The 56,969-nt window shown below is 56.8% G+C and carries 53 protein-coding genes, 1 tRNA gene and 1 pseudogene (1 of these 55 running past the window's edge); 36 read left to right on the top strand and 19 right to left on the bottom strand.

What is annotated here, in order from left to right; translation table 11 throughout:
- Window positions 1–8: the 5' end (the start) of an RNA polymerase sigma factor FliA gene (locus tag ACOTXF_RS17985; protein WP_008500338.1), read on the bottom strand. 712 nt of this gene lie to the left of the window's left edge; 8 of the gene's 720 nt are visible here — the first part of the coding sequence; its start codon is at window positions 6–8; its stop codon lies beyond the left edge, outside the window.
- A 163-nt stretch (window positions 9–171) separates the two neighbouring features.
- Window positions 172–1,455: a FliC/FljB family flagellin gene (locus ACOTXF_RS17980; RefSeq protein ID WP_265101817.1), complete on the bottom strand. Its 1,284-nt coding sequence runs from the start codon at window positions 1,453–1,455 to the stop codon at window positions 172–174.
- A 318-nt stretch (window positions 1,456–1,773) separates the two neighbouring features.
- Between ACOTXF_RS17980 and fliD the strand changes: the two genes are divergently transcribed.
- The 4 genes from fliD (at window position 1,774) to amyA (ending at window position 5,537) form a co-directional block, all read left to right on the top strand.
- The gene (fliD, locus tag ACOTXF_RS17975) at window positions 1,774–3,186 is read left to right on the top strand and encodes a flagellar filament capping protein FliD (RefSeq protein WP_039025588.1); all 1,413 of its coding nucleotides are present in this window, start codon (window positions 1,774–1,776) and stop codon (window positions 3,184–3,186) included.
- 12 nt (window positions 3,187–3,198) lie between these two features.
- A complete protein-coding gene (fliS, locus tag ACOTXF_RS17970; protein WP_039025587.1) occupies window positions 3,199–3,612 on the top strand; it encodes a flagellar export chaperone FliS in 414 nt (137 codons plus the stop codon).
- Window positions 3,612–3,977, top strand: a complete 366-nt coding sequence (fliT, locus tag ACOTXF_RS17965) for a flagellar protein FliT (RefSeq protein ID WP_039025586.1) — start codon at window positions 3,612–3,614, stop codon at window positions 3,975–3,977. The genes fliS and fliT overlap by 1 nt, the downstream gene beginning before the upstream one ends.
- 72 nt (window positions 3,978–4,049) lie before the next feature.
- Window positions 4,050–5,537, top strand: coding sequence for an alpha-amylase (gene amyA / locus ACOTXF_RS17960; RefSeq protein WP_103142258.1), 1,488 nt, complete (start codon window positions 4,050–4,052; stop codon window positions 5,535–5,537).
- Window positions 5,538–5,630: 93 nt separating this feature from the next.
- Here amyA and yedD read toward each other — a convergent pair whose 3' ends face one another.
- Together yedD and fliE are read right to left on the bottom strand one after the other, a co-directional pair.
- Window positions 5,631–6,044: a lipoprotein YedD gene (gene yedD / locus ACOTXF_RS17955; RefSeq protein ID WP_023293875.1), complete on the bottom strand. Its 414-nt coding sequence runs from the start codon at window positions 6,042–6,044 to the stop codon at window positions 5,631–5,633.
- 74 nt (window positions 6,045–6,118) lie between these two features.
- The gene (gene fliE, locus ACOTXF_RS17950; RefSeq protein WP_008500329.1) at window positions 6,119–6,433 is read right to left on the bottom strand and encodes a flagellar hook-basal body complex protein FliE; all 315 of its coding nucleotides are present in this window, start codon (window positions 6,431–6,433) and stop codon (window positions 6,119–6,121) included.
- Window positions 6,434–6,661: 228 nt separating this feature from the next.
- Here fliE and fliF point away from each other — a divergent pair, with 228 nt between their 5' ends.
- From fliF to rcsA, 14 genes and pseudogenes are all read left to right on the top strand, one after another.
- On the top strand, window positions 6,662–8,341 hold the full coding sequence (gene fliF, locus ACOTXF_RS17945; protein ID WP_249577567.1) for a flagellar basal-body MS-ring/collar protein FliF: 1,680 nt from the start codon (window positions 6,662–6,664) through the stop codon (window positions 8,339–8,341).
- Window positions 8,334–9,332: a flagellar motor switch protein FliG gene (fliG, locus tag ACOTXF_RS17940; RefSeq protein ID WP_008500327.1), complete on the top strand. Its 999-nt coding sequence runs from the start codon at window positions 8,334–8,336 to the stop codon at window positions 9,330–9,332. Before fliF ends, fliG begins: the two co-directional genes overlap by 8 nt.
- Window positions 9,325–10,032, top strand: coding sequence for a flagellar assembly protein FliH (gene fliH / locus ACOTXF_RS17935; RefSeq protein ID WP_008500326.1), 708 nt, complete (start codon window positions 9,325–9,327; stop codon window positions 10,030–10,032). Before fliG ends, fliH begins: the two co-directional genes overlap by 8 nt.
- Window positions 10,032–11,402 carry a flagellar protein export ATPase FliI gene (fliI, locus tag ACOTXF_RS17930; protein ID WP_234115297.1) on the top strand — a complete coding sequence of 457 codons (1,371 nt, stop codon included), beginning with the start codon at window positions 10,032–10,034 and terminating at the stop codon, window positions 11,400–11,402. Before fliH ends, fliI begins: the two co-directional genes overlap by 1 nt.
- Window positions 11,403–11,423: 21 nt before the next feature.
- Entirely contained in the window at window positions 11,424–11,867 is a 444-nt protein-coding gene (fliJ, locus tag ACOTXF_RS17925) for a flagellar export protein FliJ (protein WP_021241386.1), read from the top strand.
- Window positions 11,864–13,096, top strand: a complete 1,233-nt coding sequence (gene fliK, locus ACOTXF_RS17920) for a flagellar hook length control protein FliK (protein WP_059361371.1) — start codon at window positions 11,864–11,866, stop codon at window positions 13,094–13,096. Before fliJ ends, fliK begins: the two co-directional genes overlap by 4 nt.
- A gap of 106 nt (window positions 13,097–13,202) precedes the next feature.
- On the top strand, window positions 13,203–13,673 hold the full coding sequence (fliL, locus tag ACOTXF_RS17915; protein ID WP_021241388.1) for a flagellar basal body-associated protein FliL: 471 nt from the start codon (window positions 13,203–13,205) through the stop codon (window positions 13,671–13,673).
- A gap of 4 nt (window positions 13,674–13,677) precedes the next feature.
- Window positions 13,678–14,682, top strand: a complete 1,005-nt coding sequence (gene fliM, locus ACOTXF_RS17910; RefSeq protein ID WP_008500320.1) for a flagellar motor switch protein FliM — start codon at window positions 13,678–13,680, stop codon at window positions 14,680–14,682.
- Window positions 14,679–15,092, top strand: a complete 414-nt coding sequence (gene fliN, locus ACOTXF_RS17905; RefSeq protein ID WP_008500318.1) for a flagellar motor switch protein FliN — start codon at window positions 14,679–14,681, stop codon at window positions 15,090–15,092. Before fliM ends, fliN begins: the two co-directional genes overlap by 4 nt.
- 2 nt (window positions 15,093–15,094) lie before the next feature.
- A complete protein-coding gene (gene fliO / locus ACOTXF_RS17900; RefSeq protein ID WP_047747998.1) occupies window positions 15,095–15,469 on the top strand; it encodes a flagellar biosynthetic protein FliO in 375 nt (124 codons plus the stop codon).
- A complete protein-coding gene (fliP, locus tag ACOTXF_RS17895) occupies window positions 15,469–16,206 on the top strand; it encodes a flagellar type III secretion system pore protein FliP (protein ID WP_008500316.1) in 738 nt (245 codons plus the stop codon). Before fliO ends, fliP begins: the two co-directional genes overlap by 1 nt.
- Before the next feature lie 9 nt (window positions 16,207–16,215).
- Window positions 16,216–16,485, top strand: coding sequence for a flagellar biosynthesis protein FliQ (fliQ, locus tag ACOTXF_RS17890; protein ID WP_008500315.1), 270 nt, complete (start codon window positions 16,216–16,218; stop codon window positions 16,483–16,485).
- A gap of 7 nt (window positions 16,486–16,492) precedes the next feature.
- Window positions 16,493–17,285 (top strand): annotated as a pseudogene (gene fliR, locus ACOTXF_RS17885) (flagellar biosynthetic protein FliR); the annotation flags it as partial.
- 287 nt (window positions 17,286–17,572) lie between these two features.
- Entirely contained in the window at window positions 17,573–18,196 is a 624-nt protein-coding gene (gene rcsA / locus ACOTXF_RS17880) for a transcriptional regulator RcsA (RefSeq protein ID WP_008500313.1), read from the top strand.
- Between the two features lie 107 nt (window positions 18,197–18,303).
- On the opposite strand, the gene dsrB is transcribed toward rcsA, so the two are convergent.
- Window positions 18,304–18,492, bottom strand: coding sequence for a protein DsrB (dsrB, locus tag ACOTXF_RS17875; protein WP_008500312.1), 189 nt, complete (start codon window positions 18,490–18,492; stop codon window positions 18,304–18,306).
- 136 nt (window positions 18,493–18,628) lie between these two features.
- Between dsrB and yodD the strand changes: the two genes are divergently transcribed.
- Both yodD and ACOTXF_RS17865 read left to right on the top strand, forming a co-directional pair.
- Window positions 18,629–18,856: a YodD family peroxide/acid resistance protein gene (gene yodD, locus ACOTXF_RS17870; RefSeq protein ID WP_013097742.1), complete on the top strand. Its 228-nt coding sequence runs from the start codon at window positions 18,629–18,631 to the stop codon at window positions 18,854–18,856.
- Between the two features lie 301 nt (window positions 18,857–19,157).
- The gene (locus tag ACOTXF_RS17865) at window positions 19,158–19,958 is read left to right on the top strand and encodes a mannosyl-3-phosphoglycerate phosphatase-related protein (RefSeq protein WP_172513595.1); all 801 of its coding nucleotides are present in this window, start codon (window positions 19,158–19,160) and stop codon (window positions 19,956–19,958) included.
- On the opposite strand, the gene dgcQ is transcribed toward ACOTXF_RS17865, so the two are convergent.
- The 3 genes from dgcQ to ACOTXF_RS17850 form a co-directional block, all read right to left on the bottom strand.
- Window positions 19,943–21,643 (bottom strand): cellulose biosynthesis regulator diguanylate cyclase DgcQ, encoded by a 1,701-nt coding sequence (gene dgcQ / locus ACOTXF_RS17860; protein ID WP_234115296.1) that lies wholly within the window; start codon window positions 21,641–21,643, stop codon window positions 19,943–19,945. The genes ACOTXF_RS17865 and dgcQ overlap by 16 nt on opposite strands.
- Window positions 21,644–21,716: 73 nt before the next feature.
- A complete protein-coding gene (locus ACOTXF_RS17855; RefSeq protein WP_008500307.1) occupies window positions 21,717–21,899 on the bottom strand; it encodes a YodC family protein in 183 nt (60 codons plus the stop codon).
- Between the two features lie 78 nt (window positions 21,900–21,977).
- The gene (locus ACOTXF_RS17850; RefSeq protein WP_008500306.1) at window positions 21,978–22,889 is read right to left on the bottom strand and encodes a DUF808 domain-containing protein; all 912 of its coding nucleotides are present in this window, start codon (window positions 22,887–22,889) and stop codon (window positions 21,978–21,980) included.
- 178 nt (window positions 22,890–23,067) lie between these two features.
- On the opposite strand from ACOTXF_RS17850, the gene yedA reads away from it, so the two are divergent.
- Window positions 23,068–23,982 carry a drug/metabolite exporter YedA gene (yedA, locus tag ACOTXF_RS17845; protein ID WP_021241392.1) on the top strand — a complete coding sequence of 305 codons (915 nt, stop codon included), beginning with the start codon at window positions 23,068–23,070 and terminating at the stop codon, window positions 23,980–23,982.
- On the opposite strand, the gene ACOTXF_RS17840 is transcribed toward yedA, so the two are convergent.
- From ACOTXF_RS17840 to ACOTXF_RS17830, 3 genes are all read right to left on the bottom strand, one after another.
- Entirely contained in the window at window positions 23,954–24,445 is a 492-nt protein-coding gene (locus tag ACOTXF_RS17840; RefSeq protein WP_008500303.1) for a very short patch repair endonuclease, read from the bottom strand. The genes yedA and ACOTXF_RS17840 overlap by 29 nt on opposite strands.
- On the bottom strand, window positions 24,426–25,841 hold the full coding sequence (locus ACOTXF_RS17835) for a DNA cytosine methyltransferase (protein ID WP_234115303.1): 1,416 nt from the start codon (window positions 25,839–25,841) through the stop codon (window positions 24,426–24,428). The genes ACOTXF_RS17840 and ACOTXF_RS17835 overlap by 20 nt, the downstream gene beginning before the upstream one ends.
- A gap of 61 nt (window positions 25,842–25,902) precedes the next feature.
- Window positions 25,903–26,604 (bottom strand): phosphohydrolase, encoded by a 702-nt coding sequence (locus ACOTXF_RS17830; protein WP_059360966.1) that lies wholly within the window; start codon window positions 26,602–26,604, stop codon window positions 25,903–25,905.
- A gap of 284 nt (window positions 26,605–26,888) precedes the next feature.
- Between ACOTXF_RS17830 and ompC the strand changes: the two genes are divergently transcribed.
- A complete protein-coding gene (gene ompC, locus ACOTXF_RS17825; protein ID WP_023325575.1) occupies window positions 26,889–28,031 on the top strand; it encodes a porin OmpC in 1,143 nt (380 codons plus the stop codon).
- Window positions 28,032–28,088: 57 nt separating this feature from the next.
- On the opposite strand, the gene ACOTXF_RS17820 is transcribed toward ompC, so the two are convergent.
- Window positions 28,089–28,952, bottom strand: coding sequence for an N-acetylmuramic acid 6-phosphate etherase (locus ACOTXF_RS17820; RefSeq protein WP_234115295.1), 864 nt, complete (start codon window positions 28,950–28,952; stop codon window positions 28,089–28,091).
- 165 nt (window positions 28,953–29,117) lie between these two features.
- Here ACOTXF_RS17820 and ACOTXF_RS17815 point away from each other — a divergent pair, with 165 nt between their 5' ends.
- Complete coding sequence (locus ACOTXF_RS17815; RefSeq protein ID WP_008500297.1) at window positions 29,118–30,734, top strand: sensor histidine kinase; 1,617 nt, start codon at window positions 29,118–29,120, stop codon at window positions 30,732–30,734.
- On the top strand, window positions 30,731–31,450 hold the full coding sequence (gene dcuR / locus ACOTXF_RS17810) for a two-component system response regulator DcuR (protein ID WP_008500296.1): 720 nt from the start codon (window positions 30,731–30,733) through the stop codon (window positions 31,448–31,450). Before ACOTXF_RS17815 ends, dcuR begins: the two co-directional genes overlap by 4 nt.
- On the opposite strand, the gene ACOTXF_RS17805 is transcribed toward dcuR, so the two are convergent.
- Window positions 31,431–32,393 (bottom strand): FAD:protein FMN transferase, encoded by a 963-nt coding sequence (locus ACOTXF_RS17805; protein ID WP_234115294.1) that lies wholly within the window; start codon window positions 32,391–32,393, stop codon window positions 31,431–31,433. The two genes, dcuR and ACOTXF_RS17805, sit on opposite strands and share 20 nt — an antisense overlap.
- Window positions 32,394–32,487: 94 nt before the next feature.
- Complete coding sequence (locus ACOTXF_RS17800; protein WP_234115293.1) at window positions 32,488–35,268, bottom strand: flavocytochrome c; 2,781 nt, start codon at window positions 35,266–35,268, stop codon at window positions 32,488–32,490.
- A gap of 609 nt (window positions 35,269–35,877) precedes the next feature.
- Between ACOTXF_RS17800 and ACOTXF_RS17795 the strand changes: the two genes are divergently transcribed.
- On the top strand, window positions 35,878–37,386 hold the full coding sequence (locus ACOTXF_RS17795) for an anion permease (RefSeq protein ID WP_234115292.1): 1,509 nt from the start codon (window positions 35,878–35,880) through the stop codon (window positions 37,384–37,386).
- Between the two features lie 52 nt (window positions 37,387–37,438).
- Entirely contained in the window at window positions 37,439–39,088 is a 1,650-nt protein-coding gene (gene fumA, locus ACOTXF_RS17790; RefSeq protein ID WP_234115291.1) for a class I fumarate hydratase FumA, read from the top strand.
- Here fumA and ACOTXF_RS17785 read toward each other — a convergent pair.
- Entirely contained in the window at window positions 39,077–40,009 is a 933-nt protein-coding gene (locus ACOTXF_RS17785) for a LysR family transcriptional regulator (RefSeq protein WP_234115290.1), read from the bottom strand. The genes fumA and ACOTXF_RS17785 overlap by 12 nt on opposite strands.
- A gap of 67 nt (window positions 40,010–40,076) precedes the next feature.
- On the opposite strand from ACOTXF_RS17785, the gene ACOTXF_RS17780 reads away from it, so the two are divergent.
- From ACOTXF_RS17780 to ACOTXF_RS17770, 3 genes are all read left to right on the top strand, one after another.
- Window positions 40,077–41,375, top strand: coding sequence for a serine hydrolase domain-containing protein (locus tag ACOTXF_RS17780; protein WP_047746472.1), 1,299 nt, complete (start codon window positions 40,077–40,079; stop codon window positions 41,373–41,375).
- A 280-nt stretch (window positions 41,376–41,655) separates the two neighbouring features.
- Window positions 41,656–42,969 (top strand): MFS transporter, encoded by a 1,314-nt coding sequence (locus ACOTXF_RS17775; RefSeq protein ID WP_023293862.1) that lies wholly within the window; start codon window positions 41,656–41,658, stop codon window positions 42,967–42,969.
- A complete protein-coding gene (locus tag ACOTXF_RS17770) occupies window positions 42,966–43,754 on the top strand; it encodes a substrate-binding domain-containing protein (protein WP_047746473.1) in 789 nt (262 codons plus the stop codon). The genes ACOTXF_RS17775 and ACOTXF_RS17770 overlap by 4 nt, the downstream gene beginning before the upstream one ends.
- Here the strand turns inward: ACOTXF_RS17770 and ACOTXF_RS17765 are convergent.
- The 3 genes from ACOTXF_RS17765 to ACOTXF_RS17755 all read right to left on the bottom strand — a co-directional run bounded on the left by ACOTXF_RS17765 (window position 43,729) and on the right by ACOTXF_RS17755 (window position 46,395).
- Complete coding sequence (locus ACOTXF_RS17765) at window positions 43,729–44,628, bottom strand: LysR family transcriptional regulator (protein ID WP_047746475.1); 900 nt, start codon at window positions 44,626–44,628, stop codon at window positions 43,729–43,731. The two genes, ACOTXF_RS17770 and ACOTXF_RS17765, sit on opposite strands and share 26 nt — an antisense overlap.
- Window positions 44,629–44,722: 94 nt before the next feature.
- Window positions 44,723–46,252 (bottom strand): cryptochrome/photolyase family protein, encoded by a 1,530-nt coding sequence (locus ACOTXF_RS17760; protein WP_114138887.1) that lies wholly within the window; start codon window positions 46,250–46,252, stop codon window positions 44,723–44,725.
- Window positions 46,249–46,395 (bottom strand): DUF2256 domain-containing protein, encoded by a 147-nt coding sequence (locus tag ACOTXF_RS17755; RefSeq protein WP_071530926.1) that lies wholly within the window; start codon window positions 46,393–46,395, stop codon window positions 46,249–46,251. The genes ACOTXF_RS17760 and ACOTXF_RS17755 overlap by 4 nt, the downstream gene beginning before the upstream one ends.
- 216 nt (window positions 46,396–46,611) lie before the next feature.
- Here ACOTXF_RS17755 and mtfA point away from each other — a divergent pair, with 216 nt between their 5' ends.
- Window positions 46,612–47,409, top strand: a complete 798-nt coding sequence (mtfA, locus tag ACOTXF_RS17750; protein ID WP_021241405.1) for a DgsA anti-repressor MtfA — start codon at window positions 46,612–46,614, stop codon at window positions 47,407–47,409.
- On the opposite strand, the gene ACOTXF_RS17745 is transcribed toward mtfA, so the two are convergent.
- Window positions 47,406–48,617, bottom strand: coding sequence for an MFS transporter (locus tag ACOTXF_RS17745; protein ID WP_316937062.1), 1,212 nt, complete (start codon window positions 48,615–48,617; stop codon window positions 47,406–47,408). The genes mtfA and ACOTXF_RS17745 overlap by 4 nt on opposite strands.
- A 138-nt stretch (window positions 48,618–48,755) precedes the next feature.
- Between ACOTXF_RS17745 and ACOTXF_RS17740 the strand changes: the two genes are divergently transcribed.
- From ACOTXF_RS17740 to ACOTXF_RS17715, 6 genes are all read left to right on the top strand, one after another.
- Window positions 48,756–50,498 (top strand): IucA/IucC family protein, encoded by a 1,743-nt coding sequence (locus ACOTXF_RS17740; protein ID WP_048962095.1) that lies wholly within the window; start codon window positions 48,756–48,758, stop codon window positions 50,496–50,498.
- Window positions 50,498–51,445 (top strand): GNAT family N-acetyltransferase, encoded by a 948-nt coding sequence (locus ACOTXF_RS17735; protein ID WP_044596671.1) that lies wholly within the window; start codon window positions 50,498–50,500, stop codon window positions 51,443–51,445. Before ACOTXF_RS17740 ends, ACOTXF_RS17735 begins: the two co-directional genes overlap by 1 nt.
- Window positions 51,442–53,184, top strand: coding sequence for an IucA/IucC family protein (iucC, locus tag ACOTXF_RS17730; protein ID WP_048962092.1), 1,743 nt, complete (start codon window positions 51,442–51,444; stop codon window positions 53,182–53,184). The genes ACOTXF_RS17735 and iucC overlap by 4 nt, the downstream gene beginning before the upstream one ends.
- Window positions 53,181–54,506 carry a lysine N(6)-hydroxylase/L-ornithine N(5)-oxygenase family protein gene (locus tag ACOTXF_RS17725; RefSeq protein ID WP_234115289.1) on the top strand — a complete coding sequence of 442 codons (1,326 nt, stop codon included), beginning with the start codon at window positions 53,181–53,183 and terminating at the stop codon, window positions 54,504–54,506. Before iucC ends, ACOTXF_RS17725 begins: the two co-directional genes overlap by 4 nt.
- A 26-nt stretch (window positions 54,507–54,532) precedes the next feature.
- On the top strand, window positions 54,533–56,722 hold the full coding sequence (locus ACOTXF_RS17720) for a TonB-dependent siderophore receptor (RefSeq protein ID WP_196343126.1): 2,190 nt from the start codon (window positions 54,533–54,535) through the stop codon (window positions 56,720–56,722).
- A 164-nt stretch (window positions 56,723–56,886) separates the two neighbouring features.
- A tRNA-Asn gene (locus tag ACOTXF_RS17715) sits at window positions 56,887–56,962 on the top strand.
- The last annotated feature ends 7 nt before the right edge of the window (window positions 56,963–56,969 follow it).

The raw sequence follows: 56,969 nt of genomic DNA, 5'->3' as shown, positions 1-56,969 counted from the left end.
GAATTCACGATAAACAGCCCTGCGTTAGTTGAGTTATCGGCATGATTATCCGATTCTGGAGGGGTTTTAATCGGGAGAATAGTGGATGAAATGGGGGGTTATTTGGGGGGTTACGCGTGTATGCGGACAGAAAAAACCCCGCCGAAGCGGGGTTTGTCGGCAAATTGCGAATTAACGCAGCAGGGACAGCATGGTTTGCGGAACCTGGTTGGCCTGAGCCAGAACAGAAGAGCCAGCCTGCTGCAGGATCTGCGCGCGGGACATGTTGGACACTTCGGTCGCGTAGTCGGAATCCTGAATACGGCTGCGAGCATCGGTCAGATTGTTCACAGTGTTGTTCAGGTTAGTAATGGTAGATTCGAAACGGTTCTGGGAAGCACCCAGGATGCTGCGCTGAGTGTCAACCGCTTTCAGTGCGGCATCAATATCAGCCAGTGGGTTACCATCGGTAGCGCCAGTTGAATCAACAGTACCGTTCAATACGTCGAAACCTTTTGCAGCAACGGTACGCAGATTTCCATTAACTACTGCTCCCGGAGTGGCTTCTGCTGCTGTAGTCCCTTTTGCTTTAGCTGAGTCTACTACCGCAGAAGATTTAGCGCTCAAAGCCTTTAGGGCATCATCTGCAGTGGTTTTATCGTCTGCTACTGGGGAAGCAGCATAACCTGTTTTGATTTTTTCCAAAGTAGCTGAATCGATTGACTGAGAAGAGTCCAAGCCTAATTTTGTATTCAGGGCACTCAACGCATCTTTCTCGGCCTGCGAACCATTAACTGCTTTGGCGTATGCAGTAAGTTCCGTAGAGGCACCAGTTACTGCAGCTTTAGATTTATCTGTCACTTCAGCATTGTAAGCAGCGGTATAGGCCGTTTTAGCAGTAGTAAGCGCAGCCTGGTTTGTATTGATAGAAGTCGTTGAAGTGCCGTTAGCGCCTGCTGTCGCCAGGTTCCAACCTGAACTTGAACGAATTGCAATACTGATTTGTTCGCCATCTTTAGAACCGACCTGGAAATCGTAGCTTGTATCAGTTGCGGTACGGTTATCCAGAACTTTGATGCCGTTAAAATCGGTTTGTTTGGTTACGCGGTTGATCTCTTCCATGCGCTGGTTAACTTCAGACTGGATGGAATCGATATCAGATGCAGAGTTAGAGCTGTTCTGCGCCTGAACGGTCAGGTCACGAACACGTTGCAGGTTGTTGTTGATTTCGCTCAGCGCGCCTTCAGCGGTCTGGGACAGAGAGATACCGTCGTTAGCGTTACGCGCAGCAACGGTGAGGCCGTTGATGTTAGAGGTGAAGCGGTTGGCGATCGCCTGGCCAGCAGCGTCATCTTTTGCACTGTTAATACGAAGACCAGAAGACAAACGCTCAATAGCTGTACCCAGAGAAGACTGAGATTTGTTCAGGTTAGTCTGCGTCATCAGCGACAGGCTGTTAGTATTGATTACTGCCATAATTGAGTATCCTTCATAAAGTGTTAAGTTTCAGGCCGCTGGCCTACGGCTTTCGCGCCGTTAACCAGGTTATCGACAGCCCAAAACGAACCTTTAGGTATTTTTTTCACATCCCCTGTATTTTTTATTTTCTTTCTGAATATTCCCCCTGCTCCTTTTCCTTTTTTTCTTGTCTAAGGTCCACGGCCTGACTGAGCGGTGGAATAGCTTCCTAAAAAGTCTTTTTATTGTGCAATTGATAACTTTTCTTTTTCGCTAAACTTCCTGGGCAATGTGCCGATACCCATTCCATTGGTTCTCATTCAAAAGGAAAATGTAATGGCAAGTGTTAGTTCTCTTGATGCAGGTTCAAACCTGGGCCTGAGTGCCCTGTTGGACCAACTCTCAACTAGTGAGCAGCAGCGCTTAACCCCGTTAACGACTCAGCAGACGTCGTACAAAGCCCAGCTTACTGCGTGGGGTCTGGTCAAGAGTTCGCTACAAAAAGTGCAAACGGCAGCCGAAGCACTTGCTAAAGCGGATAAAATTGCCACGACGTCTGTGACCAGTAAAAACACAGCGTTTACGGCCACCGTTGATGCGGGGGTACCTGCGGGCAATTATTCTATTGAGGTGATCGGTCTCGCTCAGTCTCAAACGCTGACATCGAAAGAATTTACCAATAAAACAGACAGTATCGGTGGTACTACAGCGGGTAACTCCCGCACGATTACCATTACGCAACCCGGACAAAAAACACCGATGACCGTCACGTTAACGGATGATCAAACATCCTTATCGGGCATTCGCGACGCTATTAACAAGCAAAACGGCAGCGTAACGGCCAGTATTATTAAAGCGGACGATGATTCGTATTACCTGTCTCTTACCTCAAAGGATACAGGGTTAACAAATGCCATGACGGTCACAGTCTCCGGCGATGATAAGCTTAAGCAAAATCTGGCGTACGATCCGGCTGCCACGACCGGAAATGGCCTGACCCAAACGGTTAAGGCGGCTGACGCGGTGGTAAAGATCAATGACATTACGATCACGCGAAGCAGTAATACGATTTCAGATGCGCAGGATGGATTAACGTTAACCCTGACAAAACAGACCGAAGAAAATAAACCTGAACAATTAACGGTAGCGCGTGATAATACGGCAATGAAGACAGCGATTCAGACATTTGTCGATGCTTACAACTCATTGCAAACGACGATTTCTTCACAGACGAAATATACTGCGGTTGATCAGGGCAGCACTTCGCAAGACAGTAGCAACGGTGATCTGATGGGAGACGGTACGCTGCGAAATATTCAGACGCGTCTGCGTTCAATGGTGATCAGCAGCCAACCGACAGACTACGCAACGCTGTCATCAATGGGCATTACGCAGGATGTGAACGGTAAACTTACCGTTGACAGCACCAAGCTGGACAAAGCCCTGAACGAAAAACCGGGTAGCGTGACCCAATTCTTCGGCGGTGATGGCGAGAAAACCGGGTTTGGCGTACAGACCAATGACCTGCTGAAAAAATTCCTGGCAGATGACGGAGTCGTTCAGAGTGCAACCGATGGCATTAATAGCTCGCTGAAAAAGCTTAAAGTGCGAATCGACAGCACCACACTCAGCATCAACAATACGATTGAACGCTATAAGAAGCAGTTCACTTCGCTTAACTCATTGGTAAATAAACTGACCAATACAGGAAATTACCTGTCGCAGCAGTTTACCGCCATGAATTCGTAATAAGGAATTTGCATGTATAGCCGTACGGGCATCAATGCTTATGCAAACATAGAAGTGGAGAGCGCAGTGTTAAGCGCCTCCCCTTATCAGCTTGTGAATATGCTTTTTGATGGCGCACTGAGCGCGTTAAAGAGAGCTCAAATCCTGATAGAACAGGGTGATATCTCAGGGAAAGGTCAGGCATTATCCAAAGCTATTAATATTATATCGAACGGCTTGCAGTCCGGCCTCGATTTTAATGTAAACCGTGAGCTTTGTGAGAACCTTGATAGCTTGTATGCGTATATGACTCGTCGCTTACTACATGCAAATCTACATAATGATCAGACTGCGATAGCTGAAGTGCATGCACTCCTCAGTAATATTTCCGAAGCGTGGAAAGAGGTTGCCCCACATTCATCTAAAGCGAACCAGGAAAAATATTAATGAGCGCGTCCTATTCATCCTTGCAAAAATGGTTACTGCTTCGTTCAGTGAGTCAGAAAATGTTAAAGTTGGCAACCGAGAATAAATGGGATGAATTGGTTGAAGGAGAAATTGAATATGTACAACTTGTGGAAAGTTTATCACAAGAGCAGTTTACTGCCGATGACGCCTGCGCGCCTCAGATTCGGGAAGTCCTGAGAATTGTTATTGAAAACGAAAACGAGGTTAAACGCCTGCTCAATATCCGCATGGAGGAGCTTAAGAAATTGATTAAAAACGGTGTTCAGCAGAACTCCCTGTCATCAGCTTACGGAAACCTCTCTGGTGTGGTGCTGGTACCAGATGCGCCCACCGCCTCACAATAATTTTTTTTGATCGTTTTCACAAATTTCTCCCATACTCCAGAAGTCAGCTTAACGGCTTCTGGAGCACGGACGATGAAAAACCCCACCCTGTTACAATGTTTTCACTGGTACTACCCTGCTGGCGGTGAATTGTGGCGAGAGGTCACGGCGTTAGCCCCCAATCTTAACGAAATCGGCATTAACATGATCTGGCTCCCGCCCGCCTATAAAGGCGCGTCAGGCGGGTATTCTGTCGGCTATGACTCCTATGACCTGTTCGATCTGGGCGAGTTTGACCAGAAAGGCAGTATCGCCACGAAATACGGTGACAAAGCGCAGCTGCTGGAAGCCATCGACGCCCTCAAGCGCAACGACATTGCCGTGCTGCTGGACGTGGTGGTGAACCACAAAATGGGTGCCGATGAAAAAGAGCCTGTCCGCGTTCAGCGCGTGAACGAGCAGGATCGCACGCAAATCGATGACGAGGTCATCGAGTGTGAAGCCTGGACCCGCTACACCTTCCCTGCCCGCGCCGGGCAATATTCCCAGTTCATCTGGGACTACAAATGCTTCAGCGGCGTCGACCACATTGAAAACCCAGATGAAGACGGCATTTTTAAAATCGTCAACGACTACACCGGTGAAGGCTGGAACGAGCAGGTTGATGATGAGATGGGTAACTTCGATTATCTGATGGGCGAAAATATCGACTTTCGCAATCACGCCGTCACCGAGGAGATCAAATACTGGGCCCGCTGGGTCATGGAACAGACGCGCTGCGACGGTTTTCGTCTGGACGCCGTCAAGCATATTCCCGCCTGGTTCTACAAAGAGTGGATTGAGCACGTCCAGGAGGTCGCCGACCAGCCGCTGTTTATCGTGGCGGAATACTGGTCTCACGAGGTGGATAAACTTCAGGCCTATATCGACCAGGTCGAAGGCAAAACCATGCTGTTTGATGCCCCCCTGCAGATGAAATTCCACGAGGCGTCACGTCAGGGCCGGGATTACGACATGAGCCAAATCTTTACCGGCACGCTGGTGGAAGCCGATCCGTTTCATGCGGTGACCCTCGTCGCAAACCATGACACCCAGCCTTTGCAGGCGCTGGAAGCCCCGGTCGAAGCCTGGTTTAAACCGCTGGCGTATGCGTTGATCCTGCTGCGGGAAAATGGCGTGCCGAGCGTCTTTTATCCTGACCTCTTTGGCGCCAGCTATGACGATACGGGTGGAGACGGTGAAACGTACCATATTGATATGCCTGTGATTGAGCAGCTCCACGAGCTGATCCTCGCGCGCCAGCGTTTTGCCCACGGCGTGCAGACGCTCTTTTTTGACCATCCTAACTGCATCGCCTTCAGCCGCAGCGGCACGGAAGACGATCCCGGCTGCGTGGTGGTGATGTCGAACGGGGACGACGGCGAGAAGGTAATTTGCCTGGGGGAAAACTACGGCAACAAAACGTGGCGGGATTTTATCGGCAATCGCGAAGAAACGGTCACCACGGCGGCGGATGGCGAAGGGACTTTTACCTGCAAAGGCGGAAGCGTGAGCGTGTGGGTAATTGAGGATGCGCTATAGAAACAATGCCGGGTGGCGGCTTCGCCTTACCCGGCCTACGCGAAGGCACTTTTGTAGGCCGGGTAAGCGTCAGCGCCACCCGGCAACAAACGGCTACGGTAGTTTACTCTCCAGCGGATGCTTGCTCAGGTAATCGGCACACTCAACCGTTGGGCGATCGACCTTCTGCAGCTCCAGCCCGTCGTACTCAAGCGTCGAGCCATCGCGCTCCAGCGGATAAATATCCAGCTTGCGCGTCACGTTGTAATAACTGTCTGAACGCAGCATGATTTTACCCGGCACGGCAATCACGCGCTGCCACTGACGGCAGTCCAGCGTATCGCCCTCTTCCGTCACCACCAGCGTGGCAATCGCTTCAGGGCTGACCATTTTGCTCTGCGGCCCTTTTGACTGCCAGTATCCCGCCAGATGCGCCGGGACAGGATGCTTGATCACCTCTTTATAATTATCGACCTGAACGCACCCGGTCAGTGCCAGCAGCGCGCCAGCAATTGCTATTTTTTTCATCATCTTTCCTGCATTCGAAGAAAAAAATATTGTGGCATTAAAGCGCTGCGGCTGCCAGCGAAGATCGACAGGTCTTAGACCTGCATCCCCATCACTTCCTGATAAGCCGACACCAGCTTGTTACGCACCTGGATCCCCATCTGCAGGGAAACCGAGGCTTTTTGCAAATCGGTCATCACATCATTCAGCGCCACACCCGGCTCGCCGAGGGTGAACTTTTCTGCCTGCGTGCGCGCTGCGGTCTGGGTATCACTGATACGGTCAAGAGCGGCATGCAGTTGCCCTGCAAAGCTGATGCTCGGCTGCTGATCTGCCACATTCTGATTACGGGCCGTCATCGCCGTTGCCTGCAGCTGACTGATTACCCCTTCAATGCCCTGTATAGCCATGACTCTCCCCTGGATGGTTTTTTACGCGGTCAAGACTAACAGCTTGTCAATAAGATAATGGCGGTAAATAGCATGAAAAAACCAGGTTATTTGACGCATAGAAAATCACGAATCATCAAATAATGGCAGGGCCATCAATATGGAACATTTGTCGTGTTTGCCGACCCGGGAGTCAGTTTTGTTTCTCTACACGAATAACGTAAACCACCAGGATTTAAGAGGTGCGCAATGAGTGCAACAGCATCGACAGCGCCGCAGAATAAATCACTCGAGTGGATGAACCGCCTTCGCGCGAATCCTAAAATCCCGTTGATCGTGGCAGGCGCTGCCGCAATTGCGATCCTTGTAGCGATGGTCCTGTGGGCGAAAAGCCCTGATTACCGGACGCTCTACAGTAACCTTTCCGATCAGGATGGCGGCGCCATCGTCACCCAGCTGACCCAGATGAACATCCCTTATCGCTTTGCCGATAATGGCGGTGCGCTGGAGGTCCCGGCAGATAAGGTGCACGAACTGCGTCTTCGCCTGGCCCAGCAGGGGCTGCCGAAGGGCGGCGCGGTAGGCTTTGAGCTGCTGGATCAGGAAAAATTCGGTATCAGCCAGTTCAGCGAGCAGGTGAACTACCAGCGTGCGCTGGAAGGTGAGCTGGCCCGCACCATTGAAACATTAGGCCCGGTGAAGAGTGCCCGCGTGCACCTGGCGATGCCTAAACCTTCCTTATTTGTCCGCGAACAGAAATCACCTTCGGCTTCCGTGACCGTGAACCTTGAGCCAGACCGCGCGCTGGACGAAGGGCAAATCAGCGCGGTGACGCATCTCGTCTCCAGCGCCGTCGCCGGTCTGCCGCCGGGTAACGTGACGCTGGTTGACCAGAGCGGTCACCTGCTGACGCAATCCAATACCGCCGGTCGCGATCTGAATGACGCGCAGCTGAAATATGCCGCTGATGTGGAAAGCCGTCTCCAGCGTCGTATCGAAGCGATCCTGGGTCCGGTGGTGGGCAACAGCAACGTGCACGCGCAGGTCACCGCGCAGATCGACTTCTCGAATAAAGAACAAACCGAAGAGCAGTACAGCCCGAACGGCGATGCGGCGCAGGCGGTGATGCGTTCGCGCCAGATCAACACCAGCGAGCAGATTGGCGGCGCAAACCCGGGCGGCGTGCCGGGCGCGCTGTCTAACCAGCCTGCCCCGGCTAACGCGGCGCCGATCTCTACGCCGCCGGCCAATCAGCAGAACGGCCAGCAGAATAACCAGCAGACCACCTCAACGGCGACGAACAGCGGTCCACGAAACAGCAGCCGTAACGAAACCACGAACTACGAAGTGGATAGGACGATTCGCCACACTAAACTGAACGTGGGCGATATTCAGCGTCTCTCCGTTGCGGTAGTGGTGAACTACAAAACGCTGGCGGATGGCAAACCGTTGCCGTTGACCGCCGAACAGATGAAGCAGATTGAAAACCTGACCCGTGAAGCGATGGGTTACTCCGAGAAGCGCGGCGATACCCTCAACGTGGTGAACTCACCGTTCAACTCGGTGGAAGAGACCGGCGGTGAACTGCCGTTCTGGCAACAGCAGGCGTTTATCGACCAGCTGATGTCCGCAGGACGCTGGCTGCTGGTGCTGATTGTCGCGTGGCTGCTGTGGCGCAAGGGCGTTCGTCCTCAGCTCCAGCGCCGTGCTGAAGCCGAAAAAGCGGCTCGCGAGCAGATGAATGCGCGTCAGGAAACGGAAGAAGCGGTTGAAGTGCGCCTCAGCAAAGATGAACAGATGCAGCAGCGCCGCGCTAACCAGCGCATGGGTGCCGAGGTGATGAGCCAGCGCATTCGCGAAATGTCAGATAACGATCCGCGCGTCGTGGCGCTGGTCATCCGTCAGTGGATGGGTAACGAACATGAGTAATACGCTTACGGGCACCGATAAAAGCGTCATCCTGCTGATGACCATTGGCGAAGATCGCGCGGCAGAGGTGTTTAAACACCTCTCCCAGCGGGAAGTGCAAATTCTCAGTGCGGCGATGGCCAACGTGCGTCAAATCTCCAACAAGCAGCTGACCGAAGTGCTGTCGGAGTTTGAGCAGGAAGCCGAACAGTTTGCCGCGCTGAACGTCAACGCCAACGACTACCTGCGTTCCGTGCTGGTCAAGGCGCTGGGCGAAGAGCGTGCCGCCAGCCTGCTGGAAGACATTCTGGAAACGCGCGATACCGCCAGCGGTATCGAAACGCTTAACTTTATGGAACCGCAGAGTGCCGCCGACCTTATTCGCGACGAGCACCCGCAGATTATCGCCACCATCCTTGTCCACCTCAAACGTGGTCAGGCGGCCGATATTCTGGCGCTGTTCGAAGAGCGTCTGCGTCACGATGTGATGCTGCGTATCGCCACCTTCGGCGGCGTTCAGCCTGCCGCGCTGGCGGAGCTGACCGAGGTGCTGAACAACCTGCTCGACGGCCAGAACCTCAAGCGCAGCAAAATGGGCGGCGTGAGAACGGCGGCAGAAATCATCAACCTGATGAAAACGCAGCAGGAAGAGGCCGTCATTACGGCGGTTCGCGAATTCGACGGCGAGCTGGCACAGAAAATCATCGACGAGATGTTCCTGTTCGAAAACCTCGTCGAAGTGGACGACCGCAGCATCCAGCGCCTGCTCCAGGAAGTGGATTCCGAGTCGCTGCTTATCGCCCTCAAAGGCGCCGAGCAGCCGCTGCGCGAGAAGTTCCTTCGCAACATGTCTCAGCGTGCGGCCGATATCCTGCGCGACGACCTTGCCAACCGTGGCCCGGTTCGTCTGTCTCAGGTGGAAAACGAACAGAAAGCCATTCTGCTTATCGTTCGTCGTCTGGCGGAAACCGGCGAGATGGTGATTGGCAGCGGAGACGACACCTATGTCTAATGAGCTGCCGTGGAAGCGCTGGACGCCGGACGATCTGGCCCCTCCCCTCTCCGAGTTCACGCCAGCCGCGATCCCGACCGAGGCGCTTGACCCGGACGTCGAGCAGCCCGAGCTGAGCGAAGAGGAGCAGCAGGCGCAAATGCTGGCTCAGCTGCAAATGCAGGCGCACGAGCAGGGCTACAATGCCGGTCTGAACGAAGGCCGGCAGAAAGGCCACGAGCTGGGGTATCAGGAAGGCCTGGCGAAAGGGTTAGAGCACGGTATCGATCAGGCGCGCCAGCAGCAGGCGCCGATCCATGCCCGCATGCAGCAGCTGGTCAGCGAGTTTCAGCACACGCTGGACGCGCTGGACAGCGTGATTGCCTCGCGACTGATGCAGATGGCGCTGGAAGCCGCGCGTCAGGTGATCGGCCAGACGCCCGTGGTGGATAACACGGCGCTAATCAAACAAATTCAGGGTCTGCTGCAGCAGGAGCCGCTGTTCAGCGGTAAGCCGCAGCTGCGCGTCCACCCGGACGACCTGCAGCGCGTGGAAGAGAGCCTGGGCGCGACGCTAAACCTGCACGGCTGGCGTCTGCGCGGCGACCCGTCGTTACATCACGGCGGCTGCAAAGTTTCTGCCGATGAAGGCGATCTGGATGCCAGCGTCGCCACCCGCTGGCAGGAACTGTGTCGCCTGGCGGCACCGGGAGTCGTCTGATGACCGCACGCCTCACCCGCTGGCTCACCACGCTCGACAACTTTAAGACGAAGATGGCGCAACTGCCCTCTGTTCGTCGTTATGGGCGGCTGACGCGCGCCACCGGTCTGGTCCTGGAGGCCACCGGCCTGCAGCTTCCGCTGGGCGCGACCTGCGTGATTGAGCGTCAGGACGGTCTGGAAACGCGTGAAGTAGAAAGCGAAGTGGTCGGGTTCAACGGCCAGCGCCTGTTCCTGATGCCGCTTGAAGAGGTGGAAGGTATTCTGCCCGGCGCGCGCGTGTATGCCAAAAACACGTCCGGCGATGGGCTGCAAAGCGGGAAACAGCTGCCGCTTGGTCCTGCCCTGCTGGGTCGCGTGCTGGACGGCAGCGGGAAGCCTCTCGACGGGCTGCCCTCCCCGGACACCACCGAAACCGGCGCATTAATTACCCAGCCGTTTAACCCCCTGCAGCGAACCCCTATCGAGCATGTGCTCGACACCGGCGTGCGCCCGATCAACGCCCTGCTGACCGTGGGACGCGGGCAACGTATGGGCCTCTTCGCCGGGTCAGGCGTGGGTAAATCCGTCCTGCTTGGCATGATGGCGCGCTACACCCAGGCGGACGTTATCGTCGTGGGCCTGATCGGCGAGCGCGGTCGTGAAGTAAAAGACTTTATTGAAAACATTCTGGGTGCGGAAGGCCGTGCCCGCTCGGTGGTCATTGCCGCACCGGCGGACGTGTCGCCGTTACTGCGTATGCAGGGGGCAGCCTATGCCACCCGCATCGCCGAAGATTTTCGTGACCGCGGCAAGCACGTGCTGCTGATCATGGATTCGCTGACCCGCTACGCGATGGCGCAGCGTGAAATCGCGCTGGCTATCGGTGAGCCACCGGCGACCAAAGGCTACCCGCCTTCGGTCTTCGCCAAACTCCCTGCCCTGGTGGAACGTGCGGGGAACGGCATCAGCGGCGGCGGCTCCATCACCGCGTTCTATACCGTGCTGACCGAAGGCGATGACCAGCAGGATCCGATTGCCGACTCCGCGCGCGCGATCCTTGACGGTCATATCGTGCTGTCTCGTCGTCTGGCCGAAGCCGGACACTATCCGGCGATAGATATTGAAGCCTCTATCAGCCGCGCGATGACCGCGCTGATAACCGAGAAACACTACGCCCGCGTGCGTAACTTTAAACAACTCCTCTCCAGCTTCCAGCGCAACCGCGATCTGGTCAGCGTGGGGGCGTATGCCAAAGGCAGCGACCCGATGCTCGACAAAGCGATTACCCTGTGGCCGCAGCTGGAGGCATTTTTGCAACAAGGCATTTTTGAACGTGCCGACTGGGAAGATTCAATTCAGGCTCTGGAGCTGATTTTCCCGCAGGTGTAACACAGGTGGAGGGCGAAGGTCATGGCGCAAAACAGCGCGTTATCAACGCTGAAAGATCTGGCTGAAAAAGAAGTTGATGATGCCGCATTGCAGCTTGGCGCAATGCGACGCGGGTGCCAGCAGGCTGAAGAACAGTTGAAGATGTTAATCGACTATCAGCATGAATATCGCACCAACCTCAATACCGATATGACACAGGGCATTGGAAGCCAGCGCTGGATTAACTATCAGCAGTTTATCCAGACGCTGGAGAAGGCGATAGATCAGCATCGCCAGCAGCTTCACCAGTGGACCCAGAAAGTCGATACCGCGCTGAATTTCTGGCGCGAGAAGAAGCAGCGACTGCAGGCCTGGCAGACCTTACAGGACCGACAGATTGCGGCAACGACCCTGGCGGAAAACCGCCTGGATCAGAAAAAAATGGATGAGTTTGCCCAGCGCGCATCAATGAGGAAACCGGAATGATCACACTGCAACAACTGCTGATGAGCGACAGCGACCTGTCAGGCGGTACGCAGACAGGAAAAGGCACCGACGGTGCACAGGACTTTCTCGCGCTGCTTGCGGGCGCCCTGTCGGACGCGACGGGCAAGGGCAACGATGCGCCCCTGACTCTGGCTGACCTGAAAGCCGCCGGCAGCAAGCTGTCCCACGTTGCTCAAGACGCCAAAGGGGATACCACCCTGCAGGCCAAAATTGCCGACCTGCTCTCGCGTCAAACTGCGCTGAATGGCGATGAAACGTCGCCCGTTACGTCGCTTGATACGCTGGTATCCGGGCTGGTGCCGCTGTCAAAGGGTGATGCCCTGAAAACGCTTAATGCGGTCAACAGCAAAGATGACGGCAAAAGCGAGCTGAGCGAAGAGGAACTGGCCGGGTTAAGCGCGCTGATGGCCATGCTGCCGCACCAGCAGACCAGCACCTCACGTGCGGCAGGCAGTGACGGTGTGCCCGCCACCGCAACGCTGAGTTCAGCGGCGCTGACGCAAAACGGCGCGGGCCAACCGTCCCTGAACGCGCTTCCGGGAAGCTATGATAAAGCCCAGAGTGCTGCGCCTTATCAGAGCCAGGCGAAAAACAGCGACCCGGCCCTGTCGGGTAACGCGCCGGCCACGCCGGCCGTGGCCGCAACGGCAGAGAAGCAGGAGCTTGCCAGTTCCTCCTCCTCAGCCTCACCGACGGCAACCCTGGCACCGATTATGTCCAGCCATGCGACCAGTCAGACGGCCGCCACCGTCGCCACCGCGCCGGTGTTAAGCCAGCCTCTGGGTACGCATGAATGGCAGCAGTCCCTGAGCCAGCACATCACCCTGTTCACTAAACAGGGCCAGCAGACAGCCGAGCTGCGTCTGCACCCGGAAGATCTGGGTCAGGTGCAAATTTCGCTTAAGCTGGATGATAACCAGGCACAGCTGCAGATGGTTTCTGCGCACAGCCATGTCCGTGCGGCGCTGGAAGCCGCGCTGCCGGTCCTGCGAACCTCACTGGCGGAGAACGGCATTCAGCTTGCGCAAAGCAGCGTCAGCAGCGAGAGCTTTGCCGGGCAGCAGCAGTCCTCATCCCAGCAGCAGCACCAGGCTTCGCGTTCCGGCAACACCGGCGGCTTTAATGACGAGAGCGATGAGTTACTGCCTGTCCCTGCCGCTCTGCAATCCGCCGCGCGCGGTAACAGTGCCGTAGACATCTTCGCCTAAACGCCAGAGGTAGCGTGATTATCCCCGTCTTTTCCACGCTTTGACGACAGCAGGACACGGGATAATCACCTTATTAAGCTGTACCGAAACAGGAAGCTCGTATCAGATGACTGACTCCGCTATCACCAAAAAAAGTAAGCGTTCCATCTGGATCCCGCTGCTGGTGTTGATCACGCTCGCCGCCTGCGCTACCGCGGGCTATAGTTACTGGCGTATGCAGCAGGAACCTTCGACCGCTGCGGCCAAAGCCGAACCTGCACCACCGCCGGCGCCGGTATTTTTCCCTCTGGACACCTTCACCGTGAACCTCGGTGACGCGGATCGTGTGCTGTATGTCGGTATTACGCTGCGCCTGAAGGATGAAGCCACGCGCGCGCGTCTGAATGATTATCTTCCGGAGGTGCGTAGCCGCCTTCTGCTGCTGTTCTCTCGTCAGGACGCTTCGGCGCTGGCCACCGATGTGGGTAAGCAAAAGCTGGTCGACGCCATTAAACAAACGCTGGCGACCCCGCTGGTAAACGGCCAACCTAAGCAGGAAGTCACTGACGTTCTGTATACAGCCTTCATTCTGCGGTAACGACATGGGCGACAGTATTCTTTCTCAGGCAGAAATCGATGCGCTGCTCAACGGCGACAGCGATAAAAGTGATGATCCGCAACCGGGTATTGGCGGCGATAGCGATATTCGTCCCTATGACCCGAATACCCAGCGTCGCGTGGTACGTGAACGTCTGCAGGCGCTGGAGATCATTAACGAACGTTTTGCACGTCAGTTCCGTATGGGGCTGTTTAACCTGCTGCGTCGTAGCCCGGATATTACGGTCGGTGCGATCCGCATTCAGCCGTATCACGAGTTTGCCCGCAACCTGCCGGTGCCAACCAACCTTAACCTGATTCATCTGAAACCGCTGCGCGGCACCGGTCTGGTGGTGTTTTCGCCAAGCCTGGTGTTCATCGCGGTGGATAACCTGTTCGGCGGCGACGGGCGTTTCCCGACCAAAGTAGAAGGTCGCGAATTCACCCACACCGAACAGCGCGTCATTAACCGCATGCTGAAGCTGGCGCTGGAATCCTACAGCGACGCGTGGAAAGCGATTAACCCGCTGGAAGTGGAGTACGTCCGTTCTGAGATGCAGGTGAAATTTACCAACATCACTACCTCCCCGAACGATATCGTCGTGAACACGCCGTTCCACGTGGAGATCGGTAACCTGACCGGCGAGTTCAACATCTGCCTGCCGTTCAGCATGATCGAACCGCTACGCGAGCTGCTGGTTAACCCGCCGCTGGAGAACTCCCGCAACGAAGACCAGAACTGGCGTGAAAACCTGGTCCGCCAGGTCCAGCATTCGCAGCTTGAGCTGGTGGCGAGCTTCGCCGATATCCCGCTGCGGTTATCTCAGATCCTGAAATTACAACCCGGTGATGTTTTGCCGATAGAAAAACCCGACCGCATTATTGCCCATGTGGATGGTGTCCCCGTGCTGACAAGCCAGTACGGCACGATTAACGGTCAGTATGCGTTACGCGTTGAGCACTTGATCAACCCGATTTTGAATTCGCTGAATGAGGAACAGCCCAAATGAGTGACATGAACAATCCGTCCGATGAAAACAGCGGAGCACTGGACGATCTGTGGGCTGACGCGTTAAACGAGCAAAAAGCGACCCCGGCCAAAAGCGCAGCGGATGCCGTATTCCAGCAGCTTGGCGGCGGTGACGTCAGCGGCACGCTGCAGGATATCGACCTGATTATGGATATCCCGGTTAAGCTGACCGTTGAGCTGGGACGCACCCGCATGACCATTAAAGAGCTGCTGCGCCTGACGCAGGGCTCCGTAGTAGCCCTTGACGGTCTGGCCGGCGAGCCGCTGGATATCCTGATCAACGGCTATCTGATTGCTCAGGGTGAAGTGGTGGTGGTGGCCGATAAATACGGCGTACGCATCACCGACATCATTACCCCGTCTGAACGTATGCGTCGTCTGAGCCGTTAAGCATGAAAACCCAGGCAACAGTATCGCAACCTTCTGCCGTTCCCGGCTCGCCTCTGCTCCAGGTGAGCGGGGCGTTGTTCGGTATTATTGCCTTTATTCTTATCGCCGCCTGGCTGGCGAAGCGCTTTGGCCTGGCGGGGAAAACCGCCGGTGCCCGCGGGCTGAAGGTCAGCGCCAGCACCACGCTGGGGCCGCGTGAACGCGTGGTCATCGTCGAGGTGGACGATGCGCGCCTGGTCCTGGGCGTCACGGCGTCAAACATCAGCGTGTTACATATACTGCCGCCCGCCCCTGTTGTGGTGGACGAGCGTGCAGAGGCCCCTGCGGATTTCCAGTCCGTGATGAAGAGTTTGCTTAAGCGTTCCGGGAGATCCTGATGCGCCGTTTGTTATCCCTGACGCTTGCGGGCGTTGGCCTGTTTGCTCCCGCGGTCTATGCGCAACTGCCCGGTCTGGTTTCTACCCCGCTCGCGGGCGGCGGCCAAAGCTGGTCGCTTCCGGTTCAGACGCTGGTGTTCATCACCTCGCTGACGTTTATTCCGGCTATCCTGCTGATGATGACCAGCTTCACCCGCATCATCATCGTTTTTGGTCTGCTGCGAAACGCGCTCGGCACCCCTTCCGCTCCGCCAAACCAGGTTCTGCTCGGGCTGGCGCTGTTTTTGACCTTTTTCATTATGTCGCCGGTGATCGATAAGATTTACACCGACGCCTACCAGCCGTTCAGCGAAGATAAAATCTCCATGCAGGAGGCGCTGGATAAAGGCGCGCAGCCGCTGCGGGAATTTATGCTGCGCCAGACGCGTGAAGCCGATCTGGCCCTCTTTGCCCGCCTGTCCAACACCGGCGAACTGCAGGGACCGGAAGCGGTACCCATGCGTATTCTGCTGCCCGCCTATGTGACCAGCGAGCTGAAAACCGCATTCCAGATTGGCTTTACCATCTTTATTCCGTTCCTGATTATCGACCTGGTGATCGCCAGCGTCCTGATGGCGCTCGGGATGATGATGGTGCCGCCCGCGACCATCGCCCTGCCCTTTAAGATCATGCTCTTTGTACTGGTCGACGGCTGGCAGCTGCTGGTCAGCTCGCTGGCGCAGAGTTTCTACAGTTAAGGAACGGCAATGACACCCGAATCGGTCATGATGATGGGCACGGAGGCGATGAAAATCGCGATTGCCGTTGCCGCGCCGCTGCTGCTTGTCGCGCTGGTTACCGGTCTGATTATCAGTATTCTCCAGGCCGCCACGCAGATTAACGAAATGACGCTGTCATTCATCCCGAAAATCATCGCCGTGTTCGTGGCGATTATCGTGGCCGGGCCGTGGATGCTGAACCTGCTGCTGGACTATATGCGCAACCTGTTTACCAACCTGCCGTACATCATCGGCTGACCTGACGATGCTGCACTTCACCAGCGACCAGTGGGTTCAGTGGCTCGGCGTCTATTTCTGGCCGATGCTGCGCATCATGGCGCTGATCTCCACCGCCCCCATTCTCAGCGAGAAATCGATCCCCAAGCGTGTCAAAGTGGGGCTGGGCATCATCATCTCCATTATCGTCGCCCCGTCTCTTCCGCCGGTGGATATTCCGATCTTCTCGGCGAATGCGGTATGGGTGGCCCTGCAGCAGGTGATGATTGGCGTCGCCGTTGGCTTTACCATGCAGCTCGCCTTTGCCGCGGTGCGTACCGCGGGGGAACTGATTGGCCTGCAGATGGGGCTATCGTTCGCCACGTTTGTTGACCCTGGCAGTCATCTCAACATGCCCGTGCTGGCGCGCATTATCGATCTGCTCGCCATGCTGCTGTTCCTGTCGTTCAACGGCCATCTGTGGCTTATCTCCATGCTGGTGGACACGTTCCATACGCTGCCGATTGGCGAAAATCCGGTGAACAGCAATGCGTTTCTGGCGCTCACCCGCGCGGCGGGGCTGATCTTCCTCAACGGGCTGATGCTGGCGCTGCCGATCATCACCCTGCTGCTGACCGTCAACCTGGCGTTAGGTTTACTCAACCGAATGGCACCGCAGCTTTCGGTGTTTGTCATTGGTTTTCCGCTGACGCTGACGGTCGGAATTTTATTAATGTCATTACTGATGCCACTTATCGCTCCCTTCTGTGAACATTTATTCGGCGAGATATTCAACCTGTTAGCGGATATTGTCAGCGAACTGCCACGTAAATAATAGCCCGCACTGTTGTTACTGTCTTTCTGAGGATATTCCTAAAATAAAACGCGAAAAACATCTTCCAGGATATATCTGACGCGGTTTAATTGTTTCTAACCACCTCACAATACTTAATATTTACTTTACTTTAAGAAGATTCCTGGCAAATTATACGTAACTTTACGGGATAGTGAGTCCGCCTGAAAGTCTTTGTCATGCTCACAGGTTTATTATTTTTTTCCATCCCGTATGGCTGTTTTGAGCTCTCAGGCAGATGGTGAATTATCGTTACGCATTGAGTGAGGGTATGCCATGTCAACGATCATTATGGATTTATGCAGCTACACCCGGCTAGGGTTAACCGGGTACCTGGCAAGCAGAGGGGTAAGAAAGAGAGACATCAACGATGCACACACCGTTGACGAACTCGCAGCCGCTTGTGACGAACTAAAACCAGGCGTGGTGTTTATTAATGAGGACTGTTTCATTCACGATCCAGCCAACAGTCAGCACATTAAGCAAATCATTAATCAGCATCCAAAAACCCTGTTTATTGTTTTTATGGCGATCGCGAATATCCATTTCGATGAGTATTTGTTGGTCCGTAAAAATTTATTGATCAGTTCTAAATCGATTAAACCCGAGTCGCTGGATGACATTTTGGGTGATTATTTGAATAAAGAAGTTAAAAATGTAGGAGCGGTTAACTTACCCACCCTATCATTAAGCAGGACTGAATCAAGTATGCTGCGAATGTGGATGGCGGGACAAGGAACTATTCAGATCTCCGACCAGATGAATATTAAAGCGAAAACCGTTTCATCACACAAAGGAAATATTAAACGGAAAATTAAAACGCATAATAAGCAAGTGATCTACCACGTGGTACGCCTGACCGATAATGTGACGAACGGGATTTTCGTCAACATGCGTTAGTCGCTTAAGAAAAGACCCTGTGCACCCTACCTTTGATCTCTGGCCTGGCCAGAGATTTTTGCTTTTACAGCGGGTGTCGGGCACGCAATGTGCTACCCGACGCCGTGCTAGTCTGCTTTCTCTACAAAAATCCCGTCCGGATGCCCCAGTTCGTTAAAAAACCAAATGCCGAGCGGGTAGTCTTCCAGTGATACCAGGTACATTGTACCTTCGCTAAACTCTTCAATTGCCAGCACCACACCCGGGCGGCGCGGCCCACCGTCCGTTTTAACGGTTACCCGATCGTTGACCTTCATACATTCCTCCTCTGGTTTTGAGCCAGTGTAGAACAAAACGCAAAAACGCACATCGCCGCCCGGCGTGAATGGCGTTTTTATGCACAGGCTATACTTAACCCTGGACACGTTTGCAGGTTGAGAGAGGAGTCCCGCAATGAAGACCGATAAAGAGTACAGCGATACCATCAAGCGCGAAGTCGAGGTGGATGTCGATGCCCTGCTGGCCGCCATCAATGAGATCAGCGAGTCAGAAGTCCGCCGCACGGACGACAATTCGGACCGCGTCATTGTCAACGGAAGGGATTATCACACCTATCGCGAGCTGGCCGAGGCCTTCGAGCTCGATATTCACGACTTTAGCGTGTCGGAAGCCAATCGTTAGGGCGAAAAAAATCCCGGTCATGGGGATGACCGGGATCAAAACTTGCTTATGCAAGAAGCACTTGAAAATTCGTTACACCAGGAAATCTGATGTACATGCCACACTATCCCCAACGAATTTGTCTGACAAGCATATATTCTTAGGATGAATATAATATTTTTAACATAATGCTTTTGGTTATGAGCAATAACATACGCCGAATGCGGGTTTGCAAGGGAATACTCTCATTTCTCCGGTTAACAATTCGGATTTTTTTTAGGAATTTTCTTAGAGAGAAACGCATCCGTCACCGGGAGTCACTATGCCTTCACTGCGGGATACCTTGCTGATTTTTTCCGACCTGGATGGCTCGTTGCTGGATATTCATACCTATGACTGGCAACCCGCCATGCCCTGGCTGGACAGGCTGCAGGATAACCAGATTCCGATCATTCTCTGCAGCAGCAAAACCGCGGCAGAGATGCTTGATATTCAGCAGGATCTGGGGCTGGAAGGCCTGCCGTTTATTGCCGAGAACGGCGCGGTGATTCAGCCTGACGTGCGCTGGGACAATATCCAGCGTCAGATTAGAGGGATGACGCACCGGGATATTCGTCCGCGGATCGAGCAGATTCGCCTGCAGACGGGCTTTAAATTCACCACCTTTGACGATGTGGATGAGCACGTTATTAGCGAGTGGACCGGACTGACGCGCTACCGTTCGATGCTTGCCCGCAAGCACGAAGCCTCCGTCACGCTGATCTGGCGCGATACCGACGAGAACTTGCTTCAGTTTGAAGAGGAACTGGCGCACAGCGGCCTGCAATGCCTGCAGGGGGCGCGCTTCTGGCATATTCTGGACGCCCGCTGCGGTAAAGACGTGGCGGTTAACTGGCTGATTGAACGGTATCGCGAGCAGGAAGACATAGACCCCACCACGCTAGGGCTCGGCGACGGTCCCAACGATGCGCCGCTGCTCGACAGCATGGACTTCGCGGTGGTGATCAAGGGGATTAACCGCCAGGGCATCACGCTACGGGACGATAACCCCGCGCGGGTCTATCACACCCAACAGCCCGGGCCTGCGGGCTGGCAGGAGGGGCTGGATCATTTCCTGTCCTGATCCCGCCACACGACCCGGTTACGCCCGCTCTGCTTGGCCTGATACAGCCGGGCGTCCGCCACGGACTGCAGCTGTTCAAAATCGTAATTGCCCGTTTCATCCGCGCTGCTGACGCCCAGTGACGCGCTGATGCGCAGGGTTGTGCTCTTCTTCACCAGGATCTCCTTACTGTTGATTCGGCAACGAATGCGTTCGGCGACGCCTCTCGCCTCCTCCAGACCAAGACCGGGAAGGACCACACAAAACTCTTCGCCACCGACGCGTCCGGCCACGTCATTCTTGCGTAACGCGCTGGCAATCACGCCTGCCGTATGGGAAAGCACCTTATCACCGGCCTGATGGCCAAAACGGTCGTTGATGTTTTTAAAATAGTCGAGATCGATCTGAATCACCGAGAACAGCAGCGACTGCTGACGACAGGTTTCCGCCAGCAATTTTGCGCGGTCGAACAGCGCGCCGCGATTATTCAATCGGGTCAGCGGATCGTGCCAGGCCTGCCACTGGAGCGAGTGCTGAAGCGTATACATGTTACTCACCATCCGACGGATCACCAGCCACGAGATCAACAGCATGGCGGTAAAGAGCGCCCACAGCAGCGCCAGCACAATGCTGATACTGCCGAAGTCGTCCTGCACCCCTTCGTGCAGGGTGTGGATCCGCAGGACGACGCCATCGAAATGATCGAGCCGCTCCCAGGTGATAAACCGGCTCCCGAGGCGGATACCGCCGCCGGTATCATGCTCAATCGCCTGGGCAATCTGCGCCGTTTCGCGTTCGTCAAACTGGTTAACCGGACTCCCCGCGTGGGCTGAGGTGGCAATCATATTAAGCCTAGTATCGTACAGCTGATACTCCCCCTCCGTCCGGTCTTCCGTCGCGTCGGTCAGCAAACGCTGCATCGTGTCTAATGTAAAATCCATCGCCACGACGCCGTACCAGTAATGATCGAAATAGATGGGAACGCTGGCGGTGATCGTGCGTTCATCCCCGGTCCAGGATGAAGGCGTGGAGATAAACCAGCGCACGGCGCGGGCGCGGTTGTTACGCTCTGACTGCTGGGTAAACCAGGACTGTGTGACCAGATTATAATAGCGGGCGGTAATATCACCCGCCCGATCCGGCGTATCCGTGGAAAGGAAAAATCCGGCGCGGGAGACGTAGATCACCCGCGCTTCCGTTTGCACTCTCGATGACGCCAGCCTGAGCAGATACCCCACTTCGAGCGCGGCAGAAATTTCATGACTGATGCGTTCAGCGTCCCGATTCAGAAGCGTGGTTTTATCCACGAACGCATCCGAGACCCCGTTGATGGGAAGGGTGCGCTTTTTATCAACGGCGAGCTGCCAGGTGGGGAGCATGCGGACGGTGTTAAAGCGTGACACCGCGTCCTGTAGGACATCAAAGGCCAGCGGCGTCTCGATTGCATCATGCATGCCCTGGCGGAATAACAGCATCCTGTCAACGCTGTTCTGTAACTGCCTGTCCAGCGAACTGGCCACCGTATCCAGATGGTTGCGCTGGCTGGAGATGTACGCTTCTTCCAGCACCACCACCTCACGCCAGGTCAGGAGCGTGGAAAACACCAGAACGATCAGAAAACAGAGATTAACAATCCGCCCCGGATTGCTACGCTTATGCAGCCATTGCAAAAAAGTTTGTCTTACAACAAAGGTATCGCGCTGCACACACACTCCCTGATTACTGCTCTATACCCGAAACCTGAGATAAAAACGCCCGGCAAAGCCGGGCGTTATGTGATTAAGCCTTGTCCCGTTTGTGCTGCCCGTCCCCCGGCTGAAGCTCATCTTCACGGAATGCTTCCCGCTTGATGCTATAGCCATCGTGCCACCGGCATTCCACCATTCCGCTGGAATACCCGGTGACGATCATACGTGGGCCGCCCTTTTTAGGCTTAACTTCATCACTGACCAAAAAGACCATACCTGCCTCCTGTATCAGGGTGAAACTGTTTCAATTTAGACGAGGAATGGTCTTTTTGCATCCTGCCGACGGTAACAATTAGTGCGACGTACCGCGAATTTTCTCAACCAGCTTCACCGCCGCAACGACGATAGCGCCAATGATAAAGCCCAGCACCAGGTTCAGCAGCGTGGGCAGAATCGCCGCGATAACGGCCCCCTGCGTGGAGGAGAAATGTTCGATGGCATGGTGCAGCGGCGCAATGCCGTGAACCACAATTCCGCCGCCTACGAGGAACATCGCCAGCGTGCCCACCACCGACAAGCTCTTCATCAGCCAGGGCGCCAGCACCAGCAGGCTTTTGCCGATGCCTCTTGCCACCGCGCTCGACTTTTCTTCCAGCCAGTAGCCAATATCGTCCAGCTTGACGATCAGTCCCACCAGACCGTACACGCCCACGGTGACCAGAATCGCGATGCCGGAGAGGATCAGGACCTGGTTCAGAAGCGGCGCGTCAGAGACAATCCCCAGCGTAATCGCGACGATTTCCGCAGACAGGATAAAGTCGGTCCGAATAGCGCCTTTGACCTTATCGCGCTCGAAGGTTTTTGGATCCTGCGCGGCCAGCGCTTCAAGACGCTGCTGGCGCACCTCCGGCGTATCGCTCTGCTTGCGCGCGCTAAAGGAATGCAGCACTTTCTCCACGCCCTCGAAGCAGAGAAATGCCCCACCGATCATCAGTAACGGCGTGATGGCCCAGGGGATAAAGGCGCTGATCAGCAATGCCAGCGGCACCAGGATCACCTTATTCAGGAAGGAACCTTTCGCCACGCCCCACACCACTGGCAGTTCACGGTTTGCCCTCACCCCACTCACCTGCTGCGCGTTAAGCGATAAATCATCGCCCAGCACGCCTGCGGTTTTCTTCGCCGCCAGTTTCCCCATCACTGAAATGTCGTCCAGTAGGGTGGCTATATCATCCAGCAATGTTAATAAGCTACTTCCTGCCAAAATCTTAATCCTTCATTTTTTGGTAATTAAGTGAATAGTATGGAGCAAAAGCGCAAACCCGGAAACAGGCACCTTACGTCAACAAAAAATTCACATCAGCTACACAATTAAAGGGCTCGCCAGCGCGATAGTTTTCGCGTTTACTATCAGCGACCTTTTTATTTCGTCGTGAGGGATTATGCGTTTCCGGCAATTACTACCGCTCATCGGGGCACTCTTTTCGCTGTACATCATCTGGGGCTCAACCTACTTTGTCATTCGCATCGGCGTGGAAAGCTGGCCGCCGCTGATGATGGCGGGCATCCGCTTCCTTTCGGCGGGTATCCTGCTGCTGGCCTTCCTGATGCTGCGCGGGCATAAGCTTCCCCCGCTGCGCCCGATGCTGAATGCCGCCCTGATCGGCCTGCTGCTGCTGGCAGTGGGGAACGGGTTTGTGACGATTGCCGAGCACCAGAACGTCCCGTCCGGGATCGCCGCCGTGGTCGTTGCCACCGTACCGCTGTTTACCCTCTGCTTCAGCCGTCTTTTTGGCATCCGCACCCGCAAGCTGGAATGGCTGGGGATTGGGATTGGGCTGGCCGGCATTGTTCTGCTCAACAGCGGCGGCAACCTGAGCGGGAATCCGTGGGGCGCGGTGATTATCCTGATCGGCTCGATGAGCTGGGCGTTCGGCTCCGTCTACGGGTCGCGTATCGAACTGCCGACCGGCATGATGGCCGGTGCGATTGAGATGCTCGCCGCGGGGATTGTCCTGCTTCTGGCCTCCACCCTGACGGGAGAAAAGCTGACCGCGCTGCCGGACCTGTCGGGCTTTCTCGCGGTAGGCTACCTGGCGCTGTTTGGCTCTATCATCGCCATTAACGCCTATATGTTCCTGATCCGCAACGTCTCACCGGCGGTCGCCACCAGCTACGCCTACGTTAACCCGGTCGTGGCCGTGCTGCTCGGGACAGGACTGGGAGGAGAAACGCTCTCGCCTGTGGAATGGATTGCTTTAGGGATCATCGTGTTTGCCGTCGTGCTGGTCACGCTGGGCAAATATTTGCTGCCGGCAAAACCGGTGGTCACGCCTTGTGAGGTGGAGAAACCGTAAGCAGGTGAATACCCTGGGTGTCGATCTGCGCGGTCTGACCGCCGCCGCAGATCCACTCTTCCAGCCGTTCGCGCAGATCGGTATCGTTCAGCTTTAGTCTGCCTCTCAGCGCACACTCCCAGACGATCAGCACCCGCCAGCCCTGCGCAATAAGCATTGAGAGATCCCGTTTGTCGCGCTCGACGTTTTTACCAATCTTATCCAGCCAGAAATCGGTGCGCGTCGCGGGGACTTTAAACAGGTAGCAGTCGTGATGGTGCCAGAAGCAGCCGTGAGTAAAGATGATGCACTGCCAGGCGTCGAGGACGAAATCGGGACGCCCCGCCAGGGCGGGATCCTGCACGCGAAAGTCAAACCCTGCCTGCGTCAGCAGCGCGGCCAGGCGCTTTTCAATGGCGGTGTCACGCGTGCCGATGGCACGCATGTTTTTACTGCGCGTGGCCTTATCGTGAACGTCCGTCATTGACGGCCTCACTCTGGCGTAGCGCCACCGCCTGTCTGATGCGCGGAGCCAGCAGTTTTGCGACAGCCGCAAACGCGGGAACGACGACCGAGTTACCAAACTGGCGGTACGCCTGGGTGTCTGAAACCGGAATGCGGAAACCGTAGCCTTGCGGCGTTTCAAAGCCCATCAACCGGGCGCATTCCCGCGGCGTTAAGCGCCGTGGGCGATGACGCTGGTTGTGCGGATCGTCGAAATCTTTTTCGCCCAGCGCTTTGTCCCAGCCTCTGTCGATCAGGATTTCCGCGCCGTCTTTATAGTAGCGAGCAGACAGCGTGCGGGTGACGCTGTGCGGATCGTTCGGGTTGACCATCCCAAAACCGAAGCCGTTGCCTTTCGCCTGATGCTTCTTGGCATAGCGGTAGAGGTATTTCCACAGCACCGGGGTCAGGATAAATTTCGCGTCGACGACCGGTTCCAGCAGGGCGGCCACGGTAGGACGGCGCTCGGGATACAGAGAAGGAATATCCCGCAGGGTGAAATCCCCTTTCAGATTGAGATCGCGGCGGAAGCCCACCAGCACGATACGTTCGCGATGCTGGGGCAGGAAATGTTTCCCATCAATGATTTTAGGATCGTCCGCGCCCATGTCCTCTGAATCGGCCACGTCATAACCCAGCTCATCCAGCGTTTGCATGATAATGCGGAAGGTTTTCCCGCCGTCGTGGCTTTTTAAGTTTTTGACGTTTTCCAGTACAAAAATGGCTGGACGACGGGCGTCAATAATGCGCGCCACGTCAAAAAACAGCGTTCCCTGCGTATCGCAGGCGAAACCGTGGGCGCGTCCGAGGGCATTCTTCTTGGAGACGCCGGCCAGCGAAAAAGGCTGGCACGGAAAGCCGGCCAGCAGCACGTCATGCGCGGGGATCGTCTGACGAATATGCTCGGCGGCCTGCTCATCGCTCACGCCGCTTTTATGGCTCAGGGTGACATCGCGAATATCGGCGTTGAAATGATGCTCGTGCGGGTCGCAGTACCAGTTGGCCTTATAGGTCCGCACGGCGTGCTTGTTCCACTCGCTGGTAAATACGCACTGTCCGCCGATAGCTTCAAAACCGTGCCGAATACCGCCGATACCGGCAAACAGATCGATAAACCGGAAGGCATAGTTCGGGTGCGCGGCAGAAGGTCGCGGAAGCAGGTTTTGCAGATAACGAAACTCGCCTTCACTCAGGCGACGCCCTGCTCGCTCGCTGGTCAGCAGACGTTTAAGGATCGCCGGGCTCCAGTGGCTTTCGCCGTTTGCCACCAGCAGACTGGCCAGCGTTTTAGCATCATAGATATCCAACAGCTGGCGAAGTAAGGCCTGCACCGTTGCCGTTGATTTCTCAGCCTGCGCGGGCGCGGGCTCTTTCACTGCTCGATTTTCCTGCATTCTTTTAACCGGAGAGTAAAGACTGGGAACAGATTACCACAGTTCAGTTGCGCAAACTGCGACGGAAGCGGCTCAGCACCTGGCTATCCAGCCCGAGGCAGTCGCCGTGTAATTCGGCGCTGAGTTTCGCCATAAACTGGATCAGGAAATCGGCATTGTGACGTGCCAGTTCGCGGCCCATTTCCGTCTGCATTGTATCAGGCAAACGCAGCAGCTTGGTCTGAAAATGGTCGAGGGCAAATGCCCTATCGTCGAGGGATCGCGCATCGGCAAAGGGATCGTCCGCGTCAAATAGCGGCACGCCCAGCGCGCCCGAGACGGCAAAAACGCGCGCCAGGCCGATAGCACCTAACGCTTCCAGCCGGTCAGCGTCCTGCACTATTTTGGCTTCCATACTCTGCGGCGCGATTTCGGCGCTAAAGCTGTGCGCCTCAATCGCGTGCGCGACGGCGGCAATGTGCTCTGGCGGAAAGTCCGGAAAGTCGCGGCGCAGAATGTCGCTCGTCTTACGCGCGGCGAGCCTTGACGACTGCCTGCGTTCGGGATGATTTTTCGGCAGGCTGACAATATCGTGGAAATAGCATGCGGCCAGAATCACCCGCGGCTCGACCGCGTGGTGAACCATGATTTTTTGCGCCGTCATCCAGACCCGTCGAAAATGCGAAATATCATGTGCGGTATCGTCGTTCTGATGATTTTCCTTGAGCCAGCGCTCAAAGCCATGCTGCCACCGGGCCAGTTCCATCGTCATGTCCTGTTGTTAAAAAGAGGATGAATTATAACATAGCCAAATTAAATAAATTAAAAAATAGAAATGCGAAATATTTAATAATAATTACACCTTATAAATTCAATTAATTAATTCACCGGAAAAATAAAGAGATTTATAGAAATAATTTGAAATATTTCATCGAATTTTATTACATTTATTTTTGAAACTAAATCACATCTCCTGGAATAGTATCAACCCTGTAATTACGGAGGGTAATTACATATATTCATATAAATTATCTTTAAAGGGAATATATAATGAAAAGAAAAGTTCTGGCAATTCTTGTACCCGCGTTATTAATGGCAGGCGCAGCAAATGCGGCTGAAATGTACAACAAAGACGGCAATAAAGTTGACCTGTACGGTAAGGTCGACGCGCGTCATACCTTCTCTGACAACCCTGGCGACGACGGCGATGAAACCTATGTACAGATTGGTTTCAAAGGCGAAACCCAGATCACTAACGACCTGACCGGTTACGGCCAGTGGGAATATAAAACCTACGCTAACGATACCGAAGGCGCGGGTGATAAATCCTTTAACCGTCTGGCATACGCTGGCCTGAAATTTGGCGAATACGGTTCATTTGATTATGGCCGTAATTACGGCGTCGTGTACGACGTTGAAGCGTGGACCGATATGCTGCCTGTATTTGGCGGTGATTCCTACACCTGGACTGATAACTTTATGGTTGGCCGTACCAACGGTGTTGCGACCTATCGTAATAATGATTTCTTTGGTCTGGTTGATGGCCTGAACTTTGCGCTGCAGTATCAGGGTGCTAACGAAGGTGCAAACGCTAACGAAGATCAGGAAGGCACTAAAAACGGTCATAAAGACGTACGCTTCCAGAACGGCGACGGCTTCGGTATGTCCACCTCCTATGACTTCTCTGGCGATCTGTCCGGCCTGAGCCTGGGTGCGGCGTACTCTTCTTCTGACCGTACCAACGATCAGGTTGCCTACGGCAAAGCCGCAGAAAGCATCGGTTTTGCGGGTGGCGAAAAAGCTGAAGCCTGGACCGTTGGCGCGAAATACGACGCAAACAGCGTTTACCTGGCGATGATGTATGCGGAAACCCGCAACATGACGCCAATCGGCAACGTTGGTATCGCCAACCAGACTCAGAACTTTGAAGCGGTTGCACAGTACCAGTTCGACTTCGGTCTGCGTCCTTCCCTAGCATGGGTTTACTCAAAAGGTAAAGACCTGGACGGTAAAGGATTCAATCAGGATCTGGTTAACTACATCGACCTGGGCATGACCTACAGCTTCAACAAAAACTTCTCCACTTATGTTGATTACAAAATCAACATGCTGGACAACGATGAAGCGCTGTATGACGCATACGGTATTTCCACCGACGACATCGTTGGTGTGGGCATGACCTACCAGTTCTAACCTCTAAAAATACCAAAGGCCGCATCTGCGGCCTTTTTTATTTCTTAACGGTACGTATTACGGCGCTTCCTGCAGCGCCACGCGGATAAACCCGTTATTCTGCGCCAGCACCTCATGAGCTTTCCACGCATCCAGCCCTGTCAGCACCATCAATACCGCTGTTTTACAGTGATGGTTACAGCTCTCCAGCGCCGCTTTTGCCTCCGCCCGGGAGCATCCCCCCGCTTCCATTACAATGGCGATTTGACGTTCGGCCCATTTGGTGTTGCTTGCCTCAAGATCCACCCGCAGGTTGCTGTATACGCGCCCGGTTCTAACGGCCAGCCCGGTAGCGATCATCGAGAGGATCATTTTTTGCGCGATCCCCGCTTTGGTGTTGAGATAGCCGGCCACCACATCGGCACCCAGTTCGGGGGCTATAACCATACTCGCCAGCTGCGCGGCTTCACTTTGCGCATCACCGGTAATCACGGCGACCGGCGAACCCAGCGACCATGCATGCCGCATCGCTCCCCAGACCCACGGCGTTTTTCCGCTGACGGTCACGGCCAGCATCATATCGTGTTCACCAAATTTAATGGCCTGCAGGTCGGAAACGCCGCGCTCGTAGCTCCCTTCCCCCTCTTGTGCCGTTACGGCCATCACAGGGGTTTTGCCCGGCGCATAGTCATCGGCAACCTGTTGCGCGACGCGGCCAGACGGCCCCGCCCCGACAATGACCAGGCGACCACCGTGATTGAGGGTCGCGGCAGCGTTATCCACCGCACGGGCAATCGTCTGTAAGCAAGGGGTGATAGCAGCAGAAATGAGTGCATCATCCTGGTGAATGACTTTCAGCATGTCCAGCGTGGACAATCTATCGATATTCATCGTGCTGGCGTGCCGTCTTTCCTTGACCGAACCGGTAAGCATAATGCTCATAAACAGCCTCCTTATTATGAGTACCCACACACTATAAAGTGTTTTATATAGATGACCTGCGAGGAGGGTCACGAAAAGAGGACCAAATCCACGCTTTTACATGGCTTTAAGAAAAGTGCGTCATCGGCGATAATTACCCTCTTACTTAATCATCGCGGAGTATTGATGAGCGATTTGCAGCCTTTCCTTCCGACGCGCAAGCGCCCCATGAAACTCAATACGCTGGTCACGCTGATGGTGTGCGCGATTATCGGTTCAGTTCTGCTGGTGGTTTTTGCGCTCTATTCGGTGCAGATCACCCGCGCAACGCGCGATGATGTCAAAGACACCGCGCTCGGCATTGCCCGCACCCTCGCCGACAGCCCCGAGATCCAGCGCGGCCTGATGCAGGCACCGCAGGAGAACATTATTCAGCCCATCGCCCAGGCGGTGACGAAGCGAAACGATCTGCTGTTCACCGTGGTCACTGATATGCGCGGGATCCGCTACTCTCATCCGAATGAGGCGCTGCTCGGGCTGCATTTTATCGGTGACGATTTAACCCCCGCGCTAGAAGGCAAAGAGAACGTTTCGGTTAACCGGGGCGCGCTCGCCGAAGCGCTGCGCGTTTTTACGCCCGTCTACGACGCGCAGCACGAGCAGATTGGCGTGGTGGTCGTCGGAATCTCCCTGAATAAGGTTGAAGAGCAGATCGCTCGCGGGCGGCTAAACGCCGTCTGGACCATTTTGTTCAGTATTTTTATGAGTTCTATGGCGATTTGGGGTCTGGTGCGGGTTCTGAAGCGCATTCTGTTCGGGCTCGAACCCTACGAAATCTCCGCCCTGTTCGAACAGCGCCAGGCGATGCTGCAGTCGCTTCGCGAGGGTGTTCTGGCCGTTGATATACACGGGCGCGTGACGATGATTAATCAGACCGCCAGAGAAATATTGCTTCTCCCCGCCGGCAAGCAGACCGAAAACACCAGCGCGCCCCTGCTGGCCAGCCTTCGTGACGTCTCGAAGACGGGCGTCGCACGCCAGGATCAGGAGATCAGCTGCAACGGTCGGCTATTGCTGTGCAACATGGTCCCCGTGAAAAGTCAGGATCGGGTGATCGGCGCCATCACCACCTTCCGTGATAAAACGGAAGTCAGCCAGCTGATGCAGCGTCTGGACGGCATGGTTAACTACGTCGATGCCCTGCGCGCCCACACCCACGAGTTTATGAATAAACTGCATGTGATACTCGGCCTGCTGAATATTAAGCGCTACGACAAGCTGGAAGAGTACATTCTCCAGACGGCACATCATTACCAGACGGATATCGGTACGATACAGAGCAAGGTAAAATCCCCGGTGGTTGCCGGGTTCCTGCTGGGTAAAATCAACCGGGCGAAAGAAGCGGGCGTCACCCTGACGCTGGCGGATGAAAGCCAGATACCGGATACCGCAAGTGAAGAGCAGGTCGCGGTGCTGATCACCGCGCTGGGCAACCTCATTGAAAACGCGCTCGACGCGATGGAAGGACAGCAGGAGGGCGAGATCGGCCTGCTGCTGCATTATCAGAATGGCTGGCTCAGCTGTGAAGTCAGCGACGATGGCCCCGGCATTGATCCCACTCAGCTGGAGTCTATTTTTACAAAGGGCTTCTCAACAAAAGGTGAAAACCGCGGCGTTGGGCTGTTCCTTGCTCGCCAGCAGATTCAGAACCTTGGCGGCGATATCTCCGTCGAGTCTGAGCCCGGCGTATTTACCCAATTTTTTGTTCACATCCCCTGGGATAGCGAGAGGAAAATCGCGTGATAAATGTGTTAATTGTCGATGATGACGCCATGGTAGCCGACCTCAACCGTCTGTATGTCAACCGTGTTGAAGGCTTTAGCTGCTGCGGCGTCGCCTCCACGCTAAGCCAGGCCGAGGCCATCATTAATAACCCCAGCCAGCCCGTCGATCTGGTGCTGCTGGATGTCTATATGCAGCAGGATAACGGGCTGGATCTGCTGCCCGTGATTCGCGCATCCGGCCGCCCAATCGACGTGATCATGATCTCCTCGGCCGCCGACGCCGCAACGATCCAGACCTCCATCCATTACGGCGTGGTGGATTATCTGATAAAGCCGTTCCAGTTCCCGCGCTTTGAAGAGGCGCTGAACGGCTGGAAGGCCAAGCACAGCCTGATGGGGTCGCACCAGTATTACGAGCAGGCGGACGTCGACCGGCTGATCCACGGCGGGGCGCCGGAACTGGCGGACAGCAAAAAGCTGCCGAAAGGGTTAACGCCGCAAACGCTGCGCACGATTTGCCAGTGGATTGACGCTCACCCGGAGACGGAGTTTTCCACCGACGATCTGGCAAACGCGGTCAATATTTCCCGCGTGTCCTGCCGCAAATACCTGATCTGGCTGGCGCAAATCAATATTCTGTTCACCAGCATTCACTACGGCGCCACCGGGCGTCCGGTGTATCGCTACCGTCTCCAGCCGGAGCAAACGGGCCTGCTCAAGCAGTACTGTCAGTAACGCGGTAGGTATCATCCAGCAGGGTAAAGCGGAAGTGGTGTGCTGAAGAGAACACCACTTCTTTTGTTTTGGTCACAAAGATGGCCTCAATGTCGGGGCGCGCACGCAGCGCGGCACAGCCCTTCTCCACGCCCATGCCGTACATCAGCGTGGTCCAGATATCGCCGTCGATGGAATCTTTGGAAATGATGGTCACGCTGTCCAGTTCGTTATCGAGCGGGTAACCGGTGCGCGGATCAAGAATGTGGTGATAGCGTTTGCCGTCTTGTTCAAAATAGCGCTCGTACGTTCCCGACGTGACGACGGACACGTTCTCAACGATCATCGTGCCGATCAGCGCATCTCCGGCGAACGGTTTTTTCAGCCCGACGCTCCAGCCCCCTTCCGGCGAGCCTAACGTCTGAATGTTGCCGCCGAGGTTAATCAGCCCCAGCTCCGCGCCCTCTTTATGCAGGTAATCCCGCACCCAGTCGGCGATATAGCCTTTGGCAATCGCCCCCAGATCGATCTCCATCCCCGCTCTGGTCAGAAACACGCTGCTGCTGGCCTCATCAAGGAGAACATCCTCGGGCCGGGTTATCGCCAGCAGCGACACGATTTCATCGGCAGGCGGAACGCTGTCCCCCTGAAAGCCAATCTTCCAGCGCTTCACCAGCGGACCGATCGCCAGATTAAAGGCGCTGTCCTTGAGCAAGCTTGCCGCTTTTGCACAGCGGATCAGATCAAACACCGGCCGACTGACGGTGACCGGATGCTGCCCCGCCGCATGGTTAATGTCCATCACCTGCGAGTGCGCGCGGTTAACGGTGAGCAGATCTTCGTACTGTTTGATCAGACGAAACACGCGGGACGCGAGGGCTTCGTCATGGGAGAAGAGTTTCAGGAGGATGGGCGAGCCCATCAGAACGGCGGAGTAGCTGTAAACGCGATGGCTATCAGGCATGGCAGGAGTCCTCAGAAGTAGCCCCGGCAAGCTCCGCGCCGCCGGGGAAAATGCCGGATATCGCTGCGCGTATCCGGCCTGGGAAGCAGGTGCCTTACATCTTTTTCGAACGCAGAGCCGCCTGATGTCCTGCAAGGGTACCAAAAATGATGATATCTGCCACTGCGTTACCGCCGATACGGTTGCCGCCGTGGATCCCGCCGACCACTTCACCGGCCGCAAACGCACCTGGCAGCACGTTGTGGTTGCTGTCCAGCACGCAGGTTTCGGTGTTGATGGTCACGCCGCCCATGGTGTGGTGCACGCCTGGTGCAATCTGAATGGCGTAGAATGGCCCTTCATTGATTGGCGCACGCAGCGCGGTGGTACGTCCAAAGTCGTCATCGTGCTGTTTTTCAACGAAACCGTTGTAACGTTCCAGGGTCGCCAGGAAAGCGTGGTAATCCATGCCGAGCGCTTCCGCCAGCGCTTTTGGCGAGCTGGCGCTGGTCACGAAGCCTTTAGCGATGTACTCATCCGCGGCTTTGTTTTTGGCGCGAACATGCTCGTCAAAGACGATGTACGCGTATTTCTCCGGCAGCGCGATGATTGACGCCGAAACTTTATCGCGGGTCGACATTTCGTTGTAGAAGCGTTCCCCTTTCTGATTGACCAGAATCGCCCCGCCGCCGCGGATGGATTCGGAAATCAGGTACGAGGTTTTCTGCTCAACGGTTGGGTGGATCTGGATCTCGCCCATATCAACCGTACCTGCCCCGATACGCTCCAGCAGCGCGATGCCGCCACCGGTCGCCCCTTTATGGTTGGTGGTAACGAACCCTTCCAGGTCAGGGCGGTATTTCACCACCATCTGGCTGTTAGCGCTGAAGCCGCCGGTAGCGACAATCACGCTTTTCGCTGCCACGGTGAGGGTTTCGTTCTCTTCGGTGGTCAGGCGCACGCCGGTCACTTCGCCGTTTTCGAAGATGATGTCGCTGACGGAGGTATCCAGCATCACCTCGATGTTGCGTTTGTTGACGTTACGCACCAGGCCGCTGATCAGGTAGCCGCCGACCGCTGAGCCGTCTTTTGGACGGTGGGTACGGTCAATGCTCATCCCGCCGGTGGTGGTGATGTCGTTCAGCATGATGCCGCGGGTTGCCAGCCATTCAATGGCCTTCGGCGCGTTCTCAACGAAGCGGTGCAGCAGTTCCGGGTTGTTCTTGTTGCCGCCACCTTTCAGGCTTTCCTGGTAGAACAGCTCTTTGCTGTCCTGAATGCCCTTCACGCGCTGGAAGCGGGTTTCTGCGGCGTTCATCCCGGCAGAGGCTTTAATGGTGTTGCCACCGATGGTTGGCATTTTCTCAACAATCAGCACGCTCGCGCCTTCGTCGTGCGCCTGAATCGCCGCCGCCAGACCGGCGCCGCCGCTGCCGACAACCACCACGTCCACGCTGCGGGTTTCGTTCGGGTCAACGCCCTCTTCCGCTGCCAGCGCTTTGCTGGATTTCAGCATCGCTTTAGAGACCGCTTTCTTCACCGCCTCGCTCTGGCTGGTTGCGCCGGTGATGGCATCCACGTGCGGGGTGTTGGCATCCAGAATGCGGGTGCGGATCTCTTCAAAGCTGGTGACAAACTCAACGTCTTCGCTCGGGCCAGAGGCCAGCTCGATGTCTGCAATGCGGTCCGTTTCCAGACTGACGTTAATCACCAGCTCGTTCGCGTCGTCCTGCACCTTCTCAGTAAACATGCCCGGTTTGAATTTCGATTCGCCCATGCTCATGTCGCGGATCATCGCTTCCACCAGCGAGAAGCGCCACAGCGGCTCAGGAATGTTCAGCGCCTCGCGCTGGGTGCTGTCCATAAACAGCTCCAGGTTTTCCCCGGCCGCGATGCGGTCGGTCCAGTCCGGGTAAGCGATGGTGGCACGGCCAACGGCAATCAGGTCGTAACCGTGGTCCAGCGCTTCATTGGCATCGGCGGCATTCACCACGCCGCCCACGCCCATCACCGGTACCTGAGCCAGCGTTTCAGAACGCATCGCGCAGTATTTTTCGATCAGCGGCGTCGGGTCCTGGGTGTCAACAATGGAAGGACGCAGGGTCGCGCCGACGGAGAAGTGGAGGTAGTCCACGCCGCGAGCCGCCAGTTTTTCCAGCAGGTACATGGTGTCTTCAAAGCGGATGCCCGGCACTTCAAGCTCTTCAGGAGAGAAGCGGTAGCCAATAATAAAGGCGTCGTCCGCGTACTGGCGCACCATTTTGTGGGTGATATCCAGTACTGCCAGCGGGAACTTCGCGCGGTTGTCGCGGCTGCCGCCCCACTCGTCATCGCGCTGGTTAGAGTTTGGCGAATAGAACTGCTGAATCAGATAGGTGTTTGCCCCGTGGATTTCCACGCCGTCGAACCCGGCCTGGATGGCGCGGCGCACCGCTTCACCAAACTTGCCGATCATGCCTTCCACTTCTTCGCCAGTCAGTGCCACTGGCGTTGTTGCGCCCTCACGCGGCGCGGCAACAGCGCTTGGACCAACCGGCGTACGGCCACCGATCAGTTTCGGGTCGACCATGCGGCCGCCGTGGTAGATCTGCAGCAGGGCTTTAGATCCTTTGGATTTGATCGCCTCCGCGATTTTCGCCAGCCCGGCAATTTTCTCGTCATTATCAATCCCGATCGCGCCCGGGAAGGCGAGACCGAGATCGTCGACGAAGCAGCACTCCACAATAATGGTGGCGATGCTTCCGGAACGGGCACGATAGTACTCCACCAGTTCGCTGGTGACGGTGCCGTCGTAATAGCCGGTGCAGGTGGTCATAGGGGCCATTAACAAACGGTTTTTCAGTTCAGTGCCATTCGGTAATGTGAAGGGGCTAAGAATACGTTCGTTAGTGCTCATAATTGAAACTCCAAACTTTTTAAAATTAAGAATTCGTTATCGGATTAATTTTTTAGTTCGTCGTTATTTGCCGATGTCATGATATTAATATAATGATTTTTTTACTTTCTAAAGTCATTACGTTAGTTAAAAAACTATTTAATCCCTGCAATAACACAATTAACACATTGGTGTTAGCAAATGTCATTTAGCCATTCACAATAATTTAAAATTCGTTAAATAATGATTGGTAAAACCACTTTTCCAAATAACTAAAAATACCCAACAAAACAAACATATATAAAATCAAAGATAATAAAAATGTTACAAAAATGATAAAATAAACCAATAAAAAAGGGAATACCCACATACGCCAGAGTGGTTATTAATAAAAGCATAAAAATAACGCTGCAATTCTATTTTTTTGATCGCGATCAATAGTTATGGCATCCGAAAGCGCAATATAAAAACATCATCAATTTTTAATTTAGCGCCTCCATAAAAGCGTTAAATTGCTATTACTGAAAATACAAAATCGCACCTTTAATAACTAAAAAAAGCAAAGAAACTTAAGAAAGTGATTTTGTTTTTCAGTACGACCGAATCTTTGACAACTTAAGACGTGAAACTATGAATACAAAAACTGCTGTAACGCCCCCTGTGGCGAACCAGGCATCAAATGGAAACGCAAAACGTCTGCTGATGATGGCACTGCCCGTCATCGTCGCCGTACTGCTGCTGTTTGTTCCGGTACCGGAAGGCCTGCCTCCTTACGCGTGGCACTATTTCGCTATCTTCGTTGGCGTGATCGTCGGTTTGATCTTCGAACCGCTGCCGGGCGCGGTGATCGGTCTCACCGGCGTGGTCGCCATTGCGCTGTGCAGCCAGTGGGTGCTGTTTAGCCCTGAACAGCTGGCTGATCCGAAATTCAAGCTGGCGGGCGCCTCCTTTAAATGGGCGGTGAGCGGGTTTGGTAACTCTACCGTCTGGCTAATTTTCGGTGCCTTTATGTTCGCCGCAGGCTATGACAAAACCCGCTTCGGCCGCCGTCTGGCGCTGATTCTGGTGAAATACCTCGGCCGTCGCAGCCTGACGCTCGGTTACGCGATTACGTTTGCTGACCTGCTGCTGGCACCGTTCACCCCGTCCAACACCGCGCGCAGCGGCGGGACCATCTACCCGATCATCGCTAACCTGCCGCCGCTGTACGGTTCAAAACCGAACGACCCAAGCGCGCGTAAGATTGGTTCGTATCTGATGTGGGTGGCGATCACCGCGGCCTGTATCACCAGCTCAATGTTCCTCTCCGCACTTGCGCCGAACCTGCTGGCCCTGGCGCTGGTGAAAAGTACGGTTGGAATCGATATCTCCTGGGGGACCTGGTTCCTCGCCTTCCTGCCGCTGGGTATCCTGCTGATTCTGACCATGCCGCTGCTGGCCTACTGGTTCTACCCACCAGAAGTGAAGGTAAACAACGAAGTGCCGCTGTGGGCGACCCGTGAGCTGGAAAAACTGGGCAAACTGTCCCGCAATGAAATCCTGCTGCTGGTGTTCGTGTGCTGTGCGCTGCTGATGTGGATCTTTGCCGCCGCGTGGATTGAACCGGCTATGGCTGCCATGCTCATCGTCGGCCTGATGCTGTGGACCGGCGTGCTGGAGTGGAACGACATCACCGGTAATAAAGCCGCGTGGAACACCTTCGTCTGGTTCGCCACCCTGGTGGCGCTGGCGGATGGCCTCTCCTCTACCGGCTTTATCAGCTGGTTAGGTAAAGAAGGCGGTTTGCTGATGAGCGGTATCTCTCCGGGCGTAGCGACCATCGTCCTGCTGCTGGCGTTCTACCTGCTGCACTACCTGTTTGCCAGCACCACCGCGCACACCACGGCGCTGCTGCCAGCGATGCTGACCATCGCCTCCACCATCCCGGGCATGAATATGGAAGTGTTCGTTCTGCTGATGGTGACCTCGCTGGGCGTGATGGGGATCATCACCCCGTACGGCACTGGCCCAAGCCCGATCTACTACGGTAGCGGCTACCTGCCAACCAAAGACTACTGGCGCCTCGGCACCATCTTCGGTGCCATCTTCCTGGCGGCCCTGCTGCTGATTGGCTATCCGTGGATGTCCATGATGTTCTGATTCCTGACCGCCGGACTTCTCCTCCGGCGGTTTTATTTTTTTGGAGCAAGCTATGTCAAACAAACCGTTTTTTTATCAAAACCCCTTCCCACTGGCGCACGACGACACCGAATACTATCTGCTGACCAAAGAGCACGTTTCCGTTGCCGAGTTCGACGGTCAGGAAGTCCTGAAAGTCGAGCCAGAGGCGCTGACGCTGCTGGCGCAGCAGGCGTTCCACGACGCCGCATTTATGCTGCGTCCTTCCCATCAGAAGCAGGTCGCCGCCATTCTTAACGATCCGGAAGCCAGCCAGAACGATAAGTACGTTGCCCTGCAGTTCCTGCGCAACTCCGAAATCGCCGCTAAAGGCGTGCTGCCAACCTGCCAGGATACCGGCACGGCGATCATCATGGGTAAAAAAGGCCAGCGCGTCTGGACCGGCGGTGGCGATGAAGCGGCCCTGAGTCAGGGGGTGTACAACACCTACATTGAAGACAACCTGCGCTACTCCCAGAACGCGGCGCTGGATATGTATAAAGAGGTGAACACCGGCACCAACCTGCCGGCGCAGATTGACCTCTACAGCGTTGACGGCGATGAGTACAAATTCCTGTGCATGGCAAAAGGCGGCGGCTCTGCCAACAAAACCTATCTCTACCAGGAAACCAAAGCGCTGATCACCCCGGCGAAGCTGAAAAACTATCTGGTTGAGAAGATGCGCACTCTCGGTACCGCGGCCTGCCCGCCGTACCATATCGCGTTCGTGATCGGCGGTACCTCGGCGGAAGCCACGTTGAAAACCGTGAAGCTGGCCTCCACGCGCTACTACGACGCGCTGCCAACGGAAGGCAACGAACACGGCCAGGCGTTCCGCGACGTTCAGCTCGAACAGGAGCTGCTCCAGGAAGCCCAGAACCTCGGCCTGGGCGCGCAGTTTGGCGGTAAATACTTCGCCCACGACATCCGCGTGATCCGCCTGCCGCGCCACGGCGCCTCCTGCCCTATCGGCATGGGGGTCTCCTGCTCCGCGGACCGCAACATCAAAGCGAAAATCAACCGCGACGGGATCTGGATTGAGAAGCTGGAGCATAACCCGGGCCAGTACATTCCTGAATCGCTGCGCCAGCGGGGTGAAGGCGACGTGGTTAGCATCGATCTGAACAAGCCGATGAATGAGATCCTGGCGCAGCTTTCCGCACACCCGGTCTCTACCCGCCTGTCGCTGAACGGGACCATCATCGTGGCGCGCGACATCGCCCACGCGAAGCTGAAAGAGCTAATCGACAACGGTGAGGAACTGCCGCAGTACGTCAAAGATCACCCGATCTACTACGCGGGCCCGGCCAAAACGCCGGAAGGCTACGCGTCTGGCTCACTCGGCCCAACCACGGCAGGGCGCATGGATTCGTATGTGGACTTACTGCAGTCCCACGGCGCGAGCATGATCATGCTGGCGAAAGGCAACCGCAGCCAGCAGGTGACGGACGCCTGCCATAAACATGGCGGCTTCTACCTGGGCAGCATCGGCGGCCCGGCGGCGGTGCTGGCGCAAAACAGCATCAAGAGCCTGGAGTGCGTGGCGTATCCTGAGCTGGGCATGGAAGCTATCTGGAAGATCGAGGTCGAGAACTTCCCGGCGTTTATCCTGGTGGATGACAAAGGCAACGATTTCTTCCAGCAGATCCAGAACCCGCAGTGTAAAGGCTGTTCACAGCGCTGATTGCTTCCATACGTCCGGCAAGAGCGACAGCGTTTCAGCGATTGTGCTGCGCTTGTCGCTCCCCGGCTTCCAGATGGTGACCATCGTCTGACCAATCCCCTGGCTGCCCACTTCGGTGTGCAGCCTGTTTACGTTTTGCCACTGCCCAGCGTGAAAATGCGTCGGTAAGAATCCCCAGCCGCAGCCGCGCTCCAGCAGACCGCGCAGCATCTCCGGCTCATTGGTAAAGAGGGTATGCCCGGAAATCTGCAGGCGGCGCGCCACCGGCTCGTCCGAGGCGGGGTGCATGACGACCTGAGGTACCAGGGAGAGATCGAGCAGCGACAGAGGGGAAGCACTGTCCGCAAACAGCCCGCTGGCGGCATAAAAATCCATCTCGATGGCACCCAGGGCCCGCCACTCCATGTCGTTGCCCACGCTGCGGTTGCGCGCCTGGCAGATGGCCAGATCCGCGTCGTTATTCGCCAGCAGCCGTTCCGATTCATCCCGCGAGGCGCAGATAAGGCTCAGGCGGATTTTTCGCACCGCCATGTCAGCAATCACCCCGTGCAGAAAGGCTCTGGGCGTAAAAGGATCGTAGACCAGCGTCAGGTCCTGCGTGGCACCGTGCGGCACCTCTCTGGCAAACGCCTCAAAGGCTTTTACCTGCCGCATCAGGAGGTGCGCCTGGCGCTGAAGCTGTTCCCCTTCGGGCGTGAGCCGCAGGGTGCGGCCGTCGCGAATAAACAGCGCGTAGCCCAACCCATCCTCAAGAAAATCAACCAGATCGCGAAGCGTCGTGCGGTCCTTCTTCAGCTCCACCGCGGCTTTACTCAGGCTCCCATTCTCGGCCACGGCGGTAAATGCCTCGAGCTGTGCAAAAGAGTAAATCAGTCCCGCCACGCTACGCTCCTTCTGTTTTTTGGGGGGATTTTCCCCCATTACGCGTTTTTTATTATAGCCCCGGGGTTTTTAAACTGAAGCCGTTCTTGACCTGTAAGAGACGGATATGAAAAACAGTAAAGTAAACCATGCCCTGCTGGCGGGCCTTGTCTTCAGCACCCTGATCTCCCCTGCGGCAGTGGCGGCCTGTAAAGGCACCGACCTCAGCGCCTGCCCTGCCCCCTTCGACACCACGCTGCCTGACACCCATAAGATGCTCACCTGGAGTCAGGCCGATCGCGTGGTGGGCTTTCGCAATGACTACCGCAACTACACCGGGGATGTTTTCCGCCACGGTAACGCTGTGCCGCTGGAAATGTCGGACAAGCCGCTCACGGACGCACACTATCAGGTCAACGGCAGGCGCTACGACCTTAAGGACTACCTCCAGCGGCAGAACGTCAGCGGCATGCTGGTGCTGAAGGACGGCAAAATCGCCTGGAAGTATCTTGGAGAGGGCAATACCGACTCGACGCTCTGGACCTCGCGCTCGGTTGGGAAGTCGGTGGTATCGGCGCTGGTGGGCGTGGCCCTCAAAGAGGGAAAAATTCACTCGCTCGACGACCTGGTCACGCGGTATGAACCCGACCTGAAAGGCACCGCGTGGGACGGCGTGACGCTTAAGCAGCTGATCACCCATACCTCCGGCGTGGCCTGGAACGAGGATTACACCAACCCTAAATCCGACTTTGCGCAGCTCACCGAGTGCGAGGCGAAGCCGGGTACCTATGACTGCGTGCGCAAGCTGGTGAAGGGGCTGCGCAGGGCGCACCCGGCCGGAGAGAACTGGTCTTACTCTTCGGGCGGCGCCTGGCTGCTGGGTGACGTGCTGGAGCGGGCCACCAGCATGACGCTCGCAGCCTATCTGGAGAAAAGCATCTGGCAGCCTTACGGCATGGCGAGCGACGGCGTGTGGCATGCCTACAGCAAAGGCCAGCACGACGTCGGCGCGCACGGCTTTAACGCCACGCTGGAGGACTGGGGACGCTTCGGGCAATTTATCCTGAACAACGGTACGTTACCGAACGGTAAGACCATCCTGCCGGAAAACTGGATCCGGCAGTCGTCAGGCTGGACGAAGGCCAAAGGCTCGGTCTCTGACGCCCATCCCGAGGGGCTGTACGGCTATCAGTGGTGGAACAATGAAGTGCCCGCCAACGCCGCGGGCGTAGAGCCGACGGCAAAGGATTCGCTGAAAGGTTCGCTCTGGGCGCTGGGCATTTTCGGACAGATGATCGTGGTGAACCCGAAGGAAAATCTGGTCATCGTCCAGTGGTCTACCTGGCCGCAGGCGGAACCGTCCTTCAGCGCCCAGCCGCTGGAAGCCTCTCTGATGTTTAGCGCGATTGCCAGGGCGCTGCGCTAAATGGCCTCCGCCGGGTAATGACGCGGTTACCCGGCTCATTCTGAAACGCGCCTCTGCGCCACATCACAAAATCACAATATCAGAGACTTACAGAATATTGGTGAATAAAAAGCCAACACTTTGTTAAGTTATTGTTGCCATTAATTGTATTTATTCGCCGGATTATATTCATGCAAGAAATGCATCAGTCGATGCGGCATTTGCGCTTATCTAATTCCTCATCCTGATCCAGTTTTCAGAAACAGACGCGTAAAACGTCAACAATAAACTGGAGATAACCATGTTTTCCTCAACCTCACCTGCAACCGTACGGTCGAAGGCGGGCGCGATACTTCGCGTCACGTCCGGCAACTTTCTTGAGCAATTCGATTTCTTTCTGTTCGGCTTCTATGCCACCTACATCGCCCACACGTTCTTCCCGGCGAGCAGTGAATTTGCGTCGCTGATGATGACCTTCGCCGTCTTCGGCGCGGGCTTTTTGATGCGTCCAATCGGCGCCATTGTGCTGGGGGCTTATATTGACAAGGTTGGCCGCCGCAAAGGGCTAATAGTGACGCTTTCCATTATGGCGGCAGGCACCTTCCTGATCGTGCTGATCCCGTCTTATCAAAGTATTGGGCTTTGGGCGCCGCTGCTGGTGCTGACGGGCCGTCTGCTGCAGGGGTTTTCCGCCGGCGCGGAGCTTGGGGGCGTGTCGGTCTATCTCGCGGAAATCGCCACGCCGGGCCGCAAGGGCTTTTACACCAGCTGGCAGTCCGGTAGCCAGCAGGTCGCCATTATGGTCGCCGCCGCAATGGGCTTTGCGCTGAACGCGGTGCTGGAAGAGAGCGCCATCCGCGAATGGGGCTGGCGCATCCCGTTCCTGTTCGGCTGTTTAATCGTGCCGTTTATCTTTTTCCTGCGCCGCAAGCTGGAGGAGACGGAAGAGTTCAGCGCGCGCCGCCATCATCTGGAGATGCGCCAGGTCTTTAAAACGCTGCTCGCGAACTGGCAGGTGGTGGTCGCGGGCATGCTGATGGTGGCGATGACCACCACGGCCTTTTATCTGATCACCGTTTATGCGCCCACCTTTGGTAAAAAGGTGCTGATGCTGAGCGCGTCAGACAGCCTGCTGGTCACGCTGCTGGTGGCGATCTCTAACTTCGTCTGGCTGCCGGTGGGCGGTGCCCTGTCGGACCGTTTTGGCCGCAAGCCGGTGCTGATTGCCATGACCCTGCTGGCGCTGGCGACCAGCTACCCGGCCCTGACGCTGCTGGCGAACGCGCCCAGCTTCTCGATGATGCTGAGCGTGCTGCTGTGGCTCTCCTTCCTCTACGGCCTCTATAACGGCGCGATGATCCCGGCGCTGACGGAAATTATGCCTGCTGAAGTCCGCGTAGCGGGGTTCTCTCTGGCCTACAGCCTGGCAACGGCGGTGTTCGGTGGCTTTACCCCGGTGATGTCCACCGCGCTGATTGAATACACCGGTGACAAAGCCTCGCCGGGCTACTGGATGAGCTTCGCTGCGGTATGTGCCCTGCTGGCAACGCTCTACCTCTACCGCCGTCGTGCGATGTCGCTGCAAAATACCGTCAAGTCACAGGGGGCCGCATGAAACGCACGTCTCGCTATACCGCCAGCGCGCTGGTGCTGATGTTACTGAGCGTCAATGCCTTTGCCCAGGACGTGAAGGTCATGATTTCCGGCGGCTTCAAAGCCGCCCTTGAAAAGCTGGCCCCGGAATATGAACGCCAGACCGGGGATAAAATTGTGGTCATCCCCGGCCCCTCAATGGGCAATACGCCGCAGGCGATCCCAAACCGGCTCGCGCGCGGCGAGAAGGCCGACGTGGTGATTATGGTGGGCGATGCGCTGGAGAAGCTCGAAAAGGCCAGCCAGACCCGGCCGGGGTCGCGAACGGAACTCGCGGATTCTCCCGTTGGCATGGTGGTAAAAAAAGGAGCGAAAGTACCGGATATCAGCAGCGACGCGAAACTGCGTGAAACGCTGCTGCAGGCCAGCTCCATCGCCTACTCTGACAGCGCCAGCGGCAGGTACGTCAGCCAGGGGCTTTTCAAAAAGCTGGGCATTGAAAAGGAGGTCGCCGATAAAGCGACAATGGTCGAGCGCATTCCTGTTGCCTCGGAAGTGGCAAAAGGAAAATACGCCGTCGGTTTCCAGCAGGTTAGCGAGCTGTTGCCGGTTCAGGGCGTCACCTTTGTCGGGAAAATCCCTGACAATGTGCAATACATCACGCGCTTCGCGGGTGCGGTCACTCGTCACGCTGAACATCCTGACGAGGGGAAAGCGCTGTTGACCTATCTCGCCTCACCGCCCTCACGCGCCGTCATCGAGAAGACGGGGATGATCCCCGTTACGTCCGGCGATACTGCTCGGTGATCTGCTTTTCCAGTTCAGCCGCAATGTAAGACTGGATGCGCCCCCGGCGCCGGATAAGCCCAACGGTGCGTTTCACTTCCGGCGCCACCAGCGGCAGATGCGTCAACAGCGTGTGCTCAGAGGTCGGCATTGACATGGCGGGAACGGCAGCGATGCCAATCCCCGCCTCAACCATACCGAGCATCGTGGTGACGTGACGCGTTTCGCAGACGCTGGGGCGCCCGGGAATAATATCCCCCAGCATCCGATCGAGCAGGTTACGGTTACCTGACGTTTTATCGAGGGAGATATAATCCTGCTGATAAAACGCCTGCCACGTCAGGTGACTCTTCTGCGCCACGGGGTGATCCTTTCGGCACGCCGCGACGTAGACATCCTCCACCAGCGGGAAAAACTCGATTTCAGACGGCAGGTTTCCTGCGAAGCAGATGCCGAAATCCGCCTGGCTGCGGGCCACGGCGTCAATCACATTCCCCGCGCTGCTGTCGATGAGCTTGATGCGAACGCGCGGATACCGAGACTGAAAACGCCGGATCACGTCGGGCATAAAGTAACAGGCTGCGGAAGGGACCGCGGCAACCGCGATCAGCCCCGTCCGCTCTTCGCTAGCCTTATCTACATCCGCCAGCATTGACTCCACGCTGTCGAGCAGCTGCGCAGAGCGCTCGGCAAAGTTTTGCCCGTAGAGCGTCAGCGCCACGCGGCGGGTGGTGCGTTCGAACAGCCTGTTTCCCAGCGCGGCTTCCAGCTTTTCAATCCTGCGGCTCAGCGCCGACTGGGATAAGCAGATAGATTCAGCGGCGACACGGAAGTTACCGTATTCCACTAACGCTCTGAAAGCATAAAGATCGTTAAGGTCAAAATTCACGGGCATGGCGTCTGGATGTCCTGTCATGGAATACGCAACAAAGTCAAAAATAATAGCGTCTTATTGACCTGCCGCAACCGCCCAGGCGTTGAAATACCGATCAGAGGTCGTTGAGATGCAGGCGGACGTACCCGGCGCGGTCGGTAATGGCCTGCCGATCCTCTTCCGTCATGTCCGCAAGCTGTTTAAAGACAATGCCCAGGCGGGGATTGTTGCCGAGACGCGCCTGATTGCGCGCAAAGAAGTCCCAGTAAAGGGCATTGAAGGGGCAGGCCTGCTCTCCGGTACGCTGGTTGTGCTGATACCGGCACCCCTGACAGTAATTACTCATCTTATGAATGTATGACGCGCTTGAGACGTAGGGCTTACTGGCCAGCAACCCGCCATCGCCAAACTGGCTCATGCCGAGGGTATTGGGCAGTTCCACCCACTCAAAGGCGTCAATATAGACGCCCAGATACCATTCATGAACCGCCTGCGGCGACAGGCCGCTGAGCAGGCTAAAGTTTCCAATGACCATCAGGCGCTGGATATGGTGGGCGTAAGCCTCGGTGAGCGACTGCCCAACGGCATGCGCCAGGCAGCGCATCTGCGTTTTGCCCGTCCAGAACCAGTCCGGCAGCGGGGCGTGCTGGTCTAAGGCATTCAGTTCCCGATAGCCGGGCATCTGCGACCAGTAGATCCCGCGCACATACTCCCGCCAGCCGAGAATTTGCCGGATAAACCCTTCGACGGCAGGCAGCGGCGCGTGGCCCAAACGCCACGCCTGCTGGGCGGCAGCAACCACTTCCCGCGGATTAAGCATCTTTGTGTTCAGCGCAAATGAAATTAACGAATGGAAAAGAAAAGGTTCCTCCGTGTGCATCGCGTCCTGCCAGTTTCCAAACTGCGGGAGCACGTGCGTGATAAATTCATCCAGCCTGGCTTTGGCTTCAGAACGGTTGAGCGGCCAGCGAAAATTGTCGGCCTGCGGTTCGCCGAAGGTCTTTACGCCGCAGCGTTGGATCTCCGCCCATAAGGCGGAACGATCGTGGCAAGGACGCGCGTCCCCCGGCGCGGGAGGCTCGCCGGACCAGCGCTTGCGGTTTTCAGCATCGAAATTCCATTTCCCCCCTTCCGGCTCGCCTGCTGACGTCAACAGTACGCCGTGCCGACGACGCATTTCCCGGTAAAAGTACTCCATTCGCCAGCTTTTGCGTGACGCAAAGAACGCGCTGACCTGCTCCCGAGTGGTGAAGAAATGCTCGCTGCTGACGCAGGCCGTGTCAACGGAGACCGTCTTCGCCCACGCCTGTAGTTGCGTATCAAGTCGCCATTCGTCGGGCTCCTGCCATATCACCCTGCCCGCGCCGTAATGCGCGACAAGCGCGTTGAGATTGTCTTCCAGCGCGCCGCGGTTTGAGTCATCAGAGAGCCGGACATACCTCACCCGATGCCCCTTCTCCTTTAACGCAGAGGCAAACGCCCGCATGGCGGCGAAGATAGCGATAACTTTCTGGGCGTGATGAAGCACATAGTCGGTTTCTGCCCGGAGTTCCAGCATCACGTAAATGATGTTCGGACTGCAGGTATCAAACCAGCTGTGATGCGGATTAAGCTGATCGCCCAGGATCAGACGTAGCTCGGTCAACGGTGGCTCCTGCGACAGCGCTCAGAACAGTATTTAACCTCATTCCAGCATTTCGCCCATTTCTTGCGCCACGTCATGGGCCGCTGGCAGTGCACACACAGTCGACTGGGCAGGTCCTGCTTGTTACCTTTGAAATCGCTCATCTTTTCAATACCGTACTGATTTATTCACCCCACCTGCGGATAAAGGCTACGACAGACTTCACAAAATGAAGGTGATGCCCGCAAACCGCTACCCACCGCTACGTACGAAATGATAGTTTATTCAGGCTGGATTTGTCGCAGCAGGCGATATTCTGGCATCTTAACCGAATCTGACTTTCCCATTTTTGTTCAAGTGACGAGTTTGCGAGCAAAGCGATGATAAAGTGGCCCTGGAAAACGAATGAGGCTGGCCGGGATGTGGCGCTGCCATGGGATGACGCCCTGACGATCCCTGTTCTGGCTAATCTAAATCCGGATGAACAATCGAAACTGGTTCAGCTGGCGGATCGTTTTTTACAGCAAAAGCGCCTGGTGCCGCTGCAGGGGTTTGAACTCGATCCCCTGAAAAACGCCCGCATCGCGCTGCTTTTCTGTCTGCCGGTGCTTGAACTCGGCATTGAGTGGCTGGACGGTTTCCACGAAGTGCTTATCTATCCCGCGCCGTTCGTGGTGGATGATGAATGGCAGGACGATATTGGGCTGGTGCATAACCAACGCGTGGTGCAGTCCGGACAAAGCTGGCAGCAGGGGCCGATAATCCTCAACTGGCTCGATATTCAGGACTCGTTCGACGCCTCCGGTTTTAATCTGGTTATCCATGAGGTGGCGCACAAGCTGGATACCCGCAACGGCGATCGCGCCAGCGGCGTCCCGCGGATCCCGCTTCGCGAGGTCGCGGGCTGGGAGCACGACCTGCACGCGGCGATGGATAACATCCAGGATGAAATAGACCTGGTGGGCGAAAGCGCGGCCAGCATTGACGCCTATGCGGCAACCGACCCGGCTGAGTGCTTTGCGGTGCTCTCCGAGTACTTCTTCAGCGCGCCCGAGCTCTTCGCGCCCCGTTTCCCGGCCCTCTGGCAACGTTTCTGCCAGTTTTATCAGCAGGATCCGCTACAGCGCCTGCGGCAGAATGAGGCGACCGGCGGGCATTCGTCCCGCCAGGTCCATTAAGCTTTTTCAGCAGGGGTACGCTCGGTTGACCATACCCCTATGCTCAGGGCTAAAAACAGCAATGCCATTCCCCACGCGGCCACCGTTAAAGACTGCTCCCCGTAAAAGCGCGTCACGACCGGCACCATCAGCGCGCTGACGCCGTAGCCTAACGTGTGGCTGGTGGCGATGACGCCCGCCCCTTTCCCCGTGGTCAGCCGATCGTTCAGCAGCAGCTGGTAGCCCGGCGTGGCCATCGCCGCCCCGAGTGACGTGATAACAATCCCCACGTAGAACAGCGCTAAACCGGCGACAGCCATCAGCCCAAGCCCGGCCACCATCAGCACCGCCGCGATGCAGAGCAATGTCACCGGGCTGAAATGCTGAGGGCGGACCACCAGAAACTGTGCCGCGAGCGTGGCCAGCGCGGCCAGGCTCAGCAGAAGTGCGACATGATGGCCGATCTCCCGGGCGTTACCGTCCAGCAACGGGCTAAGATGCGGTGACAGGCCAATCTGCATCAGGCTCACCAGCGCCGCCAGCAGCAACGCCAGCAGCAGGAACGGCAGCATGGAGGCCTGCAGGCGGGTTGCCTGATGGGCTACCGGCGGCAGCGGCGGGTCAGCGACTTCGCGAAGCACCAGCAGCAGAGCGAGAAGCGGCGCAACCGCCATCAGCCAGAGCGGCGCCACCGGATTAACGCTGAGCATCAGCGCCGCCAGCGGCGGGCCGAGCAAACGCCCGCAGCTGAGGCCGGAGCTTATCGTCGCCAGCGCCGCCATTCTTTTCTCCAGTCCCGCACGCTGAATCGCCCACGTCTGGGCCGCAGGCACCAGCCCCGAGACCGTCAGTCCGTAGAGCAGGCGCGAGAAAATAAGCCCCGCCAGCCCCCAGACCGCATCCAGCCTTCCGGCCGCCATCCCCCAGACCACCAGGGCCATCACGACGAAACTCGCCAGATAGCCGCTTAGCGAGGCCAGCATGACGGACTTACACCCCTTTCGCTCGCTCTGACGCCCCCACCAGGGCGAGGCCGGTAAAAAGAGCATCGATCCGAACATCAACAGCCCGGCCCAGACCGAGAGCGACAGCCCGGTCAGGGTGACCAGCTGCGGGAGCATCACCAGCAAACCGTTTTGCCCGATGCCGAGTAACCCCGCAGATAGCGCCAGGGGCCAGTTAGCTTTTGAAGTGACGTTTTCCGTCAAGGTTTCAGAGTCAGCGCGCATGAGAATGTGAACATAGTGTCAATAAATGTGTGGAAATTATGAAGTTTATGAAAACAAATATTGCAAAAATGGTTGCGAGTGTAAACAGAATGAATATCATAACGAGAATTATTATCAATCATGGAATGAGGTACATCTATGCGTGCTCTGCTCCGCGCCGCCGGTACAGACGTTGCAGCCCAGTGCTTTTTAAACGCCCTGTTGCGTGAAACGAAGGACTGGCGCTATCTCCCCGCTACCGATGCGGATGCGCTATCTGAGATCCATATCCCGCTTTCCCAAACCCAGGCGCTTCGGGTGCCAGTACGCTATTTCTCACCCACCCAGCATCATCAGTACCGTTTCCCGGCAACGCTGATTCAGAGCAACAGCGACAGGGGTGACGCCGTCACTTTCCCTCAACTGGTTGATTTAATTCTTGAAAAACCGTCCGTAAAAGGCTCGCTGGATGCCGATACGCTGGCGCGTTTTAAGCAGCGCGTTCTCGAAAGCCATGCCCACACCTGGCAGGCGATTGATTTACGCCACCGCTGGGCAACCCTGCGCGATAAGCCGCTGACGTTTGCCGAAGCGGAACAGGCGCTGCTGGTCGGCCATGCGTTTCACCCGGCACCGAAGTCCCACGAGCCGTTCAACGAAGCCGAGGCGCGCCGCTATTTGCCCGATTTCGCCTCCCGCTTCCCGCTGCGCTGGTTTGCCGTTGAGAGCACGCTCGTTGCCGGCGACAGCCTGAACGTTTCCCTGCGTGAGCGTCTGCTGCGCTTTGCGGCCCAGAGCGCGCCCGAGCTGCTCGGCCACTTTACCGACACCCGCTGGCTGCTGCCGATGCACCCGTGGCAGGCCGACTATCTGCTGGAGCAGGACTGGTGCCAGCGTCTGGCGGAAAACGGTTCGTTGCAGGACCTGGGTGAAGCGGGCGCACAGTGGCTGCCCACCAGCTCCTCCCGCTCGCTGTACAGCGAGACCAACAGCGACATGATTAAGTTCTCCCTCAGCGTGCGCCTGACCAACTCCGTGCGCACGCTGTCGGTGAAAGAGGTGAAGCGCGGCATGCGCCTGGCGCGTCTGGCAAAAACGGAACGCTGGCAGGATTTACAGGCGCGCTACCCGACCATGCGCGTGATGCAGGAAGACGGCTGGGCGGGGCTGCGTGACGAAAGCGGCACTATTCAGGAAGAGAGCCTGATGGCCCTGCGCGTCAATCTGCTGTTCGATACGCCAGACACCCAGACCAACGTGCTGGTGAGCCTGACGCAGGCCGCGCCGGACGGCGGTGACAGCCTGCTCGCCGCGGCGGTGCGCCGTCTGAGCCAGCGTCTTGATTTACCGCTCGCCCAGGCCGCCCGCTGCTGGCTGGACGCCTACTGCGACCGCGTGTTACTTCCGCTGTTCAGCGCCGAGGCGGACTACGGTCTGGTCCTGCTGGCGCACCAGCAAAATATCCTCGTTGAGATGCAGCAGGATTTCCCGGTCGGGCTGATCTACCGCGACTGCCAGGGCAGCGCGTGGACCGAAGGCGCCGACGCGTGGCTGAAAGAGGCGGGCGAAACTGAGGTGGAAAACCGCTTTGGCGAGAGCCAGCTGCTGCGCTACTTCCCTTACTACCTGCTGCTGAACTCTACCCTTGCCGTCACCGCCGCCCTTGCCGCCGCCGGTTTTGACAGCGAAGAGAGCCTGATGTCCCGGGTGCGCGACGCGCTGGCAGAACTGCGCCGCACGGCGAAGCAGACCCGCTGCCTCGACTACGTGCTCGACAGCCCGACCTGGAACTGCAAAGGCAACTTCTTCTGCTACCTGCACGATCGCAATGAAAACACCATCGCCGATCCGGCGGTGATCTATTTCGACTTTAGCAACCCGTTCTACAAGGAGAAGGCGTGATGGCTATCGCGAATATCGTCCATTCCGGCTACGGCTTTCACTGCACCGCAACGGATCGCGCCCTGCCGCTGGCGTTGGGTCTCGACGGCAGCGCGGTGCTGGAGCGTCTGAAGGGGATCCCGGACGGCTGGCTGGTGGAAGCCCTGGATCAGCTGTTTGTGGCCGCCCCCGCGCTGACCGGCATTACGTTGCCGTGGGCGGACTGGCAGGATGAACCCCAGGCGCAGGCGCTGTTTGGCCTGGCCCACGGTGATTATCTGGCGCGCGACGCCTTCTGGCAATTGCCGCTGTGGCTGAAGGGCGAACGCCCGCAGGCGAGCGGCGGAATGCAGTTTGACGAGAGCCGTCAACTGTACTTCCCGCTGCGCCCTCGCCGCCCGCAGGGTGAGGTGTATCGCCGTTACGATCCGCAAATTAAGCGTACCCTCAGCTTCCGCGTGGCCGACGTGGCGCTGGACGGCGAGCGTTTTACCCGCTGGATGAATAACCCGCGCGTGAACGCCTTCTGGGAGATGGCGGGCCCGCAGGCCGAGCAGGAAAACTACCTGCGCCGTCAGCTCGACTCGACCTACTGTTACCCGGTTATCGGCTGCTTCGACGATCAACCGTTTGGCTATTTTGAACTCTACTGGGCACCGGAAGACCGCATTGGCCGCCACTACCGCTGGCAGCCGTTTGACCGCGGGCTGCACATGCTGGTGGGGGAAGAGAACTGGCGCGGCGCGCAGTACATCCGCAGCTGGCTGCGCGGTCTGAGCCACTACCTGTATCTCGATGAACCGCGCACCACGCGCATCGTGGCCGAGCCGCGCTTCGACAACCAGCGCCTGTTCCGTCACCTTTCCTCTGCCGGTTTTGACACGGTGAAAGAGTTCGACTTCCCGCATAAACGCTCGCGCCTCATTATGAGCCAGCGTCACCGCTTCTTCAGCGAGGTGGGCCTGTGAACGCGCTCTGGGAAAAAGTGAACCGCGAGATGGTGGCGAAGATCCTCGCCGAGCTGGAATACGAGCGCACCCTGCGCGCCGAGCCGCTTTCGTCGGACGGCTGGCGCATCGCCATGGGCAACGAGTCCTGGCAGTTTTGCGCCACGCGCGGGATCTGGGGCTGGCTGCATATCGACCCGGACAGCCTGACCACCGCCAGCGGCGATGCCGTCGAAGCGGAAAGCGCACTGCTGCAGCTGGCGACGGTGCTGGAGATGAGCGACGCGCAAACGGCAGAGCACATGGAGGACCTCTACGCCACGCTGCGCGGCGACATGCAGCTGCTGCAGGCGCGTGACGCGCTGGATGCGGACGCGCTGATCCACCTCGATCCGGACGAATTACAGTGTCTGATGCGCGGTCACCCGAAGTTTATTTTCAACAAAGGTCGTCGCGGCTGGGGGCTGGACGCGCTGCGCCAGTACGCGCCTGAGTACCGTGGACGTTTTCGTCTGCACTGGATTGCCGTTCAGCGGGAGCATCTGGTCTGGAGCAGCGACGTCGATTGCGATATCAGCGCCCTGCTGGCGAGCGCCATGGATAACGCCGAGCGCGCCCGCTTTGACGCCCGCTGGCAGGCGCTGGGCCTCGACGAGAGCTGGCTGCCGGTGCCGCTGCACCCGTGGCAGTGGCAGCAGAAGATCGCCATTCATTTCCTGCCTCACCTTGCACGCGGTGAGATGGTTGAGCTGGGCGAGTTTGGCGATGAGTACCTGGCGCAGCAGTCCCTGCGCACGCTCACCAACGCCAGCCGTCGCGCGCCGTTTGACATCAAGCTTCCGCTGACGATCTACAACACCTCCTGCTATCGCGGTATTCCGGGCAAATACATTGCCGCCGGGCCGCTGGCCTCGCGCTGGCTGCAGCAGCAGTTTGCCACCGACGCTACGCTTGCCCGCTCTGGCGCACAGGTGCTTGGCGAACCCGCCGCCGGATATCTGTCGCATCCGGGCTATGCGGCGCTGCCGAAAGCGCCGTACCGCTATCAGGAGATGCTGGGGGTGATCTGGCGCGAGAACCCGTCCTGCTATCTGCAGGAGGGCGAACAGGCGGTGCTGCTGGCGGCGCTGATGGAAACCGATAACGCCGGGCGCCCGCTCATCGACGCGTGGATCAACCGTTCCGGGCTAAGCGCCGACGCGTGGCTGGAAAAGCTGTTTGAGGCAACGGTGATCCCGTTCTATCACCTGCTCTGCCGCTACGGCGTGGCGCTGATCGCCCACGGCCAGAACGTGACGCTGGTGATGAAAAATTACGTTCCACAGCGCATCCTGCTGAAGGATTTCCAGGGCGATATGCGCCTGGTGGATGAAGATTTCCCGCAGGCGGAAAGCCTGCCGAAACAGGTTAAGGCCGTCACGGCGCGCCTGAGCGCGGATTACATCATCCACGATCTGCAAACCGGCAACTTCGTGACGGTGCTGCGTTTTATCTCGCGCCTCACGCTGCAAAGCGGCGTCAGCGAAACGCGTTTCTATCAGATCCTCGCCGGCGTTCTGCACCGCTATATGGCCGCGCACCCCGAGCTTGCCGAGCGCTTCGCGACGTTCGACCTGTTTAAGCCGCAAATTATTCGCGTGATCCTCAACCCGGTCAAACTGACCTTCTCCGAACACGACGGCGGCAGCCGCATGCTGCCGAACTACGTCACCGACCTTGATAACCCTCTTTTTCTGGCCTCCCGGGAGTCCGCGCAATGAAAACCTATGATTTCATCGGCATTGGTATCGGCCCGTTTAACCTTAGCATCGCCGCCCTCGCAGAAGGGCTGGACGGCTTTAGCTCGCTGTTTCTTGAGCGCAAACCGCACTTTTCCTGGCACCCGGGGATGATGGTGCCGGACTGCCACATGCAAACCAGCTTCCTGAAGGATCTGGTCAGCGCCGTGGAGCCGACCAACCGCCACAGCTTCCTGAACTACCTGGTGCAGCGTAAAAAGTTCTACCGCTTCCTGACCACCGAGCAGCGCACCGTTTCACGGGAAGAGTTTGCCGACTACCTGTGCTGGGCGGCGGACAACCTCACCAACCTCGCCTTCAGCCAGCAGGTACAACAGGTGAGCTTTGATGAGAAAAGCGGCCTGTTTGAGGTAGTGACCCAACGCGATCGCTTACTGGCGCGCCACGTCTGCGTGGGGATCGGTAAGCAGATCAACCTGCCGGACTGCGTCACGACGCAGGACGATAGCTGCTTCCACGCCAGCGAGATGATGCTGCGCGCGCCGGATCTCGCGGGCAAGCGCGTTACCGTCGTCGGCGGCGGCCAGAGCGGTGCCGACCTGTTCCTGAATATTTTCCGTGGCGAATGGGGCCAGCCGCTGAGCCTGAACTGGGTCTCGCGCCGCAACAACTACAACGCGCTGGATGAAGCCGCCTTTGCTAACGAGTATTTCACGCCGGAGTACGTGGACAGCTTCTCCACGCTCGGTGAAGAGGCGCGTCGTCAGATGCTGCACGAGCAGAAGATGACCTCCGACGGGATCACCACCGAGTCCCTGCTGGCGATTTACCGCGCCATGTACCACCGCTTTGAAGTGCTGCGTGAAAAACCCTGGGCGCACCTGATGCCGTCCCGCTCGGTGACGGCCCTGACGCGCCTGGAAAACGGACAGCGTCTGAGCATACAGCATCACCTCGACGGCGGCCGTGAGCAGATGGAGAGTGACATTGTGATTTTCGCCACCGGCTATCGCGCCGTGCAGCCTGCGTTCCTGGCGCAGCTGTCTCACCGCCTGCATCTGGATACGGACGAAGCCTTCTGCATCAACAACGATTTCACCCTCGAATGGGACGGCCCGCAGAGTAACCGCCTGTTTGCCGTGAATGCCGGGATGCACCGTCTCGGCATTGCCGAACCCCAGCTCAGCCTGATGGCCTGGCGCGCGGCGCGAATTCTGAACCGCGCACACGCCGACGAGCCGTTTGAGCTGGCTACCACCCCTGGCGTTATCCACTGGCGAAGCACCACCAGCCCGGAGAACAGTCAGGTTTTTAAATCATTAGCAAAAACCACCGAGTACTGACACACACAATCAGGGTCAACATAACAATGAAACGTTCTCATCTTTGGGTTTTAAATCCTTGCTTGCTTGCAATGCTTTCTACCTCTGCGTGGGCGGAAGAACAAAAGGAAGAAAATATCGTTGTCTCCGCCAGCCGCGCGCACCGCAGCGTGGCGGAGATGGCGCAGACCACCTGGGTCATTGAGCGGGCTGAAATTGAGCAGCAGGTTCAGGGCGGGAAAGAGATTAAAGAAGTGCTGGCGCAGCTGATTCCGGGCATGGACGTCAGCAGCCAGGGGCGTACCAACTACGGCATGAACCTGCGCGGCCGCTCCATGATGGTAATGGTGGACGGCGTGCGCCTGAACTCGTCCCGCAGCGACAGCCGCCAGCTCGACTCTATCGATCCGTTCAACATTGACCGTATCGAAGTCATCTCCGGCGCCACGTCACTCTACGGCGGCGGCAGCACCGGCGGTCTGGTGAACATCGTTACCAAAAAGGGCCAGCCTGAGACCGAAGTCGAATTCCAGACCGGGGCTAAAAGCGGGTTCAACAGCCACAACGACCACGATGAGAACGTGTCGGCAGCGGTCAGCGGCGGCAATGACAACGCCTCCGGTCGTCTGTCGGTGTCGTATCAGCGCTACGGCGGCTGGTATGACGGTAACGGCGACGAGGTCATCATTGATAACACCCAGACCGGCTTACAGTATTCCGACCGTATCGACGTGATGGGCACAGGCACCCTCAATATTGACGATCACCAGCAGCTGCAGCTGACCACTCAGTACTACAAGAGCGAGTCCGACGGCAAGCATGGTCTCTATCTCGGGAAGAACTTCTCGGCGGTCACGGGGGATGCGACCGCGTACAACAAAGGTAACCTCGATTCTGACCGCGTGCCGGGTACCGAGCGCCATCTGATTAACCTGCAGTACTCCAATACCGACTTCTGGGGCCAGGATCTGGTCGCGCAGATTTACTATCGCGACGAGAGCCTGACCTACTATCCGTTCCCGACCCTGACCAAAGGCGTGGTCACCAGCATCGGCGCGTCGCAGCAGAAAACCGATTTCTACGGCGGCAAGCTGACGCTGAACAGCAAACCGGTGGACGATTTGACGCTGACCTGGGGTATGGATGCCGATCACGAAACCTTCGACGCCAACCAGCAGTTCTTCAACCTGAAAAAAGCTGCGGCGAGCGGGGGCATGGAGCTGGATAACGCCTACAACGTGGGCCGCTACCCGGGTTATAGCATCACCAACCTCGCCCCGTTCCTGCAGGCCAGCTATGACATTGACGCCATCACCCTTAGCGGCGGCGTGCGCTACCAGTACACCGAGAACAAGGTGGACGACTTTGTCGGTTATACCCAGCAGCAGGCCATCGCTACCGGGAAAGCCACCTCCGCCGACGCGGTGCCGGGCGGGAAAACCGATTACAACAACTTCCTGTTTAACGCCGGGATCCTCGGTCGCCTGACCGAACAGCAGCAGGTGTGGTTTAACTTCTCCCAGGGCTTCGAAATCCCGGACCTGGCGAAGTACTACGGCTCCGGTACCTATCAGCTCAGCAACGGTCACTATCGCCTGCTGAACAGCGTCAACGTCAACGACTCGAAGCTGGACGGTATCAAGGTCAACGCTTATGAGCTGGGCTGGCGCTACACCGGGGATAACCTGCGCCCCCAGGTTGCGGCGTATTACTCGCTCTCGGATAAAACCATCACCATCAACAAGACGGACATGACCATCAACCTGGAAGACGACAAGCGTCGTATCTACGGGGTAGAAGGTCAGGTGGACTATTTCTTCACCGACAGCGACTGGAGCACGGGCGCGAACTTTAACGCCATTAAGTCGGAAACTCGCGAAAACGGGAAATGGGAGAAGCTGACGGTAGACAGCGCCAGCCCGTCGAAAGCCAGCGCGTGGGTCAACTGGGCGCCGGGCGACTGGACCCTGCGCGTGCAGAGCACGCAGACCTTTGACGTCTCTGACGCCGACGGCAAGAAGATCGATGGCTACAACACGGTCGACTTCCTAGGCAGCTACGCCCTGCCGGTGGGTAAAGTCAGCTTCAGCGTGGAGAACCTCCTGGACAAAGACTACACCACCGCCTGGGGCCAGCGCGCGCCGGGGCTGTATAGCCCAACCTACGGTGCACCGGGCCTGTACACCTATAAAGGCCGCGGACGGACGTTTGGTCTGAACTACTCCGTTCTGTTCTAATCCTGAGCGCCGCCTGCGGGCGGCGCATTTTGCTGTGTAATTTCGAAGCAAATTTACTATAAAATCAGCGATTTGCTGAAATTGTCGGCAAACGAACAAAAAGCGCGATTTCACCCTTTGACAAGGCGAACTGAGGTCGCTACTATGCGCCTCGTTCACACGATTCCTCTGTAGTTCAGTCGGTAGAACGGCGGACTGTTAATCCGTATGTCACTGGTTCGAGTCCAGTCAGAGGAGCCAAATTTGA

Origin of the sequence: Enterobacter cloacae complex sp. IR53041, from assembly GCF_049238285.1 — a bacterium.
In the GTDB taxonomy this organism is placed as follows: domain Bacteria; phylum Pseudomonadota; class Gammaproteobacteria; order Enterobacterales; family Enterobacteriaceae; genus Enterobacter; species Enterobacter roggenkampii.
Note: the sequence above shows the minus strand (reverse complement) of the source record. Positions and strands in the feature narration are given on the sequence as shown.

What these genes read in the sequence shown, in the direction of transcription:
- ACOTXF_RS17980 (WP_265101817.1), bottom strand. Translation starts at nt 1,455, where the DNA reads ATGGCAGTAATCAATACTAACAGCCTGTCGCTGATGACGCAGACTAAC.
- fliD (WP_039025588.1), top strand. Translation starts at nt 1,774, where the DNA reads ATGGCAAGTGTTAGTTCTCTTGATGCAGGTTCAAACCTGGGCCTGAGT.
- fliS (WP_039025587.1), top strand. Translation starts at nt 3,199, where the DNA reads ATGTATAGCCGTACGGGCATCAATGCTTATGCAAACATAGAAGTGGAG.
- fliT (WP_039025586.1), top strand. Translation starts at nt 3,612, where the DNA reads ATGAGCGCGTCCTATTCATCCTTGCAAAAATGGTTACTGCTTCGTTCA.
- amyA (WP_103142258.1), top strand. Translation starts at nt 4,050, where the DNA reads ATGAAAAACCCCACCCTGTTACAATGTTTTCACTGGTACTACCCTGCT.
- yedD (WP_023293875.1), bottom strand. Translation starts at nt 6,044, where the DNA reads ATGAAAAAAATAGCAATTGCTGGCGCGCTGCTGGCACTGACCGGGTGC.
- fliE (WP_008500329.1), bottom strand. Translation starts at nt 6,433, where the DNA reads ATGGCTATACAGGGCATTGAAGGGGTAATCAGTCAGCTGCAGGCAACG.
- fliF (WP_249577567.1), top strand. Translation starts at nt 6,662, where the DNA reads ATGAGTGCAACAGCATCGACAGCGCCGCAGAATAAATCACTCGAGTGG.
- fliG (WP_008500327.1), top strand. Translation starts at nt 8,334, where the DNA reads ATGAGTAATACGCTTACGGGCACCGATAAAAGCGTCATCCTGCTGATG.
- fliH (WP_008500326.1), top strand. Translation starts at nt 9,325, where the DNA reads ATGTCTAATGAGCTGCCGTGGAAGCGCTGGACGCCGGACGATCTGGCC.
- fliI (WP_234115297.1), top strand. Translation starts at nt 10,032, where the DNA reads ATGACCGCACGCCTCACCCGCTGGCTCACCACGCTCGACAACTTTAAG.
- fliJ (WP_021241386.1), top strand. Translation starts at nt 11,424, where the DNA reads ATGGCGCAAAACAGCGCGTTATCAACGCTGAAAGATCTGGCTGAAAAA.
- fliK (WP_059361371.1), top strand. Translation starts at nt 11,864, where the DNA reads ATGATCACACTGCAACAACTGCTGATGAGCGACAGCGACCTGTCAGGC.
- fliL (WP_021241388.1), top strand. Translation starts at nt 13,203, where the DNA reads ATGACTGACTCCGCTATCACCAAAAAAAGTAAGCGTTCCATCTGGATC.
- fliM (WP_008500320.1), top strand. Translation starts at nt 13,678, where the DNA reads ATGGGCGACAGTATTCTTTCTCAGGCAGAAATCGATGCGCTGCTCAAC.
- fliN (WP_008500318.1), top strand. Translation starts at nt 14,679, where the DNA reads ATGAGTGACATGAACAATCCGTCCGATGAAAACAGCGGAGCACTGGAC.
- fliO (WP_047747998.1), top strand. Translation starts at nt 15,095, where the DNA reads ATGAAAACCCAGGCAACAGTATCGCAACCTTCTGCCGTTCCCGGCTCG.
- fliP (WP_008500316.1), top strand. Translation starts at nt 15,469, where the DNA reads ATGCGCCGTTTGTTATCCCTGACGCTTGCGGGCGTTGGCCTGTTTGCT.
- fliQ (WP_008500315.1), top strand. Translation starts at nt 16,216, where the DNA reads ATGACACCCGAATCGGTCATGATGATGGGCACGGAGGCGATGAAAATC.
- rcsA (WP_008500313.1), top strand. Translation starts at nt 17,573, where the DNA reads ATGTCAACGATCATTATGGATTTATGCAGCTACACCCGGCTAGGGTTA.
- dsrB (WP_008500312.1), bottom strand. Translation starts at nt 18,492, where the DNA reads ATGAAGGTCAACGATCGGGTAACCGTTAAAACGGACGGTGGGCCGCGC.
- yodD (WP_013097742.1), top strand. Translation starts at nt 18,629, where the DNA reads ATGAAGACCGATAAAGAGTACAGCGATACCATCAAGCGCGAAGTCGAG.
- ACOTXF_RS17865 (WP_172513595.1), top strand. Translation starts at nt 19,158, where the DNA reads ATGCCTTCACTGCGGGATACCTTGCTGATTTTTTCCGACCTGGATGGC.
- ACOTXF_RS17855 (WP_008500307.1), bottom strand. Translation starts at nt 21,899, where the DNA reads ATGGTCTTTTTGGTCAGTGATGAAGTTAAGCCTAAAAAGGGCGGCCCA.
- yedA (WP_021241392.1), top strand. Translation starts at nt 23,068, where the DNA reads ATGCGTTTCCGGCAATTACTACCGCTCATCGGGGCACTCTTTTCGCTG.
- ACOTXF_RS17840 (WP_008500303.1), bottom strand. Translation starts at nt 24,445, where the DNA reads ATGACGGACGTTCACGATAAGGCCACGCGCAGTAAAAACATGCGTGCC.
- ACOTXF_RS17830 (WP_059360966.1), bottom strand. Translation starts at nt 26,604, where the DNA reads ATGGAACTGGCCCGGTGGCAGCATGGCTTTGAGCGCTGGCTCAAGGAA.
- ompC (WP_023325575.1), top strand. Translation starts at nt 26,889, where the DNA reads ATGAAAAGAAAAGTTCTGGCAATTCTTGTACCCGCGTTATTAATGGCA.
- ACOTXF_RS17820 (WP_234115295.1), bottom strand. Translation starts at nt 28,952, where the DNA reads ATGAGCATTATGCTTACCGGTTCGGTCAAGGAAAGACGGCACGCCAGC.
- ACOTXF_RS17815 (WP_008500297.1), top strand. Translation starts at nt 29,118, where the DNA reads ATGAGCGATTTGCAGCCTTTCCTTCCGACGCGCAAGCGCCCCATGAAA.
- ACOTXF_RS17805 (WP_234115294.1), bottom strand. Translation starts at nt 32,393, where the DNA reads ATGCCTGATAGCCATCGCGTTTACAGCTACTCCGCCGTTCTGATGGGC.
- ACOTXF_RS17800 (WP_234115293.1), bottom strand. Translation starts at nt 35,268, where the DNA reads ATGAGCACTAACGAACGTATTCTTAGCCCCTTCACATTACCGAATGGC.
- ACOTXF_RS17795 (WP_234115292.1), top strand. Translation starts at nt 35,878, where the DNA reads ATGAATACAAAAACTGCTGTAACGCCCCCTGTGGCGAACCAGGCATCA.
- fumA (WP_234115291.1), top strand. Translation starts at nt 37,439, where the DNA reads ATGTCAAACAAACCGTTTTTTTATCAAAACCCCTTCCCACTGGCGCAC.
- ACOTXF_RS17785 (WP_234115290.1), bottom strand. Translation starts at nt 40,009, where the DNA reads ATGGGGGAAAATCCCCCCAAAAAACAGAAGGAGCGTAGCGTGGCGGGA.
- ACOTXF_RS17780 (WP_047746472.1), top strand. Translation starts at nt 40,077, where the DNA reads ATGAAAAACAGTAAAGTAAACCATGCCCTGCTGGCGGGCCTTGTCTTC.
- ACOTXF_RS17775 (WP_023293862.1), top strand. Translation starts at nt 41,656, where the DNA reads ATGTTTTCCTCAACCTCACCTGCAACCGTACGGTCGAAGGCGGGCGCG.
- ACOTXF_RS17770 (WP_047746473.1), top strand. Translation starts at nt 42,966, where the DNA reads ATGAAACGCACGTCTCGCTATACCGCCAGCGCGCTGGTGCTGATGTTA.
- ACOTXF_RS17765 (WP_047746475.1), bottom strand. Translation starts at nt 44,628, where the DNA reads ATGCCCGTGAATTTTGACCTTAACGATCTTTATGCTTTCAGAGCGTTA.
- ACOTXF_RS17755 (WP_071530926.1), bottom strand. Translation starts at nt 46,395, where the DNA reads ATGAGCGATTTCAAAGGTAACAAGCAGGACCTGCCCAGTCGACTGTGT.
- mtfA (WP_021241405.1), top strand. Translation starts at nt 46,612, where the DNA reads ATGATAAAGTGGCCCTGGAAAACGAATGAGGCTGGCCGGGATGTGGCG.
- ACOTXF_RS17745 (WP_316937062.1), bottom strand. Translation starts at nt 48,617, where the DNA reads ATGCGCGCTGACTCTGAAACCTTGACGGAAAACGTCACTTCAAAAGCT.
- ACOTXF_RS17740 (WP_048962095.1), top strand. Translation starts at nt 48,756, where the DNA reads ATGCGTGCTCTGCTCCGCGCCGCCGGTACAGACGTTGCAGCCCAGTGC.
- ACOTXF_RS17735 (WP_044596671.1), top strand. Translation starts at nt 50,498, where the DNA reads ATGGCTATCGCGAATATCGTCCATTCCGGCTACGGCTTTCACTGCACC.
- ACOTXF_RS17725 (WP_234115289.1), top strand. Translation starts at nt 53,181, where the DNA reads ATGAAAACCTATGATTTCATCGGCATTGGTATCGGCCCGTTTAACCTT.
- ACOTXF_RS17720 (WP_196343126.1), top strand. Translation starts at nt 54,533, where the DNA reads ATGAAACGTTCTCATCTTTGGGTTTTAAATCCTTGCTTGCTTGCAATG.